The organism is Acidobacteriota bacterium (genome assembly GCA_033549365.1).
Taxonomy (GTDB): Bacteria; Acidobacteriota; Aminicenantia; order Aminicenantales; family Saccharicenantaceae; genus JAWSUF01.
This window is the reverse complement of sequence record JAWSUF010000002.1, coordinates 57,672-113,352: the sequence shown is the minus strand read 5'-3', so window position 1 is coordinate 113,352 and position 55,681 is coordinate 57,672. Positions and strand designations below refer to the sequence as shown.

Here is a 55,681-nt window from a genome sequence, read left to right as displayed (position 1 = left end):
CCGCTGACCAGGATGATGCCCCAGGGCCGGTGGATGGATTTGTCGAAGGCCTCATAGGATTCCTGTTCGAAGCCGAGCTGGGTCAGGTCGAGCTTGAGCATCTCCTTGTCCAGAATACGGGCGACGATCTTCTCTCCGAACATGGTCGGCAGGGAGGAGACCCGCATGTCGACTTCCTTCCTCTTGCCGCCCTCGAGCTTGACCCTCATCTTGATCCGGCCGTCCTGGGGCAGCCGCTTCTCGGCGATGTCCATGTTCGACAGGATCTTGACCCGGGAGAGGACCGGGTTTTTGAACTTCATCGGCAGATTGACCGTCTCGTAGAGGTCGCCGTCGATCCTGTAGCGGATGCGGAACTCCTGCTCGTAGGGTTCGAAGTGGACGTCGCTCGCCCCCCGCTTGATGGCGTCGATGAAGGTCTGGTTGACCAGGGTGATGATCGGGGCTTCCTCGCTCGACTGTTCGAGCTCGGCGACATCGTAATCCTCATCCCTCTCGTCGACGATGTTGATGCGCGTCTCGTCGGCCAGCTCGATGTCCTCGAGGATCTTCTTGACCCGGAGGGCGTCCGTCGTTCCGTAGTACCGGCCGATGGCGGCGGCGATGGCCGATTCCGAGGCGATCACGGGCTGGATGCTGAGCCCGGTCCGGAAGCGGATGTCCTCGACGACTTCGAGGTCGGTCGGGTCCATCATGGCCAGGGTCAGGAAGGATCGGATCTGGTGGATGGGCATGACCATGTATTTCTTGGCCACATCCGCCGAAAGGAGACTGACGACTTCGGGATAAACCTCGAACTGCTCCAGATCGATGTGGGGATAACCGAGATGCTTGCTGAGGACTTCGGCCAGTTCCTGTTCGCTGATGAAGCCCAAGTGGACCATGGCCGAGGCCGCGGACAGGCCGTTCTTTCTCTGGTGATCGGCGGCTAGTTTCAGTTGATCGGCCGTGACAACTTTTTCGCGCAGAAGGATTTCACTCAGGTTGGAAGCCATAACGTTTCCTTAAAAGATTTCATCCAGGCGTTCAAAGAATGGATTTTCCTGTTCGGCACATTTTTGACTGATTTCCGGCGGGAGTCAATACCCAAGCGGGGTCATTGGAGGGGTGATATTAACAATTTTTGCCTCACCCCAAAAGGTTAGGCAACGGGAAGGCATGGCGCGCCTGGAGAGATTCGAACTCCCGACCCGCTGCTTAGAAGGCAGCTGCTCTATCCGACTGAGCTACAGGCGCGTCGGTTGCGGTTTTCCGGGGGGACTCGGGGAGAGCGGATTTGAACCGCCGACCTCCTGCTCCCAAGGCAGGCGCGCTAACCGGGCTGCGCCACTCCCCGATCATGTTAGGGTCCATGGATCCGAACTCCCGGCCTCCCTTTCTCGCGCGAGGCTCAAGCCCCGCGGCGTCCGCCCCCGCCGGAAAGCCCGTTCATCTTAACAGACAGTCTCGCGCGCTGTCAACGCGGCGGGCGGCCCATGCCGCGGTCGATGCGGGAACGCTCGATCCGGAGGACGATGGGGCGTCCGTGGGGGCAGAGAAGCGGCTGATCCGTCTTGAAAAGCTCCTCGACGAGATAGGCCGTTTTTTCGGGGGTCAGGGTTTCTCCGGCCTTGACCGCGGCCCGGCAGGCCAGCCCGGCCAGCAGACGTTCCCGCCTGTCTTCGGCTTTTTCCGGACCGGCCTCGTCAAGAAGAGCGAGAAAGGCCTCCGCGGATCGGGCGGGAGACAGGATTTCGGGAATGTCCCTGAGGGCGACGGATCTCCCGCCCATGTCTTCGGCGCGGAATCCGAGCGTGGCCAGATCGTCCCGGACGTCCTCGAAAGCTTGGGCCTGCTCCGGCGAAAGCTCCAGAAGAACCGGTGAAAGAAGAGCTTTGACCGGCCAGCCCGCCCGGACTTCAGCCTCACGGAATTTTTCGAAGAGAACCCTTTCGTGGGCGTTGTGCTGGTCGATGATCAGAAGCCCCTCTTCGTCCGCAGCCACAATGTAAAGGCCGAGATATTGACCCAGAACGCGGGGTCCGGGTCGCGACGGCGGGGCGCCCCAGGTCCCGGCGAATCCTTCAGCCACGAATCCGCCCGCGGAGTCCGGGCCGAAACCGGGAAGCGGCGGTGAGGCGTCATCGGACGTCATCCGTTCGGGCTTCGTCTTGCGCTCGATGAGCACGGGGACGTCTTTGACGGACGTCTCCCGGATGACGGCCTTTTCGACGGCCCGGAGGATCATCCGGAAAACCGGCTGGGAATCGAGAAAGCGGATTTCGGCCTTGGCCGGATGGACATTGACGTCCAGAGCTTCGGGGGGAAGCTCGAGAAAGAGAACGGCCTCGGGTGACCGGTCCTTTTCCAGGATGTCCCGGTAGGCCTGACTCAGGGCGGCCTGCAGGATGCGATCCTTGACCGGGCGACCGTTGATGAAGAGATGCTGCATGGGCCGGCCGGGGCGTCCGGCCAGAGGCTTGGACACGAAACCCGTCACCCGGGCTCCGTCTTCGGTATAGTCGACCTCCATGAGGCCTTCAAGGGACTCCCCGCCGAAAAGCTGATAGACGCGCTCCCGGAGCGTCTCGACAGGCGGCAGGTTCAGGATTTCGCGATCGCCGTGGGTCAGGACGAAGCGCGTTCCCGGACGGGAAAGGGCGGCCTGAGTCATGACCCGGGCGGCCAGTCCGATCTCGGCGCGATCCGACCGGAGAAATTTGCGGCGGGCCGGGAGGTTGAAGAACAGGTCCCGGACCTCGACGCTCGTCCCCCGGGGGAAGGCCGTGTCCGAAATCGAAACAAGTTTGTCGCCCTCGCGCTCGACCATCGTGCCGCGGGGACCGCCGCTGTTTGTCCGGAGAACGATGCGGGAGACCGCGGAGATGCTGGCCAGGGCTTCGCCGCGAAAACCCAGGGTGGAGATGCGCTCGAGATCGGCCTCGGCGAAGATCTTGCTCGTTGAGTGCCGTCGGAAACACAGGGCGGCATCTTCCGGATCCATGCCCCAGCCGTCGTCCTGAACCCGGATGAGGGATTTTCCCCCATGGACAAGATCGACACGGACTTCCGTCGCTCCGGCATCGAGCGCGTTTTCCACAAGCTCCTTGACCACGGAAACCGGGCGTTCGATGACCTCTCCGGCGGCGATCTTGCTGGCCAGGTCGGGCGGAAGGGTGCGGATCCGGCTCATTGGGTCACACGGATATCGACCATATCCCCCAGCGCGGCCGAACATGAGGGGACTTCGACCTCGATGAAATTGTCCGTCAGGACGGCGGCCCCGCCGGACCGGCGGCCGACAACGACCCCGGGCCGGACGCAGCCTCCAAACCTCTCCCGAAAGACTCGGCTTTTTTCCCCGGAGAGGCGGCGGAGCCGGGCGGCCCGCTCAGTCTTGACGGCATCGGAAACAGGCCCGCTCATCGCAGCCGCCGGAGTCCCCGTTCGCGGCGAAAAGGCGAAGACATGGAAATACGAAAGGGACGATGCGGAGGCGAAGGTATAAAGCGCCTCGAACTCTTCGTCGGTCTCTCCCGGAAATCCGACCAGAAAATCCGCGCCCAGGGCGGCGTCGGGCAGGAGCCGGCGGAGCAAATCCAGAATTTCAGCCTGTCGTGAGGACATCCGGCCGCGGTTCATCCGCTCCAAAACGGCGTCTGAGGCGTGTTGGAGCGAGAGGTGAAAGTGGGGACAGATCCGCGGATGATCGGCCAGCCGGCGGATATCGTCGTCGTTGAGAGCGCGGGGATCGAGCGAGCTCAGGCGGACGCGGGCCACTCCCGGGATTCGGGCCGTCTCTTCGGCCAGCCGGACGAGCGAACTCGGCGGATCGAAGTCGCACCCGTAGGAGGCCAGGTGAATCCCGGCCAGGACAACTTCGCGGTATCCCCGGCCGGCCAGATCGGCAGCGGAGGTCAGGACGTCGCTCAGCGGAAGGCTCCGGCCCGGTCCCCGGACGGACGGAATGATGCAGTAGGCGCACCGGCTGTCGCAGCCGTCCTGGACTTTCAAAACCGCCCGGCCGCGCCGCACGCGGGGAACGGCCGCGGGCACCGGGTTGGGGAATTCAGCCAGGATTTTGTCGGCCAGCTCCTCCTTGGCGCCGTTCGGAAGGACCATCCAGACCTGGGGCACGTCGTTGAAGGTCTCGGGCACCCGTTCGGCCAGACAACCCGTAACGACGATCCGGGCCTCGGGGTTGTCCCGGCCGGCCCGCCGGACGAACCGCCGCACATCGCGATCGGCCCGGCCGGTCAGGGTGCAGGTATTGACCAGGATGAGATCGCTCCGGGTCCAGTCGTCGATCTCGACGAACCCTCCGTCCTGGAGTTTCTCCGACCAGGAAAAGGCCTCGGCGCGATTGACGCGGCAGCCGAAATTCCGGACGGAGAAAACGGTCACAGTTTGTCCCGGAGCCTCCGCGAACTCGCCTCGACGTCCTCGGCCATGCGGCGGCGCGACTCTTCGAGTTTCCGGCGCAGGGCCGGATCCTTGACGGCCAGAATCTGGACGGCCAGAAGCGCGGCGTTCGAGCCGCCGGCTTTTCCCAGGGCCATGGTGGCCACGGGAATGCCTTTCGGCATCTGGACGGTCGAAAACAGGGCGTCCATCCCGGCCAGGGCGGTGCTTTCCACGGGAACGCCGATCACCGGGCGGACGGTGTGAGCGGCCACAACTCCGGCCAGATGGGCGGCTTTCCCGGCCGCCGCGATGAAAACCTCGACACCCGAGTCTTCGGCCTCGCGGATGAGGCGGATCGTGCGTTCCGGGGTGCGGTGGGCCGAGGTCACCTCGACGATGAAGGGCACACCGAATTCCTTCAGGATGCCCAGACCGTCCCGGAGCATCTCGAAGTCGGAATCGCTGCCCATGAAAACGGCGACACTCATGATACATTCTCCTGTTTTGGGGAACCGCCGGACCGGCCGATGTCCCGGCGGTAGTGCATATCGTCGAAACGGATCTTCTCCAGGGCCTCGTAGATCCGGGTCATCGTTTTGGCCATGGTCGGCTCCGAGGCGCAGACGCTCAAAACCCGGCCGCCGTGCGTATAATAGACCTCTTCGTCGAAACTCGTTCCGGCGTGAAAAACCGTGATCCCCGTCATGGCCTCGGCCTCGTCCAGACCGGAAATCACCTTGCCTTTTTCGAAGTTCAGGGGATAGCCCCCCGAGGCGGCGACGACGCAGGCCGAAGGCCGGCGGCTCCAGCGGACATCCCGCTCCAGGAGATTCTCCTCCACCGTCCCTTCCAGAAGGTCGAGGATGTCGCTTTCCAGCCGAATCATCTGGGCCTGGGTTTCAGGATCACCGAAACGGCAGTTGAATTCGAGGACTTTGGGCCCGTCGGTCGTGAGCATCACGCCGGCGTAAAGGACGCCCTTGATCTTGCGGCCTTCCTCCCTCATGCGCATGACGGTGGGGAAGATGATCCGGTCCATGATCTGGTTGTATTCCGTTTCGGTCATGTGCGGCGACGGCGAGATCGCCCCCATGCCGCCCGTGTTCGGTCCCCGGTCGCCGTCGAATACGGTTTTGTGGTCCATGGTCGTGACCAGGGGCACGATGCGGGTGCCGTCGCAGACGACGATGAACGAGACCTCCCGGCCGGCTAAAAAATCCTCGATGACCACCCGCTGTCCGGCCGCCCCGTATGCGCCGTCGACGAGCATGGCCCGGGCCGTGTCCATGGCCGTTTTCTTGTCCATGCAGACGACGGCCCCTTTTCCGGCCGCGAGGCCGTCGGCCTTGATGACGAGCGGCGGCTTGATCTCTCCGGATTCCAGGAATTTGGCGGCTTTCTCGAAAGAGTCGGCAATCAGGAAATCGGCCGTGGGGATGCGGTGGCGGGCCATGAACAGCTTGGCGAAAACCTTGCTGCCCTCGAGCTCGGCCGCATTCTTGGATGCGCCGAAAATGCGCAGCCCGCGGTTTTCGAATTCGTCGACAATGCCCAGGACGAGAGGCGACTCCGGGCCGACGACCGTGAGATGGACCCGCTTGGAGGATGCGAATTCGGCTAGAGCCTCGATGTTCGTGTCGGCGAGGGGGATGTTGTCGGCGACCTTCATGGTCCCGGGGTTTCCCGGAGCGCAATAGAGCTTGTCAACCCGGGAACTCCGGGCGATTTTCCAGGCCAGGGCATGTTCGCGCCCGCCCGAACCGACGACTAACACTCTCATGAAAGACCTCCTCCGTTTTTCACTCTCATCCCCGGGTCATCGCCGGCTCCGCGCCGGACCCTCCGGGCCGGGGGGTCTAGGCCCGAAGCGCGACGGCCAGGGCTTCGGCAAACCCCGGACGCGGAAATGCGCTGCCGAGAATTCGGGCGGCCAGGGGAACCGCCTCGGCGGACGGCAGGCAGTAACCCATCTCGAGGAAACGGCCGCGGAAGGCCTTGACGGCGTCTTTCGCGGGGGCGTTGCGGACGACGACGTCGGCGATCAGGCCGGCCAGGACGTCGCAGTCCTTTTCCTTCAATCCGAACCGGGTCATCTCCTGGACGCCCATGCGGATGCCGCTCGATTCGAGGAACGTCGGATCGTCGGGCAGGGCCTGGTAGTTCGTCAGAATGTTGTTGTCTTCCAGGCGGCGGGCGATGTCCATGCCCGGCCCGAACGACTTGACCCGGATCAGAACCTGGTGGGTTTCCGTGAAGCCTTCCGATTCGTCCCCTTCGACGGGAACGCCGTGGGCTTTGAGGGCCCGGGCCAGAGCCTGGGCGTTGGCCCGCACCTGGGACTGAAATTCGGTCTTGAAGGCGTTCATCTCGTAGGCGGAAACCAGCAGACCGAGCAGCGTGCCCAGATGGTGGTTGCTGGTCGAGCCGGGGAAAGCCCGGCCCTTGATGTCCAGCCAGAGGGGACGAAGCGGACTTCCGGACGGGAAGTTTCCGGCCACAAGCCCGCGCTGCGGTCCGAAGAAGGTCTTGTGGGTGGATCCCGTGACGACGTCCGCGCCTTCGGCGAACGGTTCCTGGAAGACGCCGTAGAGGCCGAGGACGTGGGCCATGTCGAACATGATGACGGGCCGGACCTTCCAGTCGCGGACGATGTCGGCGACGAAGCGGACGGGCTCGCGGTGGATGAACATGCTTTTTCCGAAAATGATGAGTTCGGGCTTCTGGGCGTCGAGCAATTCGGCCAGGCGTCCGGTGTCGGTCTTGTAGGGATTGTCGGCGAGGACGGGGAAATTGACGACGTTTTCGCGGCCCGTGGCCGGGTCTTCCTCAACGAAATTGAACAGGGCGCCCATGGGCTGGGAGCTCAAATGGCCGCCCTTGCCGAGGTCGTTGTTCATGACCCGGAGCATCCGGCGCGACGGGGTGCCCTCGGGCTTTTTCCGGTTGACGAACTTGACCATGCCCTTGAACACGACCTCGTTGGCCATCTGCCCCGAAATCGGACGGAGTTCGACGTCCGTGCAGCCGAAGAATCGTTCCAGTTCGGCCCGGGCTTCGACCTCGACGTCACGGATGAAATCGATCCCCTGGTAGAAATAAACTTCCTCGCCTTTCATCGTCCGGTGCTCGGCATAGCGTCCGGAAGGATCGGAAATTTCGCACATCTTGACCAGAAGGGACGGCGTGCATTCGGAGGGGATGAGGTTGATGCATTCGGACTGACGCCAGGTGTTGTTGGCTTCGACCCGGGCGGTCAGAGCCTGAACCTTGTCGCGGAATGATGTCATGAGGACGGCTCCTTAAAATTGCGCTTTTCGATGTCGCGGAGTTTATCCATGCGGCGGCCGTGCCGGCCGCCCTCGAATTCCGTATCCAGCCACTTGCGGAGAACGGCCGGGGCTTCGTCCTCGGGAAGAACGCGGCCGCCCATGGTCAGGCAGTTGGCGTTGTTGTGTTTGCGGCTCATCTCGGCCGTGTATTCGTCCCAGCAGGGGGTGGCCCGGACGCCGGGAAACTTGTTGGCCACGAGGGCCATGCCCAGGCCCGTTCCGCAGACCAGGACGGCCCGGTCGAAAAGGCCGCGGCTCAGGGCTTCGGCGGCCCGGGCGCCGTAATCGACGTAATCCACGCTTTCGCCGGGACCGCAGCCGAAATCCTCGTGGGCGATGCCGCATTCGGCCAGAAACGCGGCCGCGGCGGCTTTGACGTCATAGCCGGCATGATCGGAAGCCAGAACGATTTTCATACTTTTCACCCCTTTAGAATTCCGTGACGAAACGGACCGCCTCGGGCATGACTTCGAGGGCCTTCCGGACTACGGGATCGGAGAGCTGGTGGATGCGGTTTCCTTCCTCGAGGCCCCAGAGGGCGGAGACGATTTCCCGTTCGAGTTCCCGGCGGATTTCCGGAACCGCCTCGGCGAAGGCCTCTCCGTCGAATTCAAACCCGGACGTCTCGAGATAGCCCTTGAACTCCTCGATGACGGCCTGCGTGACCACGGACGGAGTCGACGGGGAGACGGAGGGCGGATCAGGAAAGACGATATCCCGGGACAGCGGAGTCTGCCTGTCGGCGAATTTTCGGGCATAGCCGAAGAACGACCCGCCGAGCAGCATGCGCCAGGTCAAAACCTGGATGTTCGAAGGCACCATGTGATCGGGAGTGATTCCGCCCTGACCGAGGACCTTCCGGCCCCGGCTCGTGTACATGACTTCACGCTCTTCCTCGGGAGCCTGCTTGAGGCGGGCGTAGTCCTCGATGATGCTGAAATCCCGCTGGATGGACCGGCCGCTCGGTGTCAGGTACTTGGCAACGGTCAGGGCCACGGCAATGTTCGGAGCCAGGGGGAAGACGGTCTGGACCAGGCCTTTGCCGAAGGAATCCGTCCCGACGACGAGGCCGCGGTCGTGGTCCATGACCGCGCCGCTGACGATCTCGGAAGCGCTGGCCGTGCCGCTGTTGATCAGGATGACCAGGGGAAGCGTTTCGTACTGGCCGTCGCGGAAAGCGTGGAAATCCTTGTCGTAGTTGGGGTTGCGCCCCCGCATGGAGACGATGAGCTTGCCCTTGGGCAGAAACTCGTCGGAAACTTCGATGGACTGGGCGAGCGGGCCGCCGCCGTTGCCGCGGAGATCGAGGACGAGGCGGGTCATGCCCTGGGCGGTCAGGTCGGACAGTTTTTCTTCGAGCTCCCGCGTCGTGTTCTCGGCGAAGTTGCGGATGAAGACATAGCCCGTCTCCTTGTCGAGCATGAAGGCATAGGGCACGCTGTGGAGGGGGATTTCCTCGCGGATGATGGTCAGTTCCAAAGGCTCGTCGAGTCCTTCGCGGACGATGGTGATCGAGACCGAGGTGCCCTTTTCGCCCCGCAATTTCTGCATGGCGTCGAAACTGGAGATGGGCTTGGTGTCCTCACCTTCGATATGGCTGATGACGTCGCCGGGCCGGATGCCCATACGCCAGGCGGGCGTGCCCTCGATGGGCGAGACGACGACCAGGCGGTCGTCCTGCTTCTGGATCTGGATGCCCAGGCCGAAGTATTTTCCGGTGTAGTCTTCGCGCATGCGGGAAAAGTAGTCGGGCTCGAGGAAGTAGGAATGGGGATCGAGGGAGTCAAGAAGACCGCGGATCGTGGAAAAGGTCATTTTTTCGGGATCGACGTCGGCGTGGTAGCCGTTTTCGACGATGGAGAAAATGGTCGAAATCTTGGCCAGCGTCTCGTTCCAGGGGTCGCCGTCCCGGGCGGGAAGGGCGGAGAGAAGAACGAGGACGGCGGCCAGAAGGGTGAATTTCTTTTTCATAGGGTTCTCCCGGAGGTTCATCTTACCAAACTCCCCCTGTCATGTAAACCGACGTTGCTTGGCTTTGGAATCAGGGGCGCGTTCTTGACTTACGAGGCCCCAGAGTCTAATATCAAGGTGTTGCGATCGTGACGATCGAAAGAGAGGATTTATGCTCGGCAATATCGGCCCGATGGAGCTTTTTGTCATCTTCGTCATCGCTCTGCTCGTCTTCGGACCGAAAAAACTGCCGGAAATCGGCCGCTCCATCGGCAAGGCCCTGAGGGAGTTCAAGAAGACCTCGGAAGAGATCCGGGGCCGCATCGAGGAGGAAATCGAAGCCTCCACGTCGGATATCAAAGAAGCCGGGAAGGACATCACCCGGGACATCGAAGAAGCTCAGAAGAACATTCGGGACGAAATCGAAGACATCTACGCCGACAAGGGAAAGGACGCGGACTCCCGTGACGAAAACGAAGAGGACGGCACGAAAGTCTCCTGACGAAATGACCTTCCTCGAGCATCTCGAGGATCTGCGCAAACGCCTGTTCAACGCCTTTCTGGTCATCATCCTGGGGGCCATTCCGGGCTGGTACTTCAGCAAGCCGATTTACAACATCCTGGCCCGGCCCGTCACCGACGTTCTTCCGGAAGGCACAAAACTGGCCTTCACCACGCTGACCGCCCCCTTTATGCTTTATATGAAGGTGGCCTTTCTGACCTCGCTTTTCGCCACCTCGCCGTTCGTTTTTCTCCAACTCTGGTACTTCATCGCACCGGGGCTTTATCACAAGGAGCGGAAATACGTTGTTCCCTTCGTCTTCTTCACAAGCTTCTTTTTCATCCTGGGGGCGCTGTTCGGTTACTTCATGGTTTTCCCCTGGGCCGTCCGGTTTTTCATCTCCCTGGCGTCGGATTTTCAGCCGGTCATCACCGTCGATCAATATTTCAGCTTCGTGCTGCGCGTGCTTCTCGGGATCGCCCTGGTTTTCGAACTTCCGACCCTGATCTTTTTCCTGTCCAAGCTGGGCATCGTGACGGCGCGCTGGATGATCAGGAATTTCAAATACGCCGTCCTGGCCGCTTTTGTTATCGCCGCCGTCATCACGCCGACACCGGACATGATCACTCAGACCCTTGTGGCCGTGCCCATGCTGGCTCTCTACGGGTTCAGCATTCTCATCGCCCTGGTTGTCGGCCGCAGCCGGGAGAAGGCCATGAGAAGCCGGGACGAGGAAGGCGGCGCGGGCGGGGACGGCGCAGGCGAAAGGAAGAAATCGCGCAAGGAAAAGAAGGCCGAAAAGGCAGCTCAAAAAGCGAGCCGGAAGAAGGGAAAAACGGAGCGGGCTGATGACGGTGGCGGCCGAAAGACGCACGAAGAGCCGGACGGAAAGAGCAAAAACGCCCAAGCCGAGACGGATAAGAGATCGAATGGCGATGAGGAGCCCGGCCTCAGCGGCGATGGGCCAAGCGAAACGGACAAAAGCGAGAGCGCCAAGACGGATATCGGGCCTGACGATAAAGCGAAGCCCGAAATCGAGCCCGAGGGCGAGCCCGAAGTTAATAAAGATCGAGACAAAGGCGGCAGCGAGGACGGAGGATATCCGGACGAGTGAGGCGCGGGGAACGCAACGATTGGCGGCGCGGCCGGGACGTATCGATCGGCAAGACCGGCGCCGTGAAAATATGAATAACAGCCCAATGGAAAACAAGAAAAAAACCAAAAGATCCCATGACACGACCGCCGGCGGCCGAAAACCCCGTCTCGTCGGACTGACGGGAACAAACAGCGCCGGCAAGGGCGAGGTCGCCGCTTATCTCAAAAGCCGGGGATACGCTTTTCACTCGCTTTCCGACGTTCTGCGCGAGGAACTTGCGGCGCGCGGGCTCGAGGCGAGCCGGGACAACCTCATCCGTGTCGGGAACGAGCTCCGGGCGGCCTGCGGCGCCGACATCCTGGCCCGGCGGATCATGGATCGCCTTGCGGCCGGCCCGGCCGTCATCGACAGCATCCGGAACACGCGGGAGGTGGAATTTTTCCGCGGGACGGGCGATTTCGTCCTTCTGGCAGTTGATGCCCCGATTGAGTTGCGGTTCGAGAGGGCGCGGGCCCGGGGCCGGAACGAATCGGCGGCGACGCTCGAGGAATTCCGGGCCAAGGAGCAAGCTGAGATGGACGGCGGCGAGGGGCGGCAGCAGCTCCGGGAGTGCATGGCCATGGCCGACCGCCTGATCGTCAACGACGGCAGCCTGGACGACCTTCGCCGGACAGTCGAGACGGCGCTGGCAGATACGGCAGTACGAAGGGGGCGATGATGAAGACAAAAGAAAAGTGGTCGTCAAGTGTGCCGGCGGAAGGCGGGCCGAAGCCGAAGCGCGTGACAAAGGACGACTATTATCTCGGCATCGCCCGTGAAGTCGCCCGGCGCGGCACGTGCTTCCGGCGGGCGATCGGGGCCATCATCGTGCGCGACGACCAGATCATATCGACCGGATATGTCGGCGCGCCGCGAAAGACGCGGGACAGCCTGGAACACGGGTTCTGCCTGCGCGACTCTCTCGATATCCCGCACGGACAGAGGTACGAACTCTGCCGGAGCGTCCACGCCGAACAAAACGCCGTCATCAACGCCGCACGCGCCGGAGTCAGCCTGCTCGGGGGCGACATGTACATCCACGGCACCGTGGCGGCCGGCGGCGCGCCCATCGACGCCTTCCCCTGCTTCATCTGCAAGAAGATGCTCATCAATGCGGGCTTGGAGCGTGTCGTCTGCTCGACGGCGGGCGGCGGAAAAAAGGTCTTTCGGATCGACAGCTGGATCCGCGACTGGCGAAAGCGCGACATCATCGACGACCGCGACCAATACGGAAAATAGTTGTCGAAGACGAGGTTAGAGATGAGCAAAAAAATAAAACTCCCGGCAGGCGGTGCGATAAGGACGATTGTTTCGATCGCGGCAGTAACGGGGATTGCCGTGCTGATGGTGCATACACCGGTGTTTCCGGCAGGAGAACCCGGCATGACGCGGCATCAGGCCGGGACCGGCGCGGGGCAAAGCGCCGAGCAGACCGCCGCCGTGCCAAACCTGCTGCGCCTTCTGAGAATCGAGCCGTCGGCCGAGTCCGTCGATTACGTCATGAACAAGACCCAGTTTCAGCTTCACACGCTTCTCACCGAACAGCGCCACAAGAAAACCTGGGACCTCGGCGAACGGATCCGCGAAGACACGGCCGAGGGGCTGGGCATGCTGATCGGCGTCGACGAGGACGTCCGGAACACCCTGCGGAAACTGGCCGGGCGGACCGAAGCCCTCGACCAGGCGGCCGCCGCAATCGAGGAGGCCGTCCTTTCCGGGCGGAAGGTTTTCGTCTATGGGTGCGGCGCGACGGGACGGCTGGCCAAGCAGATGGAAAGCTCCTTCTGGCGGCCGTTCTGGCGGCGAATCCTGGCCGACGCCCGGCTTGCAAAGAGACTCGAAGGCCGGCTGCCCGCCGACATCGCCGACCGGCTGATCGGCGAGATGACCGGGGGCGACCGGGCTCTCATCAGTTCGCTCGAAGGTTTCGAGGATCTGCCCCTCATCGGCCGCCTTCAGCTCGAGGACCACGGTGTCGTCCGCGGCGATGTCGTCATCTGCGTTACGGAAGGCGGCGAGACGTCCTCGATCATCGGCGCCGTGCTGGCCGGCCTCGACCCGTGGAAAGCGGCGCCGGGATTCGCCCCGGAGAAAAGCCGGAAGAACCTCTATTTTATTTATAACAACCCGGACGATGTCCTGCGCCCCTTCGATCGAAGCCGGGCCGTTCTCGACGAGCCGGGCATCACCCGGATCAACCTGACCACGGGCCCGCAGGCCATCACCGGTTCGACGCGGATGCAGGCCACGACCATCGAGACTTTCGTCGTGGGGACCGTGATTGAGGCGGCGGCCGAACGCATCCTGCGCCGGTTCCTGTCGCGGGCGGAGATGGCCCGGGCCGGATTCGGCGGGCCGGTGGACATCGCGGCGAGGTTCCGCAATTTCGGGACGATCACGGCGGCGTTGGAGGCGGCTCTGCCGGATATCGCCACACTGACCGATTTAGAAAGCAAAACATACGCGGGCGGCCGATTCTCCACTTATTACGCGGAAGAGGGGCTGATCACGGTTTTCATCGACGGGACCGAGCGCAGTCCGACATTCCGGCTCTTCCCTCTGGATACGGTGAAGGAACCGAAGCGGAAGTGCTGGTTTCAGGTCTGGACGGCGGCGGATGACGCGGACGGCGCCTGGCAGTCGTTCCTGGGGCGGCCGTTCCGGGGTCTGCGACCGGAAATTTACAAAAAACCGTTCGAGGACGAGGTCCGTGATCCCTATCTCAGAAAGTCGGCCCTCGACAGCCTGACACGGGCCGGAGACGAACAGGCCGCACTCTACGACTTTTCGCTTTCGAAGTTCAACCTGGAAAGACGGGCGCCGAAAACGGGCGATCTGAGTGTCGCCGTCGTTCTTCCGGGAGAAGAGAAATCGATCGAGGACAAGGCATCGAATTTCCGGCGTTTTCTGGGGCTTTCACTGGAAGCCGGCGCGAGGATGGCCGTCATCGTTGTGACGGATGGCGGAGGCGGGGCGACGGCCGAGCGTATCCGGAAATCGCTCGAGGGGGCGGCGGGGGATGCGAGGGATCGGCTTCACGTCGTTGTGCTGAACATCGGGCGCGCGGCGGAGGGCGATCCGATGGGCGTGCGCACCCAGGTCGCGGCCAAGATGCTTCTTAACGCCCACTCGACCGCCGTCATGGCCAAACTGGGTAAGGTTGTCGGCAACACCATGACCAGCGTCAGCCCGAGCAACCTCAAACTCATCGGTCGGGCGACCTACCTGATCCAGTTGCACGTCAATGACACGCTGAGCCGCGAATCCTGGGTCCGGGCCAACGGCCGCAGAAACCCGATCTCCTATGGTGAGGCGAACGCCGTGCTGTTCGAGACGATCTCTTTTGTCCGGGACGGCCTGAAAGGCGGCGCTCAGGATGCCGAAGTGGGCCTGTCCATCATCCGGATTCTCGAATCGCTGAAGCGGCGCGAGAACGTTCCGCCGGCGGAGGCCCTCCGAATCCTCCGCGACCGCGGCCTCTCAGCTTACCTGAACTGATCCCGCTCTGGCTGCTGGAAGTTATTGACAGCCAGAGCAGGACGATTACAGCGGGACGCCGTCGAAGCCGTAGCAGGGATCGACGAGGGGCTGCGGCTGATCCTGCGGCCTGCGCCTGGGCTTTTTCCGCCGGACCTGGGGATAGACGAATTCCTCTCCGGCGTAGTTCCGCATGACGACCTGGTCCTCGCTCACGGACTGGACGTAATTCGGGATGAGCGGGATCTTGCCTCCCCCGCCCGGCGCATCGATGACGTAATACGGAACAGCCATGCCCGACGTCCAACCCCTCAGCCCTTCCATGATCTCGAGCCCCTTTTCGACCGTCGTCCGCAGGTGCTCGGTGCCCTTGACGTAGTCCGCCTGATAGATGTAGTAGGGACGCACACGAACGGACAGGAGCTTCTGCATCAGCCGCCGCATCGTGTCGACGTCGTCGTTGACGCCCTTGAGCAGTACGGACTGGTTGCCGAGAGGAATGCCGGCGTCGGCCAGCAGCCCCAACGCCCGTCCCGCCTCCGGCGTGATCTCGTCCGGGTGGTTGAAGTGGACGTTGATATAGAGCGGATGGTACTTCTTCAGCATGGAGGCCAGGCGCGGCGTCACCCTCTGGGGCAGGAAGCACGGCACGCGCGTCCCGATGCGCAGGATCTCGACGTGCGGGATGGCCCGCAGGGACTTCAGGATATATTCGATGCGGCCGTCGGGCAACATGAACGGGTCGCCGCCCGAGACGATGACGTCGCGGATTTCGGGATGCCGCCGGATGTAGTCGAGACCGTCCTCGATATACCGCGGATCGATCTTGCGCGGGTCGCCGACTTTCCGCTTCCGCGTGCAGAACCGGCAGTAGGAGGCGCAGGCATGCGAGACGAGAAACAGGCACCGGTCCGGATAGCGGTGGACGATGCTCGGAACCGGGGAGTCGTGGTCTTCCTCGAGAGGATCGAGGTCGCCCGTTCCCGCCCGAAGCTCGGCCGGATCGGGGACGATCTGCCTGTAAATCGGATCGTCCTTGCTCTTGATCAGACCGGCATAGTAGGGAGTGATCCGGGTCTTGAAGATGCGCCCGATGCGGCGCACCTCATCAAGATCCAGTCCGAAGCGTTCGGCGATCTCCTCGGGTTTCTCGAGACCGCCTTTGATCTGCTGTCGCCAGTCGTCCATCCTTTTCTCTCTTTCCTCCGCATGACATGGGGCGTCCGTCATGATGAACGCTCCCTATCGAAAACTTTCGCATAGATGATGCGGTCGTCACCCGGTTTGTAAAAATCGGGGACGCGCGCAACTTCCCTGTATCCCAGGCCGATATAAAACCGGCGCGTCGGTTCGTACTTGGGCTGGGAGGCCGTCTCGATGAGAAGCATCCGCCCGCCCGCGTTCCGCACCTTTTTCTCGGTCCACCGGACGAATTCTTTTCCGAGACCCTTACCCTGCATCCGCGGCGCGACGGCCATCCAGTAGAGGTCGTACGTGCCCTCGGTCAAGGGAGTCGGGCCGTAGATCAGGAATCCGTCCGACCGGCCGCCGCCGTCCTCGGAGACGACGACGACATAGTCTTTCTGGTCGGGCCGGTCGAGGCTGATATCGATGAGTTCCTCGGCCACGGCCGTTTCCGGCTCGGTGAAAAAACCCGTCTCCCGGATGAGGGCCATAACCGCGGATTTATCCCGGGCTTCAAGTGGACGGATCATGGGTCTTTCTCTTCAAAGCGTTTTCGATAACGCCCGTCCAGAACTCGGTGTAACTGATGCCCGCGGCGCCGAGCGCCCGGACATAGCCGGCATCAAGGCTCGTGTCGGGATTGGGATTGACTTCGAGGACATAGATCCGGCCCTCGCCGTCCATCCGGAAATCGATCCGCGCATAGTCGAGGCAGTCCATGGCCTTGAATGCGGCCACGGCCGTCTCCCGGAGCCGCGCGTCCAATTCCGCATCGATGGTCGCCGGACAGACCGGCACGGTGTTGATGCAGAGCGGATCCTCGACAAACCATTTGGCCGTGTAGCTGCAGATGTTCGGCGTGTCTTCGGGCATGCCCGAAAAATCGATCTCCGACACGGGCAGGGCATGAACGCGTCCGTTGTCCAGGACGGCCACATTGAACTCGCGTCCGTCGATATAGGATTCGACGATCGCCGGCTGACGGTAAGTTTCGACAATGCGCTTCACCTGGAGCTTGAGGCTCTCGGCGTCGCGGACGACAGATTCCGGGTAGATGCCGAGGCTTGCGTCTTCCATGTTGGGTTTGACAAAGAGCGGGAAAGGCAGGTCCACAGGTTCGTCCGGCGATCCGACCAGGCGGCTCGGCGCGACGGGCAGGCCGTGGGCCTGGAGAACGGCCTTGGCCCGGGCCTTGTCCTGGCACAGGGCCAGAGTCCTGAACCCGCTTCCAGTGAACGGGATGCCGAGCATTTCGAAAACGGCGGCGACGTTGGCCTCCCACTCCGGCTTTCCGTAAAAGGCCTCGCAGAGGTTGATGAGAATGTCGACATTCCGGCTTTTGACGCGTCGCATGAAGGAAAACACGCTTCTCCGGAGCGGGAAGATCGTGGCGTTGAAACCGGCCGCCCGCAGGGTTTTGTCGACTTCGACGGCCACCTCGCCCACGGCCTCCTCGGACCTGCGTTCGTTGACCGGAACGGCCGGTTCGAAGGCGTTGTAGGCGATGCCCACGTTAAGCGGCGCGGCCATGTCACATCGTCCTGGCTGAATGCGGATCGGCATCCGTATCAAAAGGACCGCCGAAAGCGTCTTTCAGCCCGTATCTCTTGGCCGCCTCGTCCACAACACGATGGATGAGATCGGCATAGCCGTATCCCGCCGTCCGGGCCGCCTTGGGGAGACAGGAATTGTCCTCCGGATTGGGCAGAATGCCGGGCAGGGGGTTGATCTCCAGGATGTGGGGCTCGCCCCGCTCGTCGAGCCGGACGTCGATGCGCCCCCAGTCGCGGACACGGAGAACGCGGCAGGTTCGGCCCACGACGTCCTCGATGCGGCGGCGCAGGGTCTCCGGGATGTCGGCCGGGCAGCGGAAAATCTCAAGTGGGTTTTCAGGCTGATCCCAGATCCACTTGGCCTCGTAGGAATAGACCGGCTCGGCGCCGTCGGGCAGCCGGCCGTGGTCGATCTCGACGATGGGCAGAATTTCGAGATCCGGGGCGTTGCCGAGCACACCAACCGTGAATTCGCGGCCTTCGAGAAAGCGCTCGACGATCGCCGGCTGGCGGTAAAGCGAGAGAACCTCGAGGCAGCGCTCGCGAAGTTCACCGGGCGAACGGACGACCGAATTGTTCTTGATGCCCTTGCTCGACCCCTCATAGAGCGGCTTGACGATGGCCGGAAGATCGAAGTCTCCGGGAATGGAGTCCGGGTCCTCGACGATCCGGAAGGCCGGGTTGGGAACGCCGTGGTAAGACAGGATCTCCTTGGCCCGGGACTTGTCGAGGCAGATCCCGAGAGTCAGCGGATCGGATCCCGTATAGGGAATGTCCAGGATTTCGCAGACCGTGGGAATATGCGATTCCCGGTTGGGGCCGTGGAGCCGCTCGGCGATATTGAAGACGATGTCGGGACGCGCCTGCTGAAGGCGGACGTAGGCCCGCTCATCGGATTCAATGGGCAGGACGTCGTGTCTTTCGAGAAGAACGCCTTCGACGGCGGCAATCGTCTCGTCGGAGTCGCACTCCGCAAGCATATCGGGAGGAGGCTCGTCCTCCTCGTCTCGAAGCTCCTCGCGGTTCCGGCGGAGCATAGACTCCTCCATCCCTTTTTTGGAGCTGTAGATCAAGGCCACTTTCATTGTCTTTCAATCCCCCGCTGGACCGGACCGCCGTGTGTGTCTTTTCATCGGCGCCGTCTTTTTATTTCGTTTCTTCGCTCTTTCTTCCGTTCCTAGTTTTATTTTAAATTTTCAATTTCATATATAAACCTTTTTTTTCAAATGTCAATACTTTTTTTAAAATCGACACCACTTTTTTTTGTATTGAAGGCAAACGAACCCCCAATTTGTTCCGTTAAAAGACCCAAGGCGAATTCCGTGCCAACTTCCGGATCCGGTCCCGTTTCCGGGATCCCCCCTGCGCCCCGCGGAAGCCTCCTTGCGGGAACATAAAGGTGCAACGAAGCTGGAATGGTGAGATCGGCCCGCCCGAAGGGGAAAAAGCGCCAAATATAAAAGAGAAAAGAAAACTTGGCGCTTTTTCCGCACAGCCTTGGCGCCGAAGCTGTGCGCGGGTCGAGATTGCCGTTCCGGCAAGGAAGCAGTTCTCGAAGGCGTAGTTGAGCTACGTCGAGAGGGCTGCAACGAAGCCGGAATGGTGAGATCGGCCCGCCCGAAGGGGAAAAAGCGCCAAATATAAAAGAGAAAAGAAAACTTGGCGCTTTTTCCGCACAGCCTTGGCTTAATGTTCGCGGACGATGTCCTTGACCCGCATAAGCTGCACCTGGTACGACCGCTCCATCTCTTCAAGCCGCGAGGCGATGTGGCGGATGGTCGTCCGGAGGCCCGGGATCAGGATGTGCTCGAGGGCGTTGACGCGCCGACGCGTGAGTTCTATTTCTTTGGCCAGGAGTTCGACGGCCTTCCACAAGCCGGCGATTTCGAGAAGGATGGGCAGAACTTCACGCGTCTTTTTCACCCCGACGTCGAACTCAGCGTCCGTGGCCGAAAGGTCATAGTCGGAAACCTCCAGGACGGCCGTCTCCAGCCGCGGCACGGCCAGGCTCAGGATCCGGGTTTTCTCCGCGGTGAGTTCCAACACACCCTTGGGGATGAGCGCGTCGAGTTCCTCCATGGTGTTCCGGCACCGGGCCACGGCAAAGGATATGAGGATGGTCTCGAACCCGCTCTGAGCCTTCTCATGGAGCTCGGTCAAACGGCGCATGCTTTCCAGGAAACGCCGCATGATCTCCTCGAGTTTGTCCTTGAGAAGCTTATGGCCGCGTTCGGCCAGAGCCAACCTGCGGCGCAGCCGCAGGAGCTCCATCCGGTTCGGATTGACGTTCAGCTTCACGGTCCGGGTTCCCTACTCTTTCGCCTTTTTCTTGCCGGCGCTTTTCCTTTTTTCTTGTTCCTGCTTCTTCGGTTTCTCGGCCGCTTTGTCATCGGCTGCCGGCTTCGAGTCTTCGGCCGCCTCTACGGATTCGCCGCTCTCGACCTCTTCTTCCTCCGGGGCCTCGTCCTCGCCCGCTTCCCCGCCGGCTCCGGCATAGTATTCGTCCAGGTATTCCGGCCGGATTCTCTTCAACTCGCCGCGGGGGATGATGCGCATCAGCCTCCAGCCGATATCCAACGTCTCGTCGATATCGCGGGCCTCGAACTCGCCCTGGCGGACGAATTCGTTTTCGAACGTCTCGGCGAATTTCAGGTACAGCTTGTCCAGGTCCGAAAGGGCGGCCTCGCCCAGAATCAGCGAAAGCTCCCTCGCCTCCTTGCCTCGCGCATAGCAGGCGAAAAGCTGGTTCATGACGTCGGCGTGATCCTTGCGCGTCTTGTCGGGGCCGATACCCTTGTCCTTGAGCCGCGACAGGCTCGGCAGAACGTCGATCGGCGGGTAGATGCCCCGGCGATGGAGTTCGCGGCCGAGAATGATCTGACCTTCGGTGATGTAGCCCGTCAGGTCGGCGATGGGATGCGTCTTGTCGTCCTCGGGCATGGTCAGGATCGGGATCATGGTGATCGAGCCCTTCTTGTCCTTGATGCGCCCGGCGCGTTCATACATCATGGACAAGTCGGTATAGAGGTAGCCGGGATAACCGCGCCGGCCGGGGATTTCCTTCCTTGCGGCAGAGATTTCTCGCAGGGCCTCGGCGTAGAAGGTCATGTCGACCAGAATGACCAGAACGTGCATGTCCAGATCGAAGGCCAGGAATTCGGCGCAGGTCAGGGCCAGGCGCGGCGTGGCGATGCGTTCGATGGGCGGCTCATTGGCCAGGTTGAGGAAAAGGACGGCCCGCTCGAGGGCGCCGGTGTTCCGGAAGTCCTCGATGAAAAAGTTGGCCTCTTCAAAGGTGATGCCCATGGCGCCGAAAACGACGGCGAATTTTTCTTCTTTCGCCAGAACCTTGGCCTGCCGGGCGATCTGGGCGGCAATCCGCGGATGAGGCAGACCGCTTCCGGAAAAAAGCGGCAGCTTCTGGCCGCGGACAAGCGGGTTCATGCCGTCGATGGACGAAATGCCCGTCTGGATGAACTCCGACGGATAGTCGCGGGCGTCCGGGTTGATGGGGCTGCCGTTGATGTCGACCATCTTGCGGGCGATGATCCGCGGTCCGCCGTCTCTGGGCCTGCCCGAGCCGTCGAAGACGCGCCCGATGATCTCTTCGGATACACCGAGCTGCTGCGAGCGGCCGAGAAACCGCACACGGGATTTTTCGATGTCGAGTCCGACGGTGCCCTCGAAAACCTGCACAACGGCCTGCTTGGTCGAGATGTCGAGAACCGTACCGCGGCGCATGCGGCCGTCGGCGGACTCGATTTCGACGAGCTCGTTGTACTTGACGTCCTCGATCTTCTCGACGATGACCAGGGGGCCGACGATATTGCTGACGGTCAGGTATTCTTTGTACATGATGCCTCTCTCAATCCCCGGCGCCGGAGAGTCCCCGGAAGGCCTCTTCCACGGCCGTGTCGACCGCCAGGAGGCCGTCCTCCTCTTCGGGCAGGAATTTCATCGTGGCGATGTCCTCCCTGACCTCGAGGCCGAGGATGCCGTCGAGTTCGGCGCCCTTCTCGAGCGCGGCCAGGGCGGCGTGGTGGAAATGGATGATGGTTTTCAGCATGAGGTACTGCTTGCGAAGCGACGTGTAGGTATCCTGCTGGTGGAAGGCGTTCTGGTGGAGGAAGTCCTCGCGGATGGACCGGGCCGACTCCAGAATCATCCGGTCGCGCGTCGCCAGCGACTCGACGCCGACAAGGCGCGAAATCTCCTGGAGTTCGGATTCGAGCTCCAGGATTTCCATGGCTTCCTGGCTCGTGGCAATGAAGTCCTCGGCCACCTCCGTGCTCAGGTACCGGCTGATGTTCTCCCGGTAGAGGGAATAGCTGAGGAGCCAGTTGATGGCCGGGAAGTGGCGCATGTTGGCCAGCCTGTCGTCCAGGGCCCAGAAGACCTTGACGACCTTGAGGGTGGACTGAACGACAGGGTCGGACAGGTCGCCGCCGGGCGGGCTTACGGCCCCGATAACGCTCAGGGCGCCCTTGCGATCGTCCGAGCCGAGACATTGGACGAGACCGGCCCGCTCATAAAACTCGGCGATCCGGCTGGCCAGATAGGCCGGGTAGCCTTCCTCGCCCGGCATCTCCTCCATCCGGCCGGAGATCTCGCGGAGCGCCTCGGCCCAGCGGCTCGACGAGTCGGCCATGAGGGCGACGGAGTAGCCCATGTCGCGGAAATATTCGGCGATGGTCATTCCGGTGTAAATCGACGCCTCGCGCGCCGCAACCGGCATGTTCGACGTGTTGGCGATGATGACCGTCCGCTCCATGAGCGGGCGTCCGGTGTGCGGGTCCTTGAGGTCGGGGAAGCTCAGCAGCAGGTCCGAAACCTCGTTGCCGCGCTCGCCGCAGGCGACATAGACGATGATCTGGGCGTCCGACCAGCGAGCCAACTGGTGCTGGACGACGGTCTTGCCGCTTCCGAACGGTCCGGGCACGCAGGCCGTGCCGCCCTTGGCCAGCGGGAAAAGCATGTCCAGAATCCGCTGTCCCGTGACCAGCGGTTCATACGGCATGAGACGTTCCTGAACCGGCCGCTGGCGGCGGATGGACCAGGACTGGAAGAGCTGAACGTCGCGTTTTCCGTCTTTCGTTTTGATGCGGGCGGCGACATCCTCAACCTTGAGGCCGCCCTCACGGATCTCCTCGATCGTTCCGGCGGCGCCCTCGGGCACGAGGATCCTGTGCTGGATCAGAGGCGTTTCTTCGACCTCGCCCAAAATGTCGCCCTCGACGACGGTGTCGCCCTTTTTCTTCAGGGGCTTGAACTCCCAGGTTTTTTCCCTGTCCAGATGCGGAACGTCGATTCCCCGGGTGACGAAATCGCCTGTCTTCTCCCGGATGATGTCAAGCGGTCTCTGGATGCCGTCGTAAACCGCGCCCAGCATTCCCGGGCCCAGCTCGACGCTGAGCGGCTTTTCCGTCAGGGTCACGGGCTCTCCGGGGCCGATCCCCGTCGTGTCTTCGTAAACCTGAATATAAGCCTGGTCTTCCTTGAGCTCGATGATCTCCCCGATCAGGCCGATTTCTCCGATCCTGACCATGTCGTACATCTTGGCCCCGAGGCAGTCCGCGGCGACGACGAGGGGGCCCGCCACGCGGATGATCTTTCCCTGTTTCATATCAGTCCTTCCGTTTGACCAGTGAATCCGAGCCTGTGGCCTTGACGGCCATCTCCCTGAGCATCGCGTCCAGCGTCCCGACGGCGGAGCGGAAGTCCGAGAACCCGACGACGACGGGCAGGAATCGCCCGGCCAGCGCCGCCCTCTCCGCCTGGAGAGGCTCGAACAGGCTCTGGTGGAGAAGGCAGAGAGCATAGTTGCCCCGCCCGATGTCCTTCAGGACCTGCCGCGCCTCCTCCGTGTCGGCAGGCGAGAAGACGTCGAAGCCGAGGGCGCGGAAACCATAGACGAGGTCCTCGGCGCCGATGACGGCGATCCCGGTTTTGCTCTCGGCGTCAGACATAGGTGGCGCTGATCCTTTCCTTGATTTTATCGGCCGGAATGCGGTTGATGGTTCCGCCGCCAACAAGCCGGACAAGGTCGAGTTCCCGGCGGCGGCCGAGGGTGTAGGCAAAGACGGGTTCGGGCCCGAAGACGACGGCCTTGGCTTCATGGAGATGGGACATCAGGAGGTCGGCGATGCCTCTCTCCAGTTCGGCGAAGGTTTCCCTCTCGGCGAGAACGGCCGAGGCCTTCTCCCAGAGATTTCGCAAAGGACCCGAAGGCAGCCGTCCGGCAAACTCGGAGGCACTGAGGCCGTGACCGTCTAGAAACACGGTCCGGTCCAGGCCGCCGCCGCCCAGAAGATGCTTTTCCAGAATTTCGACGGGCAGATCCAGATAGGACGCCCGCATGAAGATTTTGATGTTGGCGCAGTCGACGGCCCGGCGCTGGTAATCCCGGATGATCGGGTAAGGCAGGTCCGAAACCGCCGCGGCGGACGCCTCCAAACGAAGATTCGGCTCGAGCGCCCTCAAAACGTCCTCTTCAGGAAGGAGTTTTGCGGCGAGATCCGACAGATCCTCCTGTTGCTTCGCCAGGAACGCATCGAGCTCCCGCGTGTTCCGGACCTCCGTCAATTCTCCGGAATAGTCTCCCGCCTCGGCCATCATCCTGAGGACCGCACCGGAATCGAGACCCGCCGCCTCGCGGAAAACGGCCCGCGGAATGAGTTTTTTCTCCAGAGCCCGCACCCGGCCCACGGCATAGGCGTAAGCGAAGCGGGACGGTCTTTTCATCGTCTCAGATCTCCAGGATCTCCACGATTTCGTTTTCGAGGCTCGGCCGCATCTCCCCCATCAGGCGATCCCGGCTGAACTCCTCCTCCCGGACACCGTCCTTGAGGATGATTTTCCGCTTGAGCTTGCCTTCCTTCGGCAGCTTTCCGGCAAAAGCCTTGTCCATGACTTCGGTGACGAGGGATTGGCGGGCCTCGAGAAGGGCGATCTGACGGTCCAGGCGGGCCCGGGTGAGAATCCGGCCTCCTTCAAGACGGCCTTCCCTTTCGGCGTCTTTGAGGATGTCGGCGACCTGGGCCGCGGCCGCCTTTTCGGCCTCTTCCTTGATCGCCCGGGCTTTGGCGCGGTGGTCTTCCAGAATCTTTTCGGTTTCCGCCCCGGCGTCGGACCGGATTTTTTCGATGATCGTCTCGAGGCTCATGATCGATCGGCGGTCAGAGCTGGATTCCGTTCAGAAGAAGAACTGTGACCAGAAGGCCGAGAACCGCGTAGGTTTCGACAAGCGCGGCCATGACGACGGGCTTGACGACTTCCTTGGGCTGCTTGGCGGCCATCTGGACGCCCGCCGAACAGACCCGGCCCTGGTGCATGGCGGAGACGAGACCGGTGAAAGCGATGGGCAGGCAGGCGATCAGGATCTGCCAGCCCTGGATCGTCGTCGGGTTGACCGCTTCGCCTCCCATCATCCCGACCTTGAGAATGACCAGAAAGACGGTCAGAAAGCCGTAAATCCCCTGCGTTCCGGGAAGAACGACGAGGAGCAGAAGCCCGCCGAACTTGCCGGGGTCTTCGCTCATGACTCCGGCGGCCGACTGGCCGGCCAGACCGATACCGATGGCGGAGCCGATGCCGGCCATGATGATGGCCAGGGCGCCGCCCAGGATTGCCAATGTCAAACCGAGTTCCATGGTTGCTTGACCTCCTTATCCTCTTTTATAACAATCGATGTCATTCCTCGAACTCCACATATCGGTTTTCCAGGCGCAAGGGGGCAAAGGCCTTGCCTCCCGCCTGGTAGAACTTGGTGAAGAACTCGACGAACTGAAGACGCATGGAATGGACGAATCCGCCCAGGAATCCAATGGCCAGGTTGAACAGGTGGCCGCCGATGAAGACCAGGGCTCCGGCGAACCAGCCGATGACCGGGATGGCGGCGGCCATTTCGACCAGGGTGTTGACGACCATGGCCACGACGCTCGTGGACAGGCCGAGGGCCAGGATTCGGGAATACGACAGGATGTCGGACAGGTAGCCCGAAATCCCGTAAAGTTTGAAGAGACCGCCGAAAACCCGGGCGAAGGGATTCCGGCTGGGCGAGGCGAAAAGCACGATGGATGCCGCCGCGACGAGGGACAGGATCCCGAAGACGGAGTGTCCGAGAGCCAGGTAGAGCGTGAGAGCCGGCAGCAGAAGCAGCCAGCCGCCCTTGACGAAAACGGCCTCCAGCACATGTCCGGTCTTGAAGGCGTGAAGGAGTCCCAGTGCCGTGCCGAACCACACCTGGATGAACCCCAGGGCCAGGGCCAGGATCATGAACGGGATCGGGTCCTGGATGGCGTCGATGAGCAGAAGCTTGCGGATGGGGAATCCGAACCAGCCCCCGAAAAATGTTCCACAGACGATGTTGGCGACACCCAGGAAAAGGAAGAGGCGGGCGAACTGGAGCGCGCCCCCTTTGGGCTTGGCGAATTTCATGAACAGCAGGGACAGAATCGTGATGAGCAGTCCGTATCCGGCCTCCCCCACGGTCAGCCCGACATATAGGAAAAAGAACGGAGCCATGGACACCGTGGGGTCCAGGTAGCCTTTTTCCGGCAGGCCGTAGAGCCGGGTGATGATTTCGAACGGTTTGGCCGCCTCGCTGTTCTGAAGATCGACGGGAGACTCTTCATCGGGAAGCGGCTGACGGAAGAACACCTGGTGAGCATCGGTCGCCGCGTCCAGGCTCGCCTGGAGTTTTTTCCGGTCATCCGTTTTGATCCATCCCTCGATCACGCAGGCCCTGTCGGTTTCACCGAAGAATCCCAGAGCTTCGCTCTTTTGCTTCTCGCTGAGGAGAACGTCGTGGACGGCCATGAGTTCCGGTCTGTGAACGGCAAGGGCCTTGATTTCCTCGTTCAGGGCGGCCACGGCCTTTTCGCCTTCTGAAATCTCGACCCGGATTTTTTCGAGAAGCGTCTCGACGGTATCGTCGGGCGCGGAGCGGTCCATGAAGGGCTCGATAGACAGAAAGTCGAGTTCGATGTCCTTGAAACGCGGTTCGATCGCCTCGGCATCCTCACGAAGGTGAATGAGAAGTACGCGGCAGGATCTTTTATCCGCAGAGACAATCTCGAACCAGAGAGGGATTTCGGCGGCCAGGGATTCGAGGTCGCTTTTCCGGGATACGGGCATTGCGGCCAGACGGACCTGCGTCGAATCGGTGGGCCGGATCCGGCAGATCGGAATCCGGAGCGGCCGGAGGGGATTCAGGAATTCGATATCCTTTTCCAGGGCGTGGCGGCGGATTTCGATCTCGTGTTTTTTCTCTTCCCGCCGCTCCAAACCGTCGAGAACCGAAAGATAGTCGCCGGCAAGTGCCCGTCCTCTGGCGTCTTTTCCCAGCCGGGGTTTCCCCGCGATCATGCGTTTGAGGCCGCCCGTCTCATCGAATTCGGAGAGGATGTCGAGCGCGTGTCTCAGACGATAGAGCGTGTGTTCGATCTTGTCCGTTCCCTCGGGTGACGGGGCCGTGGGCAGGTCTTCGAAGGTCGGTGAGTCGAGATGAACAAGGCCGGATTCCTGGAGGGCCGCCAGAACATCGTGTTTCTGAGACCCGTGGGTGAAGATCTGGACGCGATCGATTGCTGCGACTGCCACTGTCCCGGCCGTGCCTCCTTTACTCGAACGTTTCGCGATAAGCCCCGGCACCGGGGTGTCTGCTCTCGTTTGAACCGCCGCCCGGAAGAGCGGCGGCGACTTCAGCCGATCCCGGGCTTTTCGACGCTCCCGGCACCGGCCGGATTTTCTTGCTCAATCCAACGAGGCGCTATTATAACACAGGTTTCAAGCCCCATTCACAAAAAAGCCGATTCCCCCCGGAAGGACCGGATCAGAGAATTTCTTCGAGCTTTTCCCAGACGGCCCGGGCGGCCTTATCGACGGACTTTCGGCCCTTGTCGAGAATGGCGGCCTTGTCGCTGTCCGTCTTTTTCCGGATCTCATCAGCCTCGCTCTTGGCCTCGGCGATGAGGGCGTCTTTCGTCTTTGCGGCCTTTTCGCGGGCCGCGGAGATTTTTTTCTCGCGGTTTTTTTTCGCCTCTTCGTGGGCTTCCTGAAGGATGCCGGGTCCTGCCTTTTCCCGAGCGTCACGGACGGCGTTCCGCGCTTCGGCTTCGGCCTGCTTGATCCTGTCCAGGGCTTCCCGGGCTTCGGTACCTGCGTTGTGTTCCGTCATTCTCTTCAACCTCGATTCATCTTATCGATCACACCGGCACATCGGGCTTTCACCGATCGAAGATTCCGCGGCATCGGCCCGAACCGGTTTTCCATTATAAGACAACGGTGATGATTATATCAATTTTCTTGAAAAAGGCGCGGTCGTCGCTTATGATCGGAAGCAGGAATTATGCAACAGGAATCCTGCGTCGTTCTCTTTTCAGGCGGGCTCGACTCGACGACGGCCCTCGGCTGGGCGCTCGCCCGTTACGAGCGTGTCTTCGCCCTGATCTTTGACTACGGCCAGCGCCACAGGATCGAACTCCGCGCCGCCGCCCGCACGGCCCGGCGCCTGGGCGTTCCCCGCGCCGTTCTCAAGGTCGACCTCCGACCACTCGGCGGTTCGGCCCTGACCGACCCGAAAATCCCCCTGCCCCGGTGCCGGCGGCGGAGCGACATCCGGCCCGGGCCGCCTGCGACCTATGTGCCTTTCCGAAACGGCATTTTTCTGTCGCTGGCCGCCGCCTGGGCTGAGGCTCGGGGCATTCAGGACATTGTCTGCGGCTTCAACGTCATCGACTCCCCCGACTACCCCGATACGCGCCCGCAATTCGTCCGGGCCATGGAAAGAGCCGTCCGGGCCGGGACCCGGGCCGCATACGGCGCGCCTCCGATCCGCATCCTGGCCCCGTTCGCCGGCCTGAAAAAATCGGACATCATCCGTCTGGGCCTTTCGCTCGGTGTCGATTATTCCACGGCCGTTTCGTGTTACGCGGGGACGGAGGCGCCCTGCGGCCGCTGTTCCGCCTGCCTCCTGCGCCGGGAGGCCTGGCGGGAGGCGGGGGAAAAAGATCATCTCGAAGTGCGCTTGAAAAAGGAGGGTCGGCGATGAGTTGGTGTCTCAAGGTTCGGGAGAAATTTTCCGCGGCGCACTACCTGAAGGAATACCAGGGCAAGTGCGAAAAGCTCCACGGCCACACCTTTCGGGTCGAGGTCGAAATCGAAGTCCATGAACTCGACAAGGCCGGAATCGGGATCGACTTCGCGGAAATCAAGGCGGCTCTTGCGGAGATCCTGCCCGATCACGGCCTGCTCAACGACCTCTATCCCTTCAACCCCTCGGCCGAAAACCTGGCCCGGAGGTTTTTCGAGGACCTGAAAAAGCGCTTTCCGGTCCGGGCCGTGACCGTCTGGGAGTCCGAGGATGCCGCGGCCGTCTATTCTGAAGATCTCTGAGGTCTTCACCTCCGTCCAGGGCGAGGGCCTTCGTCAGGGCCAACCGACGATCTTTGTTCGGCTTGCGGGCTGCAATCTCCGCTGCGCCTTCTGCGACACAAAGTATGCATGGAAGGAGGGGAAGGACCGCGAGGTCGGAGACATTATGGCCCAAATCGAAGGCCTGAGGCGGAACTTTCCCGCGGATTGGATCTGCCTGACCGGAGGCGAACCTTTTCTTCAGAACATCGGCCCTCTCGCCCGCCGCCTCCGAAAGGCGGGGCTTCCAATCCAGATCGAAACCAACGGAACGCTTTATCGACGCATCCCCTTCGATTGGCTGACCATCTCGCCCAAGCCGCCGCGATACGCCGTCCGATCGGAATGGACGCGGCGGGCCCGTGAAGTCAAGCTGGTCGCCGGCCGCAGCCTGTCGTTCGATGTTCTGCGCGATGTCCGGGCCGCCTTTCCCGCGGCAACTCCCGTCCTGATTCAACCCCAATCCTGCGCCGCCTGGAGCGCCCGGAAAGCCTTCCGGCTTCTGGAACACGCCCTCGCCGAGGGCCTCCCCAACATCCGCCTCTCCTCACAGCTCCACAAAATCCATAATTTAAATTGACGTTGCTTGGCTTTGGCAAGCGATCCGATGCTTCCTCTTGAACACGGCGGGTTGCAAGAATCGCCTGACTTCAATGGCGATTCAATCAGGGCCGCTGGTGATAGGAAGTGCGGAAAGCGACGTGACAGGGACTTCAAAACCGGATGGTGAAAGTCGTCCCTTCTTCCCGATCGACTTCGACCGAGCCGCCGAGTTGAGTCGCCAGGTTAAAAACAAGCCTCAAGCCGAGCGACTCGATATTGAGGACGTTAAAATCGTCGCCGAACCCCTTCCCGTCATCTTTGACGACAAGATGGTATTTCGGGTCCCTCATCCCGGACTCGGGCTCGTCCAGTGCCATCCGGACTTCGATCCGGCCCTTTCGCCCCTCGGGGAAGGCATGCTTCAGGGCGTTCGAGACCAGCTCGTTGACAATCAGGCCGCAGGGCACGGCCGTCTCGACGGTCAAGGCGATGTTCGTCGCCTCGATATCAATCGAAACCCGCTCTTTATCGATGCCGAATGTCGACATCAACTGATCGATAATGGCTGAAAAATAGGCCCGGGCGGAAACGGCGGCCAGATTCGCCGAACCATAGATCGTCTCATGAACAAGAGCCATGGTCCGGATCCGTGTCATGCTTTCTTTCAGGGCGAATCGATCCTCATCATTTTGAATTTTCCGGGCCTGGAGAAAAAGCAGGCTGGAGATGATTTGGAGATTGTTTTTGACACGGTGATGAATTTCCTTGAGGAGGACGTTTTTCTCCGAGAGAGAGGCCTGGAGCTGGGCTGTTCTCATCTCGACTTCGCGTTCAAGACGATTGGCGTATCGATGCGCCGCCACAAAGTGAAAGGCCCCGACGCTGATCCCCACCCCGACGGCCAGAACCAAAAGCGCAAACCAGACCGTTTGCCAGAACGCCCGGGAGATCCGGATCACCGGTGACACGGCCGGTGCACTCCAAACTCCGAGGGCATTGGCCGCCTGAATATAAAAACGATACCGGCCGGGAGGGAGATTCATATAAAGAATTTTGGGCTCCAGCGAACGGAAAGGTTCGCTCCACACGGTATCGAAACCCTCAAGAAGGGTTCGGAAGCGCACGGCCGTTTCGTCAATAAAGGAAGGCGCCGAAACATGAAAGGTGAAGTGGTTTTTGGAGTGATTCAACCGAAGAGGCTCTTGCAAGGGAACTGAGAGGCCCTTGATATCCAAGGCCGTGATTTCGACATGGGGCACCGGAATGTCTGCGGGATCCGGGTCGTACTCTTCCCGGTAGTAAGATACCCCCGAGTTCGTGCCGATCCACAACCGGCCTTCGCCGTCGACCACTCCGGCCGAACGGTTGATCTCCAGACCGGCCAATCCGCTGCGTGTCGCGTAGACCCGCAGAGTCAGGTCCGAACCGTCCCAGCGGATGACACCGTTGTCCGTTCCGAACCACAGGCGGCCGCGGAGATCCTCGACGATGAGGTAGATCGGACGTTCGATCGACAAGGTCTCCGCCCCCGATTCGACAAGGCGCCCATTCCGGACAAAAAACAATCCGGCCTCCGTCCCCACCCAGGTGTGGCCTTGCCGATCAAGGTGGACGGCATAGACGTTATTGGCTGCCGGTCTTTCGGGGTGGGAGATTTGGCGCCACGACCCGGAAGAAATTCGCAAAAGTCCATGTCGGTTGGTTGCCAGGTCGATCGATCCTTCGGGACCCTGAAAAATTTTCCTGATATACATCTGATTGAAGTCCGGCAACGGGACCGGAATAAAACGATTGTCTTGCAGAATGTAGAGCTCCGGCCCCGTGCTCACCCAGAAAGTCCCGGCTTCGTCGATAAAAAGCGTGCGCACCTTTCCGCCGATGCCCTCCCCTCTTCCAATCCAACGGACGGGACCTTCATGTCGAACGCTGCCCAATCCATAGCCCGATGTCGCAATCCATAGCATCCCGTCTCCATCGGTTTGAATATCCAAAACCCTGTTTTCCGCGGCAATCAGGCCGTCTTCTTTTTCCAGGCTTGCGGCGCGAATCGCGTCGGAGCCCAGATAGCTCAAGCCGCCGTTGTGCCCCAGGATCAACCGACCCGGGCCGACCTTGGCGATCGCGCTCACTTCATCGCCGAACAGGCCGTGAGTTTTCTGGAAGTTCAAGAACCGCAAACCGGATATCTTGGAGACTCCGCGGGGGTTGGCCACCCAGAGATTCCGTTCTCTGTCGAGAGCCATTCCCGCCGCGCCGGCACCGGCCAAACCGCTTTCGACATCGATATCGAGAGGCGGGCTTCCGTCTGCGGGACAGTGCATCAGCACCACGGCGTTTCCTACAAAACATCCGCCATATCCGTCGGGCGCGATCCGGACCAGGGAAGAAGTTGATACGGGCCTGACCAGGGGAGATCGTGACAGGAACGACAGCGCGGCCGAAGCATGAAGCGTCGTCAATTTCCCGTTTTCAAGAAACCCGACCCAGTCGGGACCGCACAGCCAGATCCGCCCTTTCCGCTCTCTCCCGCCCCCGGACAGGGCAAGAACGCCGCGTTTCAAAACCGGGTGGCGGTCATTGAGGGCATTGTCCACTTTCCCGTCGCGGATGACGGACAGGCCGCCTTCCGTGGCCACATAAAACGCGCCGTCGGAAAAGAGAAGCCCTTTGATCGCGCCGCCCGACAGTCCGTCCGGAGTGTGATATCGCCGCCATTCATCCCCGTGATATAAGAAAAGTCCCCGGTATCTCGTGCCGACCAGGAAGGCGGGCGCGCCTCCCGATATTCCGGCGGCCAGGAGAATCGGTTCGAGCGGAATCTCGTTGGAAACCGGAAGGGGCACGGAAAAGATGTTCCCGTCCCTGATCGTGGCGATCGTGCCTTCGAGATACGTGATGAGAAACCAGGGGTGTCCGTCGACATCCAGGGCGACATCCATGGCGACGTTTCCGGAAAGGCCGTTGCTCGTCGACCACCCATGCCAGGAAAAGCCGTCGTACATGGACACGCCTCCCCGCGTCGCGAACCACATCCGGCCTTTCGCATCCTGGGCCGCCCCATGAACCTGGTTGTTGATGAGCCCGTCGTTTTCCGTATAGACGTGGACGAGGTAGCTCTGAGCGAGGCCGGGAACCGGCGCGGCGGCTGCGGTGACAAGGAAAAGAACGACGGCACAGAGGAGGCGGTTTGTCCTCATCCTTCAGTTCGCAACCGTCCCGGAGCAGCGCCCGAGAGAGCCACGGCCTCCTCGAGAGCGGCGAAGAGATCTTTTTCGTCAAAGGGCTTGCTCACCCATTTCGGAGACTCGGACTCGCCGAGCCGCGACAGGACATCCGTGCTCAAAGACGCCGTGATAAAAACGACGGGCGTGCCGAATCGGCTGCGGATCTCCCTTGCCGTATCGAACCCGTCCCGGCCGCCTTTCAGGGTGATATCCATAAGAACCGCATCGGGACATGTCGTCTCGGCCAGCCTCACGGCTTCATCTCCGGTTATCGCCGTCCCGCAGACAACCCAGCCCCGGCTTTCCAACCGCTCCTTGATCTCCATGGCGATAATGGCCTCATCTTCGACAATGAGGATTTTCAGCGGGTTGGTTTTCAAAGCGTTCCCCATTCGGTCCCATCACCTCGGCATCGTCGTTCCCTCTCAATCCTCCGACCCCCCGAGACTGAGCTTAACAATCGGCTTTTCGAGTAGTTTACGGGAACCGGCAAAGGTCTGTCAATCACCCCGCCGAACGCTTTTTTGTGAAAAACCGATAGCCGGAGCGCGTCAGGTAAACCCCAAGCAGAATGACGGCGGCGCCGGCCGCCAGCCGCGGCGTAAGTTTTTCCGACAGGATGACGGCCGCGGAAACGGCGGCGAAGATCGGGATCAGGTTGCCGTAGATTCCGGTCTTGGCGTTGCCCACGCGCCGGACGGATGCATACCAAATTGCGAAACTGATGACAACGGCAAAGACTGCGGAATAGACGACGGCGCCCCAGGCCGCCGGGGAAGCCGCCCGCCATTCGCCCTGAAGAAGATCGCGGGCGGCGAAGGGCAGATACAGGACTGTCCCGACGATCGTGGTCATGGCCGCAAGGTGAACAGCCGCCATGCGGGCCAGGATCGGCTTTCCGAAGACCGTGTAGACGGCCCAGCAGATATTCGCGGCCAGGATCATGAGATCGCCGCGGATGCCGCCTCGAATAAGCGACCCGTCAGGACCGTTCATCACAACGGCCAGGCCGACGAAGGACAGGCCGATGCCCAGCCAGCCGGCCCAGGTGATCTTTTCGAAGCGGAAGGCGGAACTCAGGAGAGCGATGAAAATCGGGGTCATGGCCATGATGACGGCCGATGTGGAGGCCTGCTCCAGGGCCAGCCCATGGATGAAAAATATCTGGTAAACGGTAACGCCGGCCAGCCCCAGCCCGGCGATTTTCAGGACGTCTCCCTTTCGGAACGCGGGTTTGGCACGGCCGGCCAGGAGCCAGGCTGCATAAATGAGCGACGCCAGCCCGAACCGGAGGCCGTTGAAGGCATGCGGGGTGAACTCGCGCAAACCGATTTTGATCACGGACAGATTGACGCCCCAGAACAGAACGGCCAGGATCATGAGCAGGTCTGAACGGCCGAAGCGGGCCGCGTTGTTGTTCGGCGTACGGATCCCGGCGTCATCCATCACGGCGTTCTCCTCCATCGCCACGTGTCCTTCTCTCTGTCTTCCCTGCCGCCGGTTACCGGAAAACAAGGGTTACCCGGTGCTTCTAGATTCAAAACGACGGCGCGGCGGGGACACATGATTCGGGATCGGTTAGAACGGAGGGTTCAGCCTTGGTTTTTCCGCGGCCGGCCGCGGCGGCGCCGGAAACGGGCCTCGACCATGGACATCATGCCGCCGCGCGGATTGAACTCGCCGACGACGGTCGCCTCGGCGGGCTTGCAGGCCTTGACGACATCGCGCAGAATCCGGTTGACGGCGTTTTCATAGAAAATTCCCAAATTCCTGTAGGCCAGGATGTATTCCTTCAGGGACTTGAGTTCCAGGACCCGCTCCTTCGGCGTGTAGCGGATTTCGATCGTCCCGAAATCGGGTTGACCCGTCTTGGGGCAGAGCGATGTGAATTCCGGGATCTCGATCCGGATCTCGTAGTCGGAAAACTGGTTTGCGAAAGTCTCGAGGGCGGGGAGTTTGTCCTTGAGCCCGGCTACGGCCTCCTTGTCGGTGTATCTCGGCATAACGATCCTTTCATCGCGCCGGCGGCGGTGCAGCGCGTAAAAGAAAGATTATACATCTCTTGCGGAGCACGGGCAAGCGCTGATGCCCACGGCTCATCGCGTTTCAATCTTTCGAACGGCGCGGCAGGCAGCCTTGTCGATCGGACATGAGTTATGCAACACATCGGCATTCTTTGAATGAATCAGGTTAACCTGATTTGAGGGGATTGCGGACGCGGAGGGCCGGGAAGCGGCTGAAGTCGCGGTCGACGGTCCAGAGCTCCTCGACCCCCTGCTGAAGACAAATGGCCGCAATGCGGGCGTCATGGACCTTGGGCCCGGAGATCTTTCCGTCGAGAACGAGTGCCCGGAGCCGGGGCCAGTAAGCCTCGTCCTCGGCCAACAGGACCAGGCCGGGCGATTCGAACCAGGCTTCGATCTGAGCGACGGCCGACGCGAGCGGTGTCGGCGGAGCGTAGATCCTCGGGTGGGTCGTGACGGCCAGGAATTCATGAAGGCAGGGCCAGGGAATGCCCCACGGGGCACGCCCTTCCGCCAGCCCGACAATGCTCTTGAGAGCGGCTGCGTGTAGCGGAGAGTCCTCGCGGTGGGCATAGACCAGGAGATTGCTGTCGACGGCGATCATCCGCCCCGACCCTCGTAGCTGATGTCGAGAATCTGGTCCCAGGTCACGCCGGCGAGGTGGGGTTGGATTCCCCGCCCCTTGAAGGACGCCTTGCGGAGCTTGAAGACGCCGGGCTTGCGTCCGCTGCGTTCGGCGACCACCTTTCTGAGCCCCTCTTCAACCAGCGCCTTGAGAGTCGTTCCCTCCATCCGGGCGACCTTGCGGGCCTCATTAAACAGGCTGTCGGGAATATGTATGGTTGTCTTCATATGGCTAACCATATCACAGCTCCCTTTGGGAAATCAACAGACTTTCCCATCGCCCATTATCTATCTTTACAGACGTTACCGAAATGCCGGAGTGGGCTGTGCTTCCTTATCGGACCGCCGGCAGAGGCTTGATTCGCGCGATGTCGTTTTTTATGGTCCGGGCCGCATCCCACAAATCGACCGCCCTCTGGGCGTTCAGCCAGAATGCGGGAGAGTTTCCGAACAAACGGGCCAGCCTGAGCGCCATGTCCGGACTCACCGCCCGACGCTCCCGGAGAAGCTCGTTGACCGTCTGACGCGAAACGCCCAGGGCCTTGGCGAGCTCCATGACCGTCAGCCCGTAATCAGGCATGAAATCTTCCCTCAACATTTCGCCGGGATGCGTGGGCCGGATCTTTCTTCCGCTTGTATTGGGGATGCTCATGGCTCACCTCGTTTCAATGATAGTCCGTGATCTCGACATCGTAGGCGTCACCGTCGACGAAACGGAAACAAATGCGCCACTGGTCGTTGATGGCAATCGCATGCTGTCCTTTTCGATCCCCTCCGAGCTCATGAAGTCTGTTTCCGGGAGGAATCCTAAGATCACTCAAGCATGTGGCCAAATCGATGTATTCGAGCTTTCGAACGGCACGCCGGGTGATGTCCGGCGGGAACTTCCCGGAGTCGCCCGCAACATAAAGCTCCTGCGTCATCTTGTCCTTGAAGGTCTTGATCACGGCAATAATGTAACTCGTAACGTGACGCGTGTCAACAGCGCCTTGAGAGTCGTTTCCCCCTTCCAGGCGAATTTGCGGGCCTCGTTGAACAGACAGAATAGCTCCTTGTCCGAGTCAATCCGCATTCTATGTCCATTTATTAAGACGTCCGCAAGAGGCCGAGATTCCCACTCCATGATCCCTATAGCACCGGGCCGCCGAAATCACCCGTCCGCGGGCTTGCGCCGCCGCAGGCGCGTCAGGACGACGGGGCGGCCGTTGCCCTCCAGGATCTCGGCCTCGACGCCGTAGACCGCGCGGATGTTGTCGGCGGTGAGGGTCTCGCGGACGGAACCGGCGGCCACAATTCGCCCCTTGAGAAGCAGGACGACGACATCGGCCGAGGCCGAGGCGACGTTGGGGTCGTGGGTCGTGAAGACGACGGTCTTGCCCCGGTCGCGGAGGGTCTCGAGCGTCCAGCAGATCCGCTGGGTGTTGGCCAGGTCGAGATGAGACATGGGCTCGTCGAGAAGAAAGACGCCCGGATCCTGGGCCAGGACACGGGCCAGCGAGGCGAGCTGCTTCTCGCCCGAGCTCAGGGTCGGGAGCGTCCGGCCGCGGAACTTCCGGACGCCGGCCGTATCCAGCGCGGATTCGGCCGCGGTCCGATCCTCCGGCCCCGGCATCTCCAGGAACCCCAGATAGGGCGCGCGCCCCAGGAGCACGTATTCGAGCACGCTGAGCTCAAAGCCGAGGGGCTCCTCCTGGGCGACGAAGCCGACGGCCCGGCTCATCTCGCGGCGCGTCAGGCCGTCCGACGGGCGCCCGCCGATCTCGACCCGCCCCGCCCACGGCTTGTGCCAGCCGAGGATGAGGTTGAGAAGCGTCGTCTTCCCCGAGCCGTTAGGTCCGAGAAGGGCGCAGAGCGTGCCGCCGCCGATGTCGAGCGAAACATCGCGAAGGACGTCGGGTCCGGCTTCGGAGTAGGCGAAGGAGACGCCGCGGACGGAGATCGCGGGCGCGCCGCTCATGATTTCAACCTCAGGCGGCGTGTCGAAAGAAGCGCGATGAAGACCGCCGTTCCGAAGAGCGAGGTCAGGATGCCGAGCGGGATTTCGCCGGAGAGGACGGCCCGGGCCAGGTCGTCACAGACGAGGACGAAGATCCCTCCGATGAGGATGGAGGCGGGCAGCATGCGCTGGGCGTCGGAGCCGACGATCCGCCGGGCGATGTGGGGGACGATGAGCCCGACCCAGGTGATCTGCCCGGCCTTGGAGACCAGGACGGCCGTTGCGGCGACCGCGGCCGCAAGAAGGACGATCCGCTCCCGCCCCGGCGTGATCCCAAGTGAGAAGGCCGTTTCGTCGCGCATGGCCAGGAGGTTCAGCCGCCAGCGCATGAGAACCATAATGACGAGACCGGCCGCGGCCACGGGCAGAACCTGCCAGAGGTCAGGCCAGGTGATCGCCCACAGCCCGCCGAGAAGCCAGAAGGTGATGTCGGGGAGCTGCTTTTGTGGATCGGCCAGGTACTTGAGGATGCCCGTTCCGGCCGAGTAGAGCGCACCGATCGAGATCCCGGCGAGAACCAGGCGGAAGATCCAGTCGCCCCAGCGGATGCGCCGGGCGATGAGGTAGCTTGCCGCGAGGCCAAGGAAGGCGAAGGCGGCCGCCGCCGACTGGACACCGAGGGCCGAGCCGCCGAAATAGACGATGCCGAGAGAGGCGCCGAAGGCCGCGCCCGAAGAGACGCCGAGAAATCCGGAGTCGACGAGCGGGTTGCGGAAGATCATCTGGAAAACCGCGCCCGCCGCGGAGAGGACGGCGCCGAGGAGGAAGGCGGCCAGGATGCGCGGCAGGCGGAGATGGAGGACGAGCGTGCGGGCCAGCTCGTTGTCGAGGAGGTCGGAAACCGAGGTCAGACCGGGACGGGGGTAGCGACCGATGAAGACCGAAAGAATGAGGACGAAGACGACGGCCGCCGCAATGATCCACATCCGGCGGGTGCGCAGGCGGGCGGTCGTGCGGTCGTCTTCGAGGTTGGGGGCGGTGTTCATCGGCTCAGCGGAAGTCGGTCTTGATGCGGGAGACGATTTCGGCGTCGATCGTCGCGGCGTCGAGGCCGTAGAGTTCGCCATAGAAGCTCCGGACTTCGTTTGCGATGTCGTAGTCCGGGAACCGCTCGGGGTGGAGGGAAGCCGCCATCCAGGTCAGGCCGAGAATCCAGCGGACGTCGGGGCTGTCCCAGCCATAGAAGTCCGTGGGGAAGTAGCGGACGTTCTCCTCACGGACGGCTCGGATGTTTTTCCATTGGCGGTCCGAGGCCAGCCAGTCCAGGAAGGCCGGGGCTTCGATGGAGTACCAGACGATGAAGACGATGCGGTCGGGGTCCCAGGCGGCGATCTGTTCGAGGTTGACGACGGCCCAGCCGCCCGCACGCTCTGCGGCGTCAAGCCAGACGGGACTGCCGCCGCCGGCGCGGACCTGGAAGGTCTGCATCCAGGGGACGGCCGGAACGCGGACGGCGTATTTGCCGCGCTGCATGTTGCCCATGGCCACGAGGACGGAGGGCCGGTCGGCGGCGGTGAGCCCGGAGAGCGCCTCTTCGACACGGGCGACGTTTTTCCTGTAGAAGGCGACGATCCGGTCGGCCTGGGCGTTGTTTCCCAGGAGGACGCCCAGATTGACGATGTCCCGGTAGTACTCCTCCGGCGTTTCCAGGTTCAGGAAGGCCGTCGGGATGCCGACCTTGGCCAGGGCGTCGGCCAGCGGATCGGAACCCGTGCCTTTCATGAGGACGAGGTCTGGATGGAGTCCGGCTACGGCCTCGGGGCCGGGATTGGGAAGGAGCGTGAGCTTGGCGTCGATTCCCGGGAAAAGCGCCGTCAGGAAGTCGCTTGCCGTTTTCCCCCGCTGCTCCATGCCGACAAGGCGGTCGGGACCCTCGGGGAACATGTAGAGGAGGTGGAGGAGGTACTGCGGCCCGCGCCCGACGACAGCCAAGCGCTGCGGGAGGGCGGGGAGGCGGATATCCTTCCCGGAGGCGTCGGTGATGATGAGAGGGGGTTGGGCAGTTGATCTGGCGGAGTCTCGTGCCGGGGGGGTTGCGGTTGTGGCAGAAATGATAGCAGAGGGTGTCGAATATAGCTCCCGCACCACCAATGAAACCATAACAACAAAAATCAAACAAAGACAGATTGTAATATTCCGATTGATGAGATGCTTTTGCGTTGAGCGAATCACGGGTTCTCCTTTCCAAGCACGGGCGGCCGGGGCGTTTCCATCCCGACCTCGGCCGGTTCAGGACCGGCGCATCGACGACCGGCCGTGGAGGGCTGTGCGCCGCTCTTTAGGCCCGGCCGTTCGGAGATCGATCCCGCCGCACGATGCCGCGGGTTCGAGACGCGATATTATCACAAGGCACAACGGAGAGGCAAACGGACCTCGATCTATTTCTCTTTTGCCTTTCTGACCTTCTCGAGATATTTGACGTCGAGTCGATCCCTGTCCCGCCCGACCGCTTTTTTATTTTTGATCAGATCGTCGAGCGAAATAAAAAAAACATCGACATCGCCGTATTTCGCCCTGGTTCTGTTTTTCCAGGCCGAACGGAATTTGATCCCGGCACAGGCCGTAATGATATCGATCCTGACCGGCTCGAAGCCGAGCTGGACGATCACGTCGGGCTGCAGGAAGTCGGCCGGCTCGACCTCCGGTTTCGTTCCCCAGAACTCAGCGATGGCGGCAACGATTCTGGCCCCGTTCTCTTCCGTCGCCTCGACAAGGATATCGATATCTTTCGTGTAACGCGGCTCGGCATAAAAGGAAAAGGCGAATCCTCCGACGATCAGATATTTAGCCTTTTTCGCGGCGAGTAACTGTAAGAACTCTCTGTAATCCTTTTCGACTCTCATTTTTCAGATCATAGACCATTTCCCGGAGATATTGAAGCGTGTCCAGTTTCTCGGCCGGAGACGCCTTCAGCCAGCGCTCGAAATCGAGATCGTCCGCTCTCTCAAGCCGGACGATTTTGACTCCGTTTTTCATAGATGTATTTTATCACAAATCGGCTTTTCTGGCGTGATGATGCCGGCCCGCGTTGACAGGGCCGCGTAGGGGATGATACATAGAAGTCAATCCACAAGAGAGGAGTTTCCATGGCGCTCAAAGATAAAGACCGGGCCGTCAACCGGGCGGTTGATCCTGCGCTGGCCGAGGCCGTTCGCGACCGCATCCAAGGCGGCACACTCGACTGCACGGCGGCCTTCGCCCTGGCGGCGGAGAAAGGCGTCGCGCCCAAGACCGTGGGCGAGGCGGCCGACGACCTCGACGTCCATCTCAGCCGGTGCCAGATCGGCCTCTTTGGATTTCCCGGTCACGCCAAAGCCTGGGATCAGCCCGATTGGAAAGAGCCGGAGACGCCCGGCGGATTCGAAGAGGCCGCTCATGCCGCGGTCGACTCGGACGGAAGTCTCTCCTGCGCCTCGATCTGGGCCCTCGCCGGGCGATTCGGCATCCCTCGCGCCGCGGCCGGATTCCTGGCCGACGGCATGAAGTTCAAGATCAAGCGCTGCCAGCTCGGAGCGTTTTAATCAGCTAAAACATCTTCACGGCCTTGAATTTCGCGTCAAGAACGGCCTTTTCCGGTAACCGGGAATCGAACCCGTAGAGAGCGGATTCCCAGGATCCGTACATCGGGTTTGGGATGAGAATCCATCGGTCTTCCCAATAAGCGGAGTGGGCATCGGCGAGCCGGGTGCGCTTCTCCAGCGAATCCCTCGCACCCGAGACGAAATCCCCCAGATCGTCGCCCACGAGCAGAAGCACCCGGTAATCCCGGCAGACGTGAGCGCGGCGTTCGCTCTTGTCGGCGGACGTCCAGCCGTTTTCATTCCGGGTGAGAACGTTGTCGATATCCCTCCGGACCGGAAGGCCGAGGTCAAGAAGATTCTGCCGGGTATCCTCTTCCTGGGAGGCATCCCGGTTGGTGACGTAGAACACCGTCACGCCTCTGGCAACCGCGTAGGCCAGGAAGTCCGGCGCTCCGGGAATGGGAGGCGCCGCCCGCCGCTGGGTCCACTCCGTCCAAAGCGCCCGGTCGAAGACGATCCGGTCGGCAATGAGGCGCCCCTGGAAGGGCGAATTGTCGAGGACGGTCTCATCGATATCCAGGATAACGGCCGGAGGAAGATCCTCAAAGGGCTCGGTCTGTTCCAGAGCCGCCGTCCAACCGGCGTCGACGAGCGCGGCGTCGAGCACCGCCGCCGCCCGGGCGAAAGCGGACTTCGCCAGGATCCGGAATTCCGCGGAGGTCTGGACCCAAAGGACGGTGTCGAGCATTTCATGGGTATCGCGCAATGCCGCGGGAGGAGCTTCGGCATGTCCTGGGACTGGCGTCCTCACGACCGCACAGCCCGGGAAGACAGCCGCCACAACGATCGCGGCCGTCAGGACAATCGCCGGAATGAATCCCTTGCGAATCATGTCTCGTTCTCCTACCTTGGAATTCTCTCGAAATCTCTTCCGGATCTTGATGGCCTACACGGCAACTTTCCTGCCGATTCGGAAATCCCCGTGCTTTCTCACTTACCTTATCACAAAACATGCCTCAGGCGATAACGGCCTAATGGCATCAAGGCTTCAAGACCAGATCAAGTCCGAGTATATCTTTCATGCGGGCGAAATGACCGTCCAAAGTCAGAATCCCGCATCGATGCTGTTTGGCATTCTGAGCGATGATCAGATCGGGAATTCCGACTCCGTTCAGTCCGTCCTTGAGACATCGATATTGAAACTCGATGATTTGATCCCATTCGATCGACATCTTCAATTTTTTGACGGCATTCAGCAATTCAATAACCCTGTGCAGCCCGCGAATCCTTAAAAACGGGACCAGTTCGGCAAGAATGAGATCATTGGCCACAACTAGGTTCTCATCGATCAGAACATCAAGATCCGCGCAGCACCCGTCTCCCCGGAAGTACGCAACCCAAGCGGACGTATCCGCTAGGACCTGCACCGGCGGCCTCTCAAGACAGCCAAATCGATTTCCAGCTCGATCTTCCCCTTGAATTTCTTTATTCCGGATATCCGGGATTTTCTGATCATCTCTTCCAGGGCGGTAATGATGGCCCGCGTTTTTGTCGGAATTCCCGTCACTTTCATGGCCTCTTCAATCAGATCTTCCGGCAAATCAAGAGTCGTGCGCATAACTGCCCTCCATATGCATAATGTCTTCTATTTATGCATATGGTGTCAAGAAAAAAATTGCCCACATGAGAAGAGACGCTCCCAGTATTCAGAAATTCCCATTCTCGCAAGTTCGGAGCAGTTTTCCGGACCAGGGGGAAAGTTTTCAGAAGCTTTTGAAACGGATTTATGAGTCTGAACGCTAGAGGTAGATTCTATCTCCCGCGATGAGGCCCATGACACCATCGAGGCACTCCGAACAGAAGAACCCCCGTTCCGTTCCGGATTTCGGGTCGAGATTTTCGTGGATTTCCACGCAGGGGTCGAAAAGCATCCGGGCCAGGACGGATTCGATATCGAACACCACATCGAAATAGACCCACTCCCTGCAGTTCTTCGTCCAGGCCCGGCCGCGGAACGTCTCCCGGAAACCGGCCTCGAGAAGATCTTTTTCGAGGGGTGCGAGGTGACGGCAAACCATTGTTCGACTCGTAATCGGGTGACGGACCGAGATTATCACCGCAAGAGATTTCGTTCAAGCCCGGCAGGCATTGACACCCATCGGGCCGGGCGCTAAACTCCAAGGCGTGTTTTACCCCTTCCTCGATCTGGCCGCCTGCCCGGTGTGCTTGAGCGGGCTTGTCCTTCTTGCCCCTGTCGAGAAACCCTGCCGCACGGCCATGCGGATGTCGCCGCACCGGAGAATGGGCCCGTCCGGAGCGCCTGTCGGCCCTTTGCCGCCCGTTTCCGGCGAGCCTCTGTCGAACGCGGATACCGCAGGCTTTCCGTCGCCTCTCCTCAAGCTCCTCAGGGCCGCGGCGGCTTCACCCGTCATCGACGGACGCCACACCGAAGTCGAGGTGGCCGAAGACATTTTATGCTGCACGGGCTGCGGACGCTGGTTCCCCGTGCGCGAAATGCTTCCCGAGCTTCTGCCCGATCATCTGAGATCTCCGGACCAAGACAGGGAGTGGATGACCCGCCATCTCGCCGCATGGCCCCATACCGAAATCAAGGAAATCGGGCGGCGTCTCATCGAAAGCGTTCCTCCTCCTGATCCCGCGCCGTCCGACGAAGGCGCCCGCTACAAGATCGCCGAGATGGGCATCACCCGCCGGAGTCTGCCCGCCTCCGTCGCCGTCATGAAGGAACACGGCATCCTCGAACGCGGTTTCGACCGAAACGACCTGGCCGCCTATCTTCGAGGGACGTCCCTCGGCGGCATCACCCATCACCAATCGGACTGCCATCCCCACGACATCTTCGTCGTCCGCAAGGCCGGAAGCGCCGGACCGGACAGCCGTTCGCCCCGGAAGCTTCTGGCCGGTTTGACGGCGGCGCCGCGTTCGGGTTTCGCCGAAGCTCACGGTTACGGCCGTCAACACCGGCGACACGATATGGCTTGCCGCTCCCGAAGACGGCCGCGGCGCCGTCAAGCTCGGCGCCCGCCTTTTTACGGCAAAGCGCGAGTTGCTTTTGGAATTCTTCGGGCTGTTCGCCCTTCCCCGCGACGTTCGCCCCGGCGAAAGCGCGTCCGTCGAGATTTGCCTTCCTGAGGTCGACAAACCCGGCTCTTACGAGGTCGAACTCGACCTGGCCGCCGACCTGGGCGCCGTCACGCGCGTCGTCAGCAAAGCCGTTGACGGCCGGGCGCAGGATTTTATCCTGCCCGACTCCGGCCTGTTGTGGTTCCGCCACCAGGCGTTCCAGCCCATTTACCGGCCGCTTGTCGTTGCGCAAAAAGGAACGCCCGCGCCGCCTATGGTAAAGACGGACGATATCGACGCGGCCACAAAACCGAGACGAGTCATCCCGGGCATCACGGCCCTGAGAAGATTCCTCGGCAGGATCCGCCGAGCCGTTTTTCCCCGACACCCGGGTCCTAATGTCCCGTCTCACAAATCCGTTTCCTAAGTCTTCCGCTTATTCCGCAACCTTCGATCCGGAGCCAAGCTCGGGTTGCCAACGCATCTCCAGGCGCCGTCCATGAACGGCGCAGTCCCTGAGATACAGGTTGATCAGGTTCTGGTACGGCAAACCGGTTTCTTCGGCCAGCGCTTTGAAATGAGCAATCGTATCCCGATCCAGACGAATCGTGACCGACTGTTTGAGATATTTGACATAAGGGTTTTTTCGGGACTTCATTCCGGTGAAATCATATGTTTTTCTCATGACATCATCTCCCAACGGTTTTGGCTTCCTCAAACGAGATCCCGTGTTTGCGCCGGTTGGTTCTATCCTTATTGTCGTCCCAGACAAAAACAAGCTCTTTCATACATACAATGTATGTCATCAGAGAACGCATGTCAAGCGTGCGTTCGGGCCACGGAGTTGATATAATTGTGAAAATCCGCTGACGGAGGCGACGCGATGAAGGAATGCAACGTCCGGGAAAACATGGCCCGCTGCAACTGCACGTACGATCCGTGCAGCCGCAAGGGCGTCTGCTGCGAGTGCCTCGCCTACCACTGGAGGAACAAGGAACTTCCCGCCTGTCTTTTCCCCGACGACGTCGAGAAAACCTGGGACCGGTCCCTGCGCCGGTTCATTCAAGTCTACAAGGACAAGGTTTGATCCGCTCATTCTATTCCATCCGCGCGCGAATGGCCGTCTCGGCCTATGTCCGGTCCCGGTTCCCAGGCATCGGTCTCCGAGACCGGGCCGGGATTCCGTGTCCGCTCGATCCTCGGCCGATTTTCTCCGGGAGCCCTCCCGCATCTGCCGCGGATCTTAATAGGATTGCCCCGATAACGGGGTCCGGACTTGAAGAGGCGACCGCATGAAAAAGAATTCGAGGGCGGGGGAAACCCGCCGCCATGTCTACGGCCCCGTGCCGTCGCGGAGGCTCGGCTACTCGCTCGGTATCGACATCCTGCGCCCCAAGACCTGCACGATCGACTGTGTCTATTGCCAGTTGGGCCGGACGCCGCGCAAGACCGTCAGGCGCGGGGATTTCGTGGATGTCGAGGCGGTTCTGGCCCAGGTCCGGGCCGCGGTCGAATCCGGACGGCGCATCGACCACATCACGTTTTCGGGATCGGGCGAGCCGACGCTCAACAGGTCCATCGGCCGGATCGTCCGGGCGATCAAGGACATGACCGATATTCCCGTCGTTGTCCTGACCAACGGAACGCTCCTTCACCGCCGGGATGTCCGCCGGGACATTCTGGCCGCTGATATCGTCGTCCCTTCCCTCGATGCGGCCACCTCAACGATGTTCGGTCGGGTCAATCGGCCACATGCCTCGCTGACTTTCGATAAGATGATCGCGGGACTCAAGGCCTTCCGCCGCGGGTTCCCCGGTCAAATCTGGCTGGAAGTCATGCTCTTGAAGGGCCTGAACGACGGCCCGGCGCATCTCCGGAAACTCAAAGCTCTGATCGCCGAGATCGAGCCCGACAAGGTTCACCTCAACACGGCCGTCCGGCCCCCGGCGGAAAAGACCGTCCGGGCGCTCAGCCGGGAGGATCTGGAAACCATCCGGGATTTTCTGGGCGGGACGGCCGAAGTCATCGCCGATTTTCATCATGCCCGGCGTCCGCCGGCCGAGGAAGAAACGGCCGCGGCCGTCCTGGACATGGTGCGGCGACGGCCCGTGACGATCGCCGACATCGCCGCGACTCTCGGACGCCATCCCGATGAGATCCGGAAAACGATCGACGTCTTGATCTCCGAAGGCCGCGTCCGGCCCGTCCGCCGCTCCCGCCGCATTTATTACACCCCGGCGTCTTGACACGACCCCACCCCGACTCTGAGCCAAAGCCCAACACCGATACCGGGCTGTTCTCGGCTCGGTTTTTCAGGACAAAGACCCGGCTATGACATTCATTCAACAATCCAAGGAACGGGAAATGTGTTTTTGCCGGAAATTTCCGGGTAGCTTTTCGGCGGCACGATCTTTTCTTGACGGATGCCCGGCGCGGGGATAGAATTCTTCTAATGAATATGCGGTGGCTGGTTCCGGCTCTGGGCCTGATCCTCATTCTCGTCCCGCTGCCGTTCGTATTCCTGTCCCTCCTCGTTCCCTGCCTTCTCATCTATCGGGCGAGAGGCGCTCCCCCGGCCATCCCCTCCGTTATCGACCCGGCGTTTCAGCCTGTTTTACCGAGAAGTCCGCCTTTCTGACCTCCTCTTTTTTCTACGCGTTTTCGCGAAACCCCGAAAAACGTCGAGAGGAGGAACTCCATGTTCGACAAAGATGCGCCATGCGCCCGCAACGAACCCGGCAAGGGAAAACGCCCGAAGACGGCTCTCCACGCCAAGCTCCGGACGGCCTTCAACAAGCTCCGCGGAATCCCTCTGGAAACGGATATCGCGGATTACGAGAAAACCGTCGAAGACATCCATGCTGCCCGCCTCTCCCGGGGGCCCGACCGCAATTTTGAAACGCCGCGGGAAGTGATTGCGGATCACCCGACCGGACAGATTGATCCCGAATCGTCTCCCCGGGAAGCCGCAATCGAAACCTTTGCTCTCGTCTTCGAAGCGGCGCGCGGGATGATCGGACTCACGCCCCACGACGTCCAGCTTATCGCGGGTTTGGCCATGTCCGAAGGCAAGATCGCCGAACTGCCGACGGGGGAAGGCAAAACCCTGGCCGCCGTCTTTCCCGCTGTGCTTTTCGCCCGAGCCGGCCGGTCCGTTCATGTCCTGACTTTCAATGACTATCTCGCCCGCCGCGACGCGGCCTGGATGGGCCCGATTTACCGCCGGCTCGGCCTCTCGGTCGGCGTCATCCAGGAAGGAATGGAAAAGTCCCGGAAGCAGACCGCCTATGCCTGCGACGTCGTCTATGCCACCGCCAAGGAAGCCGGCTTCGATTACCTTCGCGACCGGCTGGCCTATGAGCCCGGCGAACTCGTCCAGAGGCCTTTTGATGTCGCCCTCGTCGACGAGGCGGATTCCATTCTTATCGACGAAGCCCGGACGCCTCTGGTTATTTCCGGGATCGTCAAGAACGGCGCCCTCGACGCCGTCCGCCCGGCCTCCGCCGTCCGCCGTCTTGAAGCCGGGCGGGATTATGAAACGGACGATGAACGGCGGAATGTCTATCTTACGGACTCCGGTCTCCAAAAAGTCGAGAACCTTCTCGGTTGCCGGAACCTCTTCGCCGAAGACAACGCACCGCTCCTGGCCGCGGTTTATTGCGCGCTTCACGCCGAGGCCCTGCTCGAGCGCGACGTCGACTACATCGTCCGGAACGGCCGCATCGAGATCGTCGACGAGTTCACGGGGCGGGTCATGGACAAACGCCACTGGCCGGACGGCCTCCAGGCCGCCGTCGAGGTCAAGGAGAATCTCGGCGGCCGGCCCGAAGGACACATCATCGGTTCCATCACCCTGCAGCATTTCTTCGGGCTTTATCCGTTTCTCTGCGGCATGACCGCAACCGCCGCCTCCTCGGTCCGGGAACTCGGGGAATTCTACGGGACCAGCGTCCTCGTCATCCCCCCGCATCGGCCCTGCATCCGGCGCGATTTTCCGGACACCGTTTTCACGCACAAAGCCGCCAAGATCCAGGCCCTTGTCCGTGATCTCGTCCGAATCCACGAAACAAGCCGGCCGGTCCTCGTCGGCACATCGAGCGTCCGGGAATCCATGGACCTGGCCGCCGCGCTGCGGGCGGCCGGCACGGCCTGCGAAGTCCTCAACGCCGCAAACGACGAACGCGAAGCCGGGATCATCGCCCGGGCGGGCGCGCCCGGAGCGGTGACCATCTCGACGAACATGGCCGGCCGCGGCACCGACATCCGTCTGGGAGGCCCGAACGGAGAGGAATACGACCGCGTGACGGCCCTGGGAGGACTTCACGTCATCGGGACCAACCGCCACGAAAGCCTGCGCATCGACCTCCAACTGCGCGGCCGGGCCGGACGGCAGGGTGACCCCGGATCATCCCGTTTCTATATCAGTCTCGAAGACGACATTTTCGTGAAATACGGTCTTAGCTCGAAAATCATGGCCCGCCACGGCCTCGGACCGCGGGATGGAGATCTCGACGACAAGCTCCTCCGCCGGGAAATCCTCCATGCCCAGCGCGTCATCGAGGGCCGGAATTTCGACATCCGCCGGGCTCTTCGGAGATATTCCTCCCTCCTGGAAACCCAACGACAAATCGTCTCCGGTTGGCGGGACGCGGTTCTCGATCCGCGTTCCGGGATCGAAACGCCGTTTCGTCCCTCCCCGAAACTTGAGAAAGAAGGATCGGCCCGGTTCGGACCAGGGCCGTTCAACGCAACCGCCCGCCGGATCGTCCTGAACCGGATCGATCTCAGCTGGGCCGACCATCTCGCCGCCCTGGCCGATTTGAGGGAAAGCATCCACCTCGTCTCTCTGGGCCGCAGGGAGCCGCTCGGGGAATTCCAGAAAGCCGCGACCGAGTCGTTTCTCGGTCTGCAAGACAGGATCGAGCAGGACGTTGAGAAGGCGCTGAATGGGCTTGTCGACCAGGAAAAGGCCGCCTTGCCGGAGATGGAAAGCCTGCGAGGACCCTCCTCGACCTGGACCTATGTCCTCAACGAAGATCAATTCGGATGGGGCGTCGAGATGCTCAAGGGAACGAACATCGGCTTCTCGGCCGGGGCGGCCGCCGTCATGGGTCCGCTCTTCATCTTCACGCTTCTCGCCGCACGGCTGAAGAGAAATCGTTCCCGGAAGGGGAAATCCTAAGCCGGCCCTACCCCTTTTTGCCGCCGACCGTAATCTCCGCCACGCGGAAGGACGGGCTGCTCAGCCCGCCGCGCATGTCGAGATCGTCGGCGACCATATCAATCGCATTCAGGATATCGCGCGTCGTTCCGCCGAGCGTCACGCCGTCGACCGGATGGACGGGTTTGCCGTCCTCGATCCAGAATCCGGAGACGCCGACAGAGAAGCTTCCCGTCGTCGCGTCCGTCCCGGTGCCCCGCATGCCGTGGACCCAGAGACCCTGTTTCATGTCCTTGAACAGGTCCTCCGGCCGGCTCGCGCCGTTGGCCACGATGATGTTCAGATAGCCGGCGAACGGTCCGGACTTGTAGCCGCCGCGGCGGGCGATCGTCGGCGTTTGGACCCCGGCTTTGCGGGCCGTCTGGGAGTCGTAAAAGAACATCTTGAGGACGCCCTTGTCGATGACGGTGTTTTTCCGGACGGCCCCGCCTTCGCCGTCGAACGGCGTGGCGGCGATGTGCCGGGGAATCGTCGGATCGTCGACGACGGTGATGAGCGGCGATGCGATGGGTTGATCCAGCATCTCCGCCATGAAGGTCGTCTTGCGGAAGGCCGCGTCGCCGTTCAGGGCGCTCAGGATCCCGGCCCAGAAGGAGGGTGCGGCGTAACGGTCGAAGACGACCGGCACCCGGGCCGTGGCCGTCGGGCGGGCGCCCAGCATGGCCGTCGTCCGCTCGACCGCCGTCCTGGCGACCTCTTCGACGGGGGCAAGATCCTTGAAATACCTCTTGGCGCTCGACCAGCCGCCGCCCTGCATGCCGGCGCCTTCGCCGGCGATCACGGACACGCTGAAGGCGCAGCTCGTTTCCTTGAGGAGACAGGAGACGCCCTTTGAATTGAAGATCCCGCCCTCGCGCATCCCGTTGGAAAAGGAACCGCCGTAGCTGTTCGTGATCCGCTCATCGCTCGCCAGAGCGATCTTCTCGACCTCACGGGCGATGGCAATCTTCTTCTCGTCGGGGACGGCTTCCATCCCGGGGTCGAAGATGTCGAGGTCGGGCGGCTTTTGCGGACCGAAATCGGGGAGTCCGTGCCAGGGCTTGGCCTCGGTCATCCGGGCCATATCCACGGTCCGCTTGACTGCGTCCTCGATCGCCGCCGCCGAAAGGTCGGACGTATAAGAGAAGGCGTACTGCTTGTCGATGAAGACGCGCAGGCCGAGGCCCTTGGCCGTGGACGTCTTGAGGGATTCGACCTCGCCGTTTCGAACGCCGACATTGAAGCTCTTGACCGTCTCCAGGCAGACTTCCGCTTCGTGGGCGCCGGCCTTGACGGCTTTCTTGACGGTGTCTTCGCCGATTTTCCGGATATCCATGTCCATTCTCCTTCAGACCCTTGCCCCGCCCACGGTGATCTTGTCGACTTTAAGAGTGGGGTTTCCGAAGCCGACCGGCTTGGACTGGCCGGCCTTGCCGCAGCTCCCGCCGCCGATGACCACGAGGTCCGAGGCGACCCGGGAGATGTTCATGAGGACGTCCGGCCCGTTGCCCATGAGCATGATGCCCTTAAGCGGTTGCGCCACCTTTCCGCCCTCGATCATGTAGCCCTCGGTGACGGAGAACACGAAGCGCCCCGTCGTCGGCTGGACGTTGCCGCCGCCGATCTTGGCGATGAAGAGGCCTTTGTCGACGGACTTGACAATGTCCTCGGGGGCGTCTCCGCCGGGCAGGAGGTAGGTGTTCGTCATGCGCGGGATGGGATAGTGCTGGTAGGACTCGCGGCGTCCGTTGCCCGTCTGTTTCGTCTTCATCAGCCCCGCATTCAGGCGGTCCTGGATGAAGCTTGTGCAGACCCCTTTATCGATCAGGACAGTGTTCCGTCCGACGTGGCCCTCGTCGTCCACGTTGACGGCGCCCCAGCCGCCCTTCCAGGTGCCGTCGTCGGCCAGGGTGACGGCGGGGGAGGCGATGGGCTGGCCGAGCTTGTCCCAGAAACAGGATGTTTTTTTCCGGATGCCGTCGGCTTCGAGACTGTGGCCGATGGCCTCGTGGAAGAAGATGCCCCCGAATCCGGCGGCGATGACGATCGGGAACTCGCCGGCCGGGGCATCCTCCGCCGGGAGGAGCCGGACGGCCATCTCGGCGGCCGTGCGGCCGAAGAGCTCGGCCTGGGCCGCATCGAAGTGTTCGAAACCGTAGGCGCCCGACTTCGACTCGTAACCCATGGCGCGCTTGTCGCCTTCGAGGGCCGAGGCGCTGGCGCCGAAGCGGGTCAGAGTCTGGAGATCTTCGACATAGAGGCCGTCGGAATTGGCGATGAGGATCTTTTTCGTGGTGTCGCCGAAGCCGACGCCGACCTGGGTGATTCTTTTGTCGAAGGCCCGGGCGGCCGCATTGGCTTTGAGGAGGAGAGCGATCTTGTCGCGCGCGGCGACGGAATCCGGGGGGATCCGGACCTGGTAATAGGAGGGCGGTTCGAGGACGCGGAACAATCCGGGAGCCGGAGCGGCCGCGCCCGAGGCGATGAGGGCGGCTGTCGCCGCCGCTTCCTCGAGGCGGGCGAAATCCAGGTCGTCGGAGAAAGCGTAACCGGTCTTCTCGCCGTGAAGGACCCGGATACCGGCGCCCATGTCCAGGCCGCGGACGGCCGAGGAGATCTTATCCTCGTCGAGGGAGATGCTGTTGCTGACGGTGTATTCGAAATACACCTCGGCAAATTCCCCGCCCCGGCCGAGGGCCGTTTTGAGCAGCCGGGCCAGGTCCTCCCTGGTGACGGGAAAGGCGGCCGCCTTTTGGACGTCTTCCAGGGGATCGACCCCGGCGAAAGCCAGTTGCTTCCAGAGGGGAAGCGAAACGACCAGCGCTCCCGAGCAAAGGCTTTTGCCCAGGAAGGACCGCCGGTCCATCAATTTGGGCATCTTGGGATTATTCATGAGGCCTCCAGATTTGCGTGATATGGGAATTATACGTCAATTGGACAGGATTTGTTTATAATCACGCTTTTTTCATGGAAATGGCCCGGCGTCGCCGCAAGATGGATAATCCGGCAACCAGGAGTTAAGATGATCGATGATGAAAATGTTTGACAATCCATCCATATTTTACTAATATAGATGGCATGCTATCCAGATTCATCGAGTCCAGAATCATCGAAACCCTGGAAAAACAACTCTCTTTTTTCCTCCTTGGACCGAGACAGACAGGGAAAACAACGACTCTGGCCGGAATTTTCCAGTCCTATGAGCACATCGCACTCAACCTGATGGAGACAAAGGACCGGTTGCGATACGAGCGGGATCCGTCCCTGCTCGCCCAGGAGGTTTCGGCTTCCGGAAAAAAGCATGTCTTCATCGATGAAATCCAGAAAGTTCCGGCTGTGCTGGACGACATCCAAGTGCTGATCGACCGCGATAAAAAGATTTTCGCTTTGACGGGTTCTTCGGCAAGGAAGCTTCGAAATCGAAACATCAATCTTTTGCCCGGAAGAGCTCTTCATTTCCGTATGGATCCCCTGATCTATCCCGAATACAGGAATGCCCTCGAAATCGCGAATGTCGCGGATCTCAAGCGTGTTCTGAAAAATGGGGAGCTCCCGGGAATCCTGACTCTCGTCGCGGATTCCCGCGAAAAACAGGCGCGCGAAGTCCTTTCATCCTACGTGACCGCCTATCTGGAAGAGGAGATCCGGGCCGAAGCCCTGGTCAGAAATCTCGGTGCATTCTCAAGATTCTTGAAGCTGGCCGCGGAAGCCTCGGGCGGACTTCTCAGCATGAGGTCCATGGCCCAGGATATCGGGGTGACCCACGCCACGATATCCGGACATTTCCAGGTTCTCGAAGATTCCCTGGTCGTCGAAAGAGTCGACTCCCTCCTCCCGGCCGGAGAGCGCGGGAAGCTTCGCAAAGCCTCGAAATACATCTTTTTCGACACCGGCGTCCGAAACGCCGCGGCCGAAGTGCTCGGACCGGCCGAGTTCACCACAGAATACTGGGGAAGCCTTTTCGAACAATGGATCGGCCTGTCCATTCTCCGGATGATGAGAGCCCGGGGGATTTCCGGCAAACTTCTGTATTGGAGGGATTATGCCGGAAGGGAAATCGACTGGGTGATCGACCTCGGCGATCGCTGGATCCCCATCGAAGTCAAGTGGGGGGAGAACATCAGGCCGGCGGATATCCGGCACCTGGAATATTTCATCGAGACCTACAGGGACAAGGCCGGTCAAGGCTTCATCGTCTTCACCGGAATGAGAGACAGGAAAATCGACGACCGAATCACCGCCCTGTCCTTCCGAAGCTTCCTGGAAAGAATCTTTTCCTGATTGCAAGCCCGGCGGATTCGGGGTGTTGTGCCCTCTCAAGCTTTATGCTAGGATTCCATCTCAAAGGGTCGGACGGACCAGAAAAACCGGAGAACAGAGGAGAGTCCGCTTTCATTTTTCCGGCGGCGTCACAGCGCAAACAAGGGGGAGTTCCGCGCCTTCTTTCCCATCATCATTTCAATCTTCAAGGAGTCCTGCATGTTTCCTAACACCCATTTCGCCAAGGCCTCGAAGTACTGGTACCAGGGCAAGATCTACGACTGGTCGGAGGCCGTGGTCCACCCCATGGTCCATGCCCTCCACTATGGAACCTCCGTGTTCGAGGGCATCCGGGCCTACGCCGCCGACCGCGGGCCTGCCGTCTTCCGCTTGACGGAACACATCGACCGCCTCCTCGTCTCCGCCGAAGTCTGCCGCATGGACCACGCTTACGGCCGTGACGAAGTCATCGACATCGTCAAGCTCGTCATGCGCGAAAACGCCATGCAGAGCGCCTACATCCGCCCGCTTCTCTTCTACAGCTACGGCAACCTCGGCCTCTATCCCAAGTTCTGCCCGGTCGATCTCCTGGTCGGCACCTGGGAATGGGGCGCCTACCTCGGCGACAAAGCCGAAAAGGGCGTCTCCGTCTGCGTCATCCCCCAGCGCCGTGTCCACCGCTCCCAGCTCGACATGCGGGCCAAGCTCGGCGGCGTCTATGTCCAGTCGACGATCTGCGGCATCGATGCCCGCAAAGCCGGCTTCGACGAGGCCGTCTTCCTGAACATGGAGGGCCGCGTCGCCGAAGGTCCGGGCGAAAATATCTTCCTGGTCAAGGACGGCGTCTTCCACACGAACGACGGAACGGAGTCCATCCTCGAGGGCATCACCCGGACGAGCATCCTGAAAATCCTCGGCGACCTCGGGCACAAAACGCGGATCGCTCCCTTCACGATCGAGGATCTCGTCACGGCCGACGAGGTCTTTTTCACCGGAACCGCCGTCGAGGTCACCCCGGTCGTCAAAATCACCGACACCTCGACGCCCGGCGCCCCGGCCCGGGAATTCACGATCGGCGAAGGAACGCCGGGCCCGCGCACCCTCGAGGTTTCCCAAGTCTACAGGGAAGTCGTCACGGGGAAGAGGCCCGAATACGAGAATTGGCTGACCTATATCGATGCTTGAGGCGCACAGACCGATATCTGAACCGAATCAGCCGAATCCAAGACCGAGGCGAGACAGGCCGCTATGAACTTGCAGACCTCGGAAAAAGCATAAGATGGATCAAACAGGAAAGATAAAAGGCCGCCCGGGCCGCTTGTCCTTCAGGACGATCGGCCGCGTCCGGTCCCCCTTCCGGAGTCCCGATGACATCACCCCGGAAATCCTGGCGTCCCCAACGGCCTTCGACGACATCGAGGGCGAAATCCACATCCACAAACGCTACGCGGCCGGGCTCAAGGACATCGACGGGTTTTCCCATCTCATCGTCATCTTCGCCTTTCACAAGGCGGGCCCGCCCAAACTCCTGTCTTTGCCGCCGGGTCAGACCGAACGGCGCGGCGTTTTCGCCACGCGCTCGCCCCACCGCCCGGGCGGGATCGGCATGACCGTGGTCCGGCTTCTCGGCCGCAAAGACAACGTTCTCCGCATCGCCGGCCTGGACATGATCGACGGAACGCCCGTCCTCGATATCAAGCCCTACACCTCGCGCGACCGGAAGATCGACATCCGCCAGGGCTGGCGCGATGAAGAAACAGCGTTAACGCCGGCTTCAAAAAGCAAACCGGCTGGATATACAAACAAAAAGGAAACAAGGAGGATCGCCCGATGACCAAATTTTTGTGCGCGGCCATCGCCCTGTCCCTCATTCTTCCGGCCGCGGCGCTTGCCGCGGAATCGAAGATTTTCCCCTTCGATTACCGGATCGAGGAGATCGACAACGGGCTGAAGGTCGTCTCCATTCCCCTGGACAACCCCCATATCATCGCCTTTTACACCATTGTCCGGGCCGGGTCCCGTAATGAGGTCGAGCCCGGAAAGTCCGGGTTCGCCCATTTCTTCGAGCACATGATGTTCAAGGGCACCAAGGACGTGCCCAAGGAAGCCTACGACGAGTTTCTGACCCGCCTCGGGGCCGGGACGAACGGGTATACGACGGACGACTATACCTGTTACTTCGTCGTCTTCGCCGGACGGGAAAACCTCGAAGAGGTCGTCCGGATCGAGGCCGACCGATTCCTCAACCTTTATTACGACGAGGAAATGCTGAAGACCGA

General features: G+C 61.4%; 58 protein-coding genes, 2 tRNA genes, 1 pseudogene and 1 riboswitch (2 of these 62 only partly in view). Of the genes and pseudogenes, 19 read left to right on the top strand and 42 right to left on the bottom strand.

Annotation, left to right across the window (positions count from 1 at the left end):
• The 10 genes from pilB to SCM96_03250 all read right to left on the bottom strand — a co-directional run.
• On the bottom strand, window positions 1-995 hold the 5' portion of the coding sequence (gene pilB, locus SCM96_03295; protein ID MDW7759645.1) for a type IV-A pilus assembly ATPase PilB. 730 nt of this gene lie to the left of the window's left edge; 995 of the gene's 1,725 nt are visible here — the first part of the coding sequence; it begins with the start codon at window positions 993-995; the stop codon falls past the left edge of the window.
• 164 nt (window positions 996-1,159) lie between these two features.
• Window positions 1,160-1,236, bottom strand: a tRNA-Arg gene (locus SCM96_03290).
• A 25-nt stretch (window positions 1,237-1,261) separates the two neighbouring features.
• Window positions 1,262-1,336 (bottom strand) — tRNA-Pro (locus SCM96_03285).
• A 120-nt stretch (window positions 1,337-1,456) separates the two neighbouring features.
• Window positions 1,457-3,172 (bottom strand): DNA mismatch repair endonuclease MutL, encoded by a 1,716-nt coding sequence (mutL, locus tag SCM96_03280; GenBank protein MDW7759644.1) that lies wholly within the window; start codon window positions 3,170-3,172, stop codon window positions 1,457-1,459.
• Window positions 3,169-4,383, bottom strand: a complete 1,215-nt coding sequence (locus SCM96_03275) for a MiaB/RimO family radical SAM methylthiotransferase (protein ID MDW7759643.1) — start codon at window positions 4,381-4,383, stop codon at window positions 3,169-3,171. The genes mutL and SCM96_03275 overlap by 4 nt, the downstream gene beginning before the upstream one ends.
• The gene (gene purE / locus SCM96_03270) at window positions 4,380-4,871 is read right to left on the bottom strand and encodes a 5-(carboxyamino)imidazole ribonucleotide mutase (GenBank protein ID MDW7759642.1); all 492 of its coding nucleotides are present in this window, start codon (window positions 4,869-4,871) and stop codon (window positions 4,380-4,382) included. Before purE ends, SCM96_03275 begins: the two co-directional genes overlap by 4 nt.
• The gene (gene purD / locus SCM96_03265; GenBank protein MDW7759641.1) at window positions 4,868-6,163 is read right to left on the bottom strand and encodes a phosphoribosylamine--glycine ligase; all 1,296 of its coding nucleotides are present in this window, start codon (window positions 6,161-6,163) and stop codon (window positions 4,868-4,870) included. The genes purE and purD overlap by 4 nt, the downstream gene beginning before the upstream one ends.
• Before the next feature lie 76 nt (window positions 6,164-6,239).
• Entirely contained in the window at window positions 6,240-7,670 is a 1,431-nt protein-coding gene (locus SCM96_03260; protein MDW7759640.1) for a hypothetical protein, read from the bottom strand.
• The gene (rpiB, locus tag SCM96_03255; GenBank protein ID MDW7759639.1) at window positions 7,667-8,128 is read right to left on the bottom strand and encodes a ribose 5-phosphate isomerase B; all 462 of its coding nucleotides are present in this window, start codon (window positions 8,126-8,128) and stop codon (window positions 7,667-7,669) included. Before rpiB ends, SCM96_03260 begins: the two co-directional genes overlap by 4 nt.
• A gap of 13 nt (window positions 8,129-8,141) precedes the next feature.
• Window positions 8,142-9,683: a S41 family peptidase gene (locus SCM96_03250; GenBank protein ID MDW7759638.1), complete on the bottom strand. Its 1,542-nt coding sequence runs from the start codon at window positions 9,681-9,683 to the stop codon at window positions 8,142-8,144.
• Between the two features lie 151 nt (window positions 9,684-9,834).
• Here SCM96_03250 and tatB point away from each other — a divergent pair, with 151 nt between their 5' ends.
• The 5 genes from tatB to SCM96_03225 all read left to right on the top strand — a co-directional run bounded on the left by tatB (window position 9,835) and on the right by SCM96_03225 (window position 14,797).
• Entirely contained in the window at window positions 9,835-10,164 is a 330-nt protein-coding gene (tatB, locus tag SCM96_03245) for a Sec-independent protein translocase protein TatB (protein ID MDW7759637.1), read from the top strand.
• The gene (gene tatC / locus SCM96_03240; protein MDW7759636.1) at window positions 10,127-11,278 is read left to right on the top strand and encodes a twin-arginine translocase subunit TatC; all 1,152 of its coding nucleotides are present in this window, start codon (window positions 10,127-10,129) and stop codon (window positions 11,276-11,278) included. Before tatB ends, tatC begins: the two co-directional genes overlap by 38 nt.
• A gap of 85 nt (window positions 11,279-11,363) precedes the next feature.
• Window positions 11,364-11,978: an AAA family ATPase gene (locus SCM96_03235; GenBank protein ID MDW7759635.1), complete on the top strand. Its 615-nt coding sequence runs from the start codon at window positions 11,364-11,366 to the stop codon at window positions 11,976-11,978.
• Window positions 11,975-12,538, top strand: coding sequence for a dCMP deaminase family protein (locus SCM96_03230; protein MDW7759634.1), 564 nt, complete (start codon window positions 11,975-11,977; stop codon window positions 12,536-12,538). The genes SCM96_03235 and SCM96_03230 overlap by 4 nt, the downstream gene beginning before the upstream one ends.
• 144 nt (window positions 12,539-12,682) lie before the next feature.
• On the top strand, window positions 12,683-14,797 hold the full coding sequence (locus SCM96_03225) for a hypothetical protein (GenBank protein ID MDW7759633.1): 2,115 nt from the start codon (window positions 12,683-12,685) through the stop codon (window positions 14,795-14,797).
• Between the two features lie 45 nt (window positions 14,798-14,842).
• On the opposite strand, the gene SCM96_03220 is transcribed toward SCM96_03225, so the two are convergent.
• The 13 genes and pseudogenes from SCM96_03220 to SCM96_03160 all read right to left on the bottom strand — a co-directional run bounded on the left by SCM96_03220 (window position 14,843) and on the right by SCM96_03160 (window position 27,691).
• Complete coding sequence (locus tag SCM96_03220) at window positions 14,843-15,964, bottom strand: KamA family radical SAM protein (GenBank protein MDW7759632.1); 1,122 nt, start codon at window positions 15,962-15,964, stop codon at window positions 14,843-14,845.
• A gap of 38 nt (window positions 15,965-16,002) precedes the next feature.
• On the bottom strand, window positions 16,003-16,491 hold the full coding sequence (locus SCM96_03215) for a GNAT family N-acetyltransferase (protein MDW7759631.1): 489 nt from the start codon (window positions 16,489-16,491) through the stop codon (window positions 16,003-16,005).
• A complete protein-coding gene (locus SCM96_03210) occupies window positions 16,475-17,491 on the bottom strand; it encodes an ATP-grasp domain-containing protein (protein MDW7759630.1) in 1,017 nt (338 codons plus the stop codon). Before SCM96_03210 ends, SCM96_03215 begins: the two co-directional genes overlap by 17 nt.
• A 1-nt stretch (window position 17,492) precedes the next feature.
• Entirely contained in the window at window positions 17,493-18,599 is a 1,107-nt protein-coding gene (locus tag SCM96_03205; GenBank protein MDW7759629.1) for an ATP-grasp domain-containing protein, read from the bottom strand.
• A 601-nt stretch (window positions 18,600-19,200) separates the two neighbouring features.
• Window positions 19,201-19,812 carry a V-type ATP synthase subunit D gene (locus tag SCM96_03200; GenBank protein MDW7759628.1) on the bottom strand — a complete coding sequence of 204 codons (612 nt, stop codon included), beginning with the start codon at window positions 19,810-19,812 and terminating at the stop codon, window positions 19,201-19,203.
• Window positions 19,813-20,010: 198 nt separating this feature from the next.
• Window positions 20,011-21,369 (bottom strand): annotated as a pseudogene (locus SCM96_03195) (V-type ATP synthase subunit B).
• A 10-nt stretch (window positions 21,370-21,379) separates the two neighbouring features.
• On the bottom strand, window positions 21,380-23,137 hold the full coding sequence (locus tag SCM96_03190; protein MDW7759627.1) for a V-type ATP synthase subunit A: 1,758 nt from the start codon (window positions 23,135-23,137) through the stop codon (window positions 21,380-21,382).
• A gap of 1 nt (window position 23,138) precedes the next feature.
• Window positions 23,139-23,480 (bottom strand): V-type ATP synthase subunit F, encoded by a 342-nt coding sequence (locus SCM96_03185; GenBank protein ID MDW7759626.1) that lies wholly within the window; start codon window positions 23,478-23,480, stop codon window positions 23,139-23,141.
• The gene (locus SCM96_03180; GenBank protein MDW7759625.1) at window positions 23,473-24,255 is read right to left on the bottom strand and encodes a V-type ATPase subunit; all 783 of its coding nucleotides are present in this window, start codon (window positions 24,253-24,255) and stop codon (window positions 23,473-23,475) included. Before SCM96_03180 ends, SCM96_03185 begins: the two co-directional genes overlap by 8 nt.
• 4 nt (window positions 24,256-24,259) lie before the next feature.
• A complete protein-coding gene (locus SCM96_03175; protein MDW7759624.1) occupies window positions 24,260-24,676 on the bottom strand; it encodes a hypothetical protein in 417 nt (138 codons plus the stop codon).
• A 13-nt stretch (window positions 24,677-24,689) separates the two neighbouring features.
• Window positions 24,690-25,163 (bottom strand): V-type ATP synthase subunit K, encoded by a 474-nt coding sequence (locus SCM96_03170; GenBank protein MDW7759623.1) that lies wholly within the window; start codon window positions 25,161-25,163, stop codon window positions 24,690-24,692.
• Window positions 25,164-25,203: 40 nt separating this feature from the next.
• Complete coding sequence (locus tag SCM96_03165; protein MDW7759622.1) at window positions 25,204-27,114, bottom strand: V-type ATP synthase subunit I; 1,911 nt, start codon at window positions 27,112-27,114, stop codon at window positions 25,204-25,206.
• A gap of 232 nt (window positions 27,115-27,346) precedes the next feature.
• Window positions 27,347-27,691, bottom strand: coding sequence for a hypothetical protein (locus SCM96_03160; protein MDW7759621.1), 345 nt, complete (start codon window positions 27,689-27,691; stop codon window positions 27,347-27,349).
• 171 nt (window positions 27,692-27,862) lie between these two features.
• Here SCM96_03160 and queC point away from each other — a divergent pair, with 171 nt between their 5' ends.
• From queC to SCM96_03145, 3 genes are read left to right on the top strand one after another with little or no spacing between them, the layout of a single operon-like run.
• Window positions 27,863-28,564 carry a 7-cyano-7-deazaguanine synthase QueC gene (queC, locus tag SCM96_03155; GenBank protein MDW7759620.1) on the top strand — a complete coding sequence of 234 codons (702 nt, stop codon included), beginning with the start codon at window positions 27,863-27,865 and terminating at the stop codon, window positions 28,562-28,564.
• The gene (locus SCM96_03150) at window positions 28,561-28,908 is read left to right on the top strand and encodes a 6-carboxytetrahydropterin synthase (GenBank protein MDW7759619.1); all 348 of its coding nucleotides are present in this window, start codon (window positions 28,561-28,563) and stop codon (window positions 28,906-28,908) included. Before queC ends, SCM96_03150 begins: the two co-directional genes overlap by 4 nt.
• The gene (locus tag SCM96_03145) at window positions 28,877-29,506 is read left to right on the top strand and encodes a 7-carboxy-7-deazaguanine synthase QueE (protein MDW7759618.1); all 630 of its coding nucleotides are present in this window, start codon (window positions 28,877-28,879) and stop codon (window positions 29,504-29,506) included. The genes SCM96_03150 and SCM96_03145 overlap by 32 nt, the downstream gene beginning before the upstream one ends.
• A 133-nt stretch (window positions 29,507-29,639) precedes the next feature.
• Here the strand turns inward: SCM96_03145 and SCM96_03140 are convergent, their stop codons facing one another.
• The 12 genes from SCM96_03140 to SCM96_03085 all read right to left on the bottom strand — a co-directional run bounded on the left by SCM96_03140 (window position 29,640) and on the right by SCM96_03085 (window position 40,180).
• Complete coding sequence (locus SCM96_03140) at window positions 29,640-32,666, bottom strand: histidine kinase dimerization/phosphoacceptor domain -containing protein (protein MDW7759617.1); 3,027 nt, start codon at window positions 32,664-32,666, stop codon at window positions 29,640-29,642.
• Window positions 32,663-33,085, bottom strand: coding sequence for a response regulator (locus tag SCM96_03135; protein ID MDW7759616.1), 423 nt, complete (start codon window positions 33,083-33,085; stop codon window positions 32,663-32,665). Before SCM96_03135 ends, SCM96_03140 begins: the two co-directional genes overlap by 4 nt.
• Window positions 33,086-33,197: 112 nt before the next feature.
• Window positions 33,198-34,139, bottom strand: a complete 942-nt coding sequence (locus SCM96_03130; protein MDW7759615.1) for a DMT family transporter — start codon at window positions 34,137-34,139, stop codon at window positions 33,198-33,200.
• Window positions 34,140-34,285: 146 nt separating this feature from the next.
• Entirely contained in the window at window positions 34,286-34,696 is a 411-nt protein-coding gene (gene queF / locus SCM96_03125) for a preQ(1) synthase (GenBank protein MDW7759614.1), read from the bottom strand.
• A 187-nt stretch (window positions 34,697-34,883) separates the two neighbouring features.
• A complete protein-coding gene (locus SCM96_03120; GenBank protein MDW7759613.1) occupies window positions 34,884-35,321 on the bottom strand; it encodes a TA system VapC family ribonuclease toxin in 438 nt (145 codons plus the stop codon).
• Complete coding sequence (locus tag SCM96_03115; GenBank protein MDW7759612.1) at window positions 35,318-35,569, bottom strand: type II toxin-antitoxin system VapB family antitoxin; 252 nt, start codon at window positions 35,567-35,569, stop codon at window positions 35,318-35,320. The genes SCM96_03120 and SCM96_03115 overlap by 4 nt, the downstream gene beginning before the upstream one ends.
• A 106-nt stretch (window positions 35,570-35,675) precedes the next feature.
• Complete coding sequence (locus SCM96_03110) at window positions 35,676-35,993, bottom strand: HigA family addiction module antitoxin (GenBank protein ID MDW7759611.1); 318 nt, start codon at window positions 35,991-35,993, stop codon at window positions 35,676-35,678.
• Window positions 35,994-36,006: 13 nt separating this feature from the next.
• Window positions 36,007-36,288 carry a type II toxin-antitoxin system RelE/ParE family toxin gene (locus SCM96_03105; GenBank protein ID MDW7759610.1) on the bottom strand — a complete coding sequence of 94 codons (282 nt, stop codon included), beginning with the start codon at window positions 36,286-36,288 and terminating at the stop codon, window positions 36,007-36,009.
• A 203-nt stretch (window positions 36,289-36,491) separates the two neighbouring features.
• Window positions 36,492-37,298 carry an ABC transporter ATP-binding protein gene (locus tag SCM96_03100; GenBank protein MDW7759609.1) on the bottom strand — a complete coding sequence of 269 codons (807 nt, stop codon included), beginning with the start codon at window positions 37,296-37,298 and terminating at the stop codon, window positions 36,492-36,494.
• Window positions 37,295-38,323: an iron ABC transporter permease gene (locus SCM96_03095; GenBank protein MDW7759608.1), complete on the bottom strand. Its 1,029-nt coding sequence runs from the start codon at window positions 38,321-38,323 to the stop codon at window positions 37,295-37,297. The genes SCM96_03100 and SCM96_03095 overlap by 4 nt, the downstream gene beginning before the upstream one ends.
• 4 nt (window positions 38,324-38,327) lie before the next feature.
• Window positions 38,328-39,269, bottom strand: coding sequence for an ABC transporter substrate-binding protein (locus SCM96_03090; protein MDW7759607.1), 942 nt, complete (start codon window positions 39,267-39,269; stop codon window positions 38,328-38,330).
• 229 nt (window positions 39,270-39,498) lie between these two features.
• Window positions 39,499-39,647: riboswitch (molybdenum cofactor riboswitch) on the bottom strand.
• A 68-nt stretch (window positions 39,648-39,715) separates the two neighbouring features.
• The gene (locus SCM96_03085; GenBank protein MDW7759606.1) at window positions 39,716-40,180 is read right to left on the bottom strand and encodes a DUF6036 family nucleotidyltransferase; all 465 of its coding nucleotides are present in this window, start codon (window positions 40,178-40,180) and stop codon (window positions 39,716-39,718) included.
• A 243-nt stretch (window positions 40,181-40,423) separates the two neighbouring features.
• On the opposite strand from SCM96_03085, the gene SCM96_03080 reads away from it, so the two are divergent.
• A complete protein-coding gene (locus SCM96_03080; GenBank protein MDW7759605.1) occupies window positions 40,424-40,858 on the top strand; it encodes a hypothetical protein in 435 nt (144 codons plus the stop codon).
• 4 nt (window positions 40,859-40,862) lie between these two features.
• Here SCM96_03080 and SCM96_03075 read toward each other — a convergent pair whose 3' ends face one another.
• From SCM96_03075 to SCM96_03060, 4 genes are all read right to left on the bottom strand, one after another.
• Window positions 40,863-41,750 carry an HAD family acid phosphatase gene (locus tag SCM96_03075; GenBank protein MDW7759604.1) on the bottom strand — a complete coding sequence of 296 codons (888 nt, stop codon included), beginning with the start codon at window positions 41,748-41,750 and terminating at the stop codon, window positions 40,863-40,865.
• A 148-nt stretch (window positions 41,751-41,898) separates the two neighbouring features.
• Complete coding sequence (locus SCM96_03070) at window positions 41,899-42,285, bottom strand: PIN domain-containing protein (GenBank protein ID MDW7759603.1); 387 nt, start codon at window positions 42,283-42,285, stop codon at window positions 41,899-41,901.
• On the bottom strand, window positions 42,273-42,476 hold the full coding sequence (locus SCM96_03065; GenBank protein MDW7759602.1) for a type II toxin-antitoxin system VapB family antitoxin: 204 nt from the start codon (window positions 42,474-42,476) through the stop codon (window positions 42,273-42,275). The genes SCM96_03070 and SCM96_03065 overlap by 13 nt, the downstream gene beginning before the upstream one ends.
• Before the next feature lie 181 nt (window positions 42,477-42,657).
• The gene (locus SCM96_03060) at window positions 42,658-42,936 is read right to left on the bottom strand and encodes a hypothetical protein (protein MDW7759601.1); all 279 of its coding nucleotides are present in this window, start codon (window positions 42,934-42,936) and stop codon (window positions 42,658-42,660) included.
• Between the two features lie 106 nt (window positions 42,937-43,042).
• Between SCM96_03060 and SCM96_03055 the strand changes: the two genes are divergently transcribed.
• Window positions 43,043-44,011, top strand: a complete 969-nt coding sequence (locus SCM96_03055) for a hypothetical protein (GenBank protein MDW7759600.1) — start codon at window positions 43,043-43,045, stop codon at window positions 44,009-44,011.
• Entirely contained in the window at window positions 43,932-44,369 is a 438-nt protein-coding gene (locus SCM96_03050) for a hypothetical protein (protein ID MDW7759599.1), read from the top strand. Before SCM96_03055 ends, SCM96_03050 begins: the two co-directional genes overlap by 80 nt.
• Window positions 44,370-44,378: 9 nt before the next feature.
• On the opposite strand, the gene SCM96_03045 is transcribed toward SCM96_03050, so the two are convergent.
• On the bottom strand, window positions 44,379-44,627 hold the full coding sequence (locus SCM96_03045; protein ID MDW7759598.1) for a BrnA antitoxin family protein: 249 nt from the start codon (window positions 44,625-44,627) through the stop codon (window positions 44,379-44,381).
• Window positions 44,628-44,825: 198 nt separating this feature from the next.
• On the opposite strand from SCM96_03045, the gene SCM96_03040 reads away from it, so the two are divergent.
• From SCM96_03040 to secA2, 4 genes are all read left to right on the top strand, one after another.
• On the top strand, window positions 44,826-45,029 hold the full coding sequence (locus tag SCM96_03040) for a DUF6485 family protein (protein ID MDW7759597.1): 204 nt from the start codon (window positions 44,826-44,828) through the stop codon (window positions 45,027-45,029).
• A gap of 205 nt (window positions 45,030-45,234) precedes the next feature.
• Complete coding sequence (locus tag SCM96_03035; GenBank protein MDW7759596.1) at window positions 45,235-46,188, top strand: radical SAM protein; 954 nt, start codon at window positions 45,235-45,237, stop codon at window positions 46,186-46,188.
• Window positions 46,189-46,394: 206 nt separating this feature from the next.
• Window positions 46,395-46,580, top strand: coding sequence for a hypothetical protein (locus tag SCM96_03030; protein MDW7759595.1), 186 nt, complete (start codon window positions 46,395-46,397; stop codon window positions 46,578-46,580).
• A gap of 60 nt (window positions 46,581-46,640) precedes the next feature.
• Window positions 46,641-49,124, top strand: coding sequence for an accessory Sec system translocase SecA2 (gene secA2, locus SCM96_03025; protein ID MDW7759594.1), 2,484 nt, complete (start codon window positions 46,641-46,643; stop codon window positions 49,122-49,124).
• Window positions 49,125-49,131: 7 nt separating this feature from the next.
• Here the strand turns inward: secA2 and SCM96_03020 are convergent, their stop codons facing one another.
• Window positions 49,132-50,478 (bottom strand): TldD/PmbA family protein, encoded by a 1,347-nt coding sequence (locus SCM96_03020; protein MDW7759593.1) that lies wholly within the window; start codon window positions 50,476-50,478, stop codon window positions 49,132-49,134.
• Between the two features lie 12 nt (window positions 50,479-50,490).
• On the bottom strand, window positions 50,491-52,035 hold the full coding sequence (locus tag SCM96_03015; protein ID MDW7759592.1) for a TldD/PmbA family protein: 1,545 nt from the start codon (window positions 52,033-52,035) through the stop codon (window positions 50,491-50,493).
• Between the two features lie 185 nt (window positions 52,036-52,220).
• Between SCM96_03015 and SCM96_03010 the strand changes: the two genes are divergently transcribed.
• The 4 genes from SCM96_03010 to SCM96_02995 form a co-directional block, all read left to right on the top strand.
• Window positions 52,221-53,423 (top strand): AAA family ATPase, encoded by a 1,203-nt coding sequence (locus SCM96_03010; GenBank protein ID MDW7759591.1) that lies wholly within the window; start codon window positions 52,221-52,223, stop codon window positions 53,421-53,423.
• Window positions 53,424-53,621: 198 nt separating this feature from the next.
• Window positions 53,622-54,587, top strand: a complete 966-nt coding sequence (locus SCM96_03005; GenBank protein MDW7759590.1) for a branched-chain amino acid transaminase — start codon at window positions 53,622-53,624, stop codon at window positions 54,585-54,587.
• 94 nt (window positions 54,588-54,681) lie between these two features.
• Complete coding sequence (gene tsaA, locus SCM96_03000) at window positions 54,682-55,236, top strand: tRNA (N6-threonylcarbamoyladenosine(37)-N6)-methyltransferase TrmO (protein MDW7759589.1); 555 nt, start codon at window positions 54,682-54,684, stop codon at window positions 55,234-55,236.
• A protein-coding gene (locus tag SCM96_02995) for a pitrilysin family protein (GenBank protein ID MDW7759588.1) crosses the window boundary here: on the top strand, window positions 55,233-55,681 show its 5' portion. Its footprint extends 892 nt past the window's final position; 449 of the gene's 1,341 nt are visible here — the first part of the coding sequence; its start codon is at window positions 55,233-55,235; the stop codon falls past the right edge of the window. Before tsaA ends, SCM96_02995 begins: the two co-directional genes overlap by 4 nt.

Bases quoted from the DNA above. Each gene is read 5' to 3' on its own strand.
- SCM96_03185 (MDW7759626.1), bottom strand. From the start codon at position 23,480: ATGTCTGACGCCGAGAGCAAAACCGGGATCGCCGTCATCGGCGCCGAG.
- purD (MDW7759641.1), bottom strand. From the start codon at position 6,163: ATGAGAGTGTTAGTCGTCGGTTCGGGCGGGCGCGAACATGCCCTGGCC.
- SCM96_03110 (MDW7759611.1), bottom strand. From the start codon at position 35,993: ATGAGCATCCCCAATACAAGCGGAAGAAAGATCCGGCCCACGCATCCC.
- SCM96_03250 (MDW7759638.1), bottom strand. From the start codon at position 9,683: ATGAAAAAGAAATTCACCCTTCTGGCCGCCGTCCTCGTTCTTCTCTCC.
- SCM96_03100 (MDW7759609.1), bottom strand. From the start codon at position 37,298: ATGAGCGGCGCGCCCGCGATCTCCGTCCGCGGCGTCTCCTTCGCCTAC.
- queC (MDW7759620.1), top strand. From the start codon at position 27,863: ATGCAACAGGAATCCTGCGTCGTTCTCTTTTCAGGCGGGCTCGACTCG.
- SCM96_03220 (MDW7759632.1), bottom strand. From the start codon at position 15,964: ATGGACGACTGGCGACAGCAGATCAAAGGCGGTCTCGAGAAACCCGAG.
- SCM96_03130 (MDW7759615.1), bottom strand. From the start codon at position 34,139: ATGGATGACGCCGGGATCCGTACGCCGAACAACAACGCGGCCCGCTTC.
- SCM96_03145 (MDW7759618.1), top strand. From the start codon at position 28,877: ATGCCGCGGCCGTCTATTCTGAAGATCTCTGAGGTCTTCACCTCCGTC.
- SCM96_03040 (MDW7759597.1), top strand. From the start codon at position 44,826: ATGAAGGAATGCAACGTCCGGGAAAACATGGCCCGCTGCAACTGCACG.
- SCM96_03080 (MDW7759605.1), top strand. From the start codon at position 40,424: ATGGCGCTCAAAGATAAAGACCGGGCCGTCAACCGGGCGGTTGATCCT.
- SCM96_03120 (MDW7759613.1), bottom strand. From the start codon at position 35,321: ATGATCGCCGTCGACAGCAATCTCCTGGTCTATGCCCACCGCGAGGAC.
- SCM96_03030 (MDW7759595.1), top strand. From the start codon at position 46,395: ATGAATATGCGGTGGCTGGTTCCGGCTCTGGGCCTGATCCTCATTCTC.
- SCM96_03035 (MDW7759596.1), top strand. From the start codon at position 45,235: ATGAAAAAGAATTCGAGGGCGGGGGAAACCCGCCGCCATGTCTACGGC.
- SCM96_03225 (MDW7759633.1), top strand. From the start codon at position 12,683: ATGACGCGGCATCAGGCCGGGACCGGCGCGGGGCAAAGCGCCGAGCAG.
- tatB (MDW7759637.1), top strand. From the start codon at position 9,835: ATGCTCGGCAATATCGGCCCGATGGAGCTTTTTGTCATCTTCGTCATC.
- SCM96_03115 (MDW7759612.1), bottom strand. From the start codon at position 35,569: ATGAAGACAACCATACATATTCCCGACAGCCTGTTTAATGAGGCCCGC.
- SCM96_03205 (MDW7759629.1), bottom strand. From the start codon at position 18,599: ATGAAAGTGGCCTTGATCTACAGCTCCAAAAAAGGGATGGAGGAGTCT.
- SCM96_03190 (MDW7759627.1), bottom strand. From the start codon at position 23,137: ATGAAACAGGGAAAGATCATCCGCGTGGCGGGCCCCCTCGTCGTCGCC.
- SCM96_03230 (MDW7759634.1), top strand. From the start codon at position 11,975: ATGATGAAGACAAAAGAAAAGTGGTCGTCAAGTGTGCCGGCGGAAGGC.
- SCM96_03135 (MDW7759616.1), bottom strand. From the start codon at position 33,085: ATGGGGAACGCTTTGAAAACCAACCCGCTGAAAATCCTCATTGTCGAA.
- SCM96_03005 (MDW7759590.1), top strand. From the start codon at position 53,622: ATGTTTCCTAACACCCATTTCGCCAAGGCCTCGAAGTACTGGTACCAG.
- SCM96_03175 (MDW7759624.1), bottom strand. From the start codon at position 24,676: ATGAGCCTCGAGACGATCATCGAAAAAATCCGGTCCGACGCCGGGGCG.
- SCM96_03160 (MDW7759621.1), bottom strand. From the start codon at position 27,691: ATGACGGAACACAACGCAGGTACCGAAGCCCGGGAAGCCCTGGACAGG.
- SCM96_03075 (MDW7759604.1), bottom strand. From the start codon at position 41,750: ATGATTCGCAAGGGATTCATTCCGGCGATTGTCCTGACGGCCGCGATC.
- SCM96_03095 (MDW7759608.1), bottom strand. From the start codon at position 38,323: ATGAACACCGCCCCCAACCTCGAAGACGACCGCACGACCGCCCGCCTG.
- SCM96_03010 (MDW7759591.1), top strand. From the start codon at position 52,221: ATGCTATCCAGATTCATCGAGTCCAGAATCATCGAAACCCTGGAAAAA.
- secA2 (MDW7759594.1), top strand. From the start codon at position 46,641: ATGTTCGACAAAGATGCGCCATGCGCCCGCAACGAACCCGGCAAGGGA.
- SCM96_03065 (MDW7759602.1), bottom strand. From the start codon at position 42,476: ATGCGCACGACTCTTGATTTGCCGGAAGATCTGATTGAAGAGGCCATG.
- SCM96_03170 (MDW7759623.1), bottom strand. From the start codon at position 25,163: ATGGAACTCGGTTTGACATTGGCAATCCTGGGCGGCGCCCTGGCCATC.
- SCM96_03210 (MDW7759630.1), bottom strand. From the start codon at position 17,491: ATGGCCGCGCCGCTTAACGTGGGCATCGCCTACAACGCCTTCGAACCG.
- SCM96_03020 (MDW7759593.1), bottom strand. From the start codon at position 50,478: ATGGATATCCGGAAAATCGGCGAAGACACCGTCAAGAAAGCCGTCAAG.
- rpiB (MDW7759639.1), bottom strand. From the start codon at position 8,128: ATGAAAATCGTTCTGGCTTCCGATCATGCCGGCTATGACGTCAAAGCC.
- SCM96_03235 (MDW7759635.1), top strand. From the start codon at position 11,364: ATGGAAAACAAGAAAAAAACCAAAAGATCCCATGACACGACCGCCGGC.
- mutL (MDW7759644.1), bottom strand. From the start codon at position 3,172: ATGAGCCGGATCCGCACCCTTCCGCCCGACCTGGCCAGCAAGATCGCC.
- SCM96_03015 (MDW7759592.1), bottom strand. From the start codon at position 52,035: ATGAATAATCCCAAGATGCCCAAATTGATGGACCGGCGGTCCTTCCTG.
- SCM96_03045 (MDW7759598.1), bottom strand. From the start codon at position 44,627: ATGAGAAAAACATATGATTTCACCGGAATGAAGTCCCGAAAAAACCCT.
- SCM96_03180 (MDW7759625.1), bottom strand. From the start codon at position 24,255: ATGAAAAGACCGTCCCGCTTCGCTTACGCCTATGCCGTGGGCCGGGTG.
- SCM96_03060 (MDW7759601.1), bottom strand. From the start codon at position 42,936: ATGGTTTGCCGTCACCTCGCACCCCTCGAAAAAGATCTTCTCGAGGCC.
- SCM96_03215 (MDW7759631.1), bottom strand. From the start codon at position 16,491: ATGATCCGTCCACTTGAAGCCCGGGATAAATCCGCGGTTATGGCCCTC.
- tsaA (MDW7759589.1), top strand. From the start codon at position 54,682: ATGGATCAAACAGGAAAGATAAAAGGCCGCCCGGGCCGCTTGTCCTTC.
- SCM96_03140 (MDW7759617.1), bottom strand. From the start codon at position 32,666: ATGAGGACAAACCGCCTCCTCTGTGCCGTCGTTCTTTTCCTTGTCACC.
- SCM96_03085 (MDW7759606.1), bottom strand. From the start codon at position 40,180: ATGAGAGTCGAAAAGGATTACAGAGAGTTCTTACAGTTACTCGCCGCG.
- queF (MDW7759614.1), bottom strand. From the start codon at position 34,696: ATGCCGAGATACACCGACAAGGAGGCCGTAGCCGGGCTCAAGGACAAA.
- purE (MDW7759642.1), bottom strand. From the start codon at position 4,871: ATGAGTGTCGCCGTTTTCATGGGCAGCGATTCCGACTTCGAGATGCTC.
- SCM96_03260 (MDW7759640.1), bottom strand. From the start codon at position 7,670: ATGACATCATTCCGCGACAAGGTTCAGGCTCTGACCGCCCGGGTCGAA.
- SCM96_03150 (MDW7759619.1), top strand. From the start codon at position 28,561: ATGAGTTGGTGTCTCAAGGTTCGGGAGAAATTTTCCGCGGCGCACTAC.